Genomic DNA, 57,671 nt, shown 5'->3' with positions numbered 1-57,671 from the left:
GTCAATTACCCGGGTAGGAATATCCTGGGCTTCTAGGACTTGCTGCATTAATTCAGCTTCCCATCGCAGAGCCGTTGTATGAATGGTAATCCAAGACATGGTATTTCAATTGACAAGGGGAAAAAATAAGCCTAGATAGGTGGAGAGGATTTGATATCCCCAGAGGGCAGTAATAGCCGTACCCAGGGCTAGAAATGGGCCGAAGGGGATGGGTTGACGGCGACTGATTAAACCTAGTGCGATCGCTCCTCCTCCCACCACAGCCCCAAATAAGCACGCAATAAATCCGGCTACGAGTAAATATTTCCACCCCAGCCAAGCCCCCATCATCGCCGCTAGTTTACTATCTCCTGCCCCCATGGCCGTTTGTCCTATTACCAGGGTTGCCACAAAAGATATGATGTCAAATAACCATAATCCCAGAACTGCCCCAATTATCCCCGTGATTAACCCGTAACTGGGAGATGGGGACTGGCTGAGTTGAAACCCCAACCCCAAGACTAACCCCGACTGGGTGAGAACATTCGGCAGGGTATAGGTATCTAAATCAATTAGGGATAGGGCAATTAACCAACTGAATAATACCCAATACCCTAATATCTGGGGGAGGGTGGAAAAGCTTAAAAATATTACTAAGAATAAACATCCCGTAGTCGCTTCTACAATCGGATATCGGCTCGAAATTGGTGCATGGCAATGTTTACAACGTCCCTGTAACCACAGCCAACCGAAGACGGGAATATTTTCTGAGGGACTCAACCGGGTTAAACAGTGGGGACAGCGAGAGGGGGGATGCAGTATGGATAAACCCGCCGGAATTCGATAAATCACGACGTTGAGAAAACTGCCAATTGATGCTCCCAGGGCAAACACAATTAAATAGGCAGGTAAACTCAGTACAATATTCATGCTTAATCTCGATTTCTGACTTAGGCGGTTAAAACAAATCGGCTTCAATCTGTTCAAAGGGGATAAAATATTCCCCGGGGAGCAAAATCGGTTGACCCGATGAAAATAATAAACAACTGCGATAATTGCTAGGATTGATGGCAACTCCCAAGGGCCGCCGCATTCGTTGAGCGTGGACTTCTACATAGGCATGATAGATCTGTTTAGCCACCCTAATTAAGTCGGCATTAAGCTGATGGGAGAGGGTTTGAGGGTTAGCCAGAAATTCGGTTTGGAGTTGAAAGGCTTGTACCATAGTTGACCCTCAATTACAAATTTTAGAGGAAAAAAACGGTGTCAATTTAATATAAGTTGAGTTAATTCCGAAATTGTCAATTTCAAATTAAAGTTTCATGATAAACGATAAACCAACTTTACTGGCGCTGGATTTTGATGGGGTTCTTTGTGACGGACTGCTGGAATATTTTCAAACCGCCTGGCAAACCTATTGTCAACTTTGGTCAGTGCCGACCGGCGTTTCACCCGAAGCATTGGCTCCTTTATTCTATCGAACCCGCCCGGTGATTGAAATTGGTTGGGAAATGCCTGTTTTAATTCGGGCTTTAGTTTTGGGAATTTCTGAAACTGAAATTTTACAGAATTGGTCAGAAATTGCTCACAATATTATTACGGAAGAACAATTACAGGCGGAAATAATAGGCCCCCATTTAGATAGGGTTCGGGATGAATGGATTAATACGGATTTATCCGGTTGGTTAGGATTGCATCGGTTTTATCCGGGTGTGATTGAAAGGATTAAACCTCTGATTGAAGATAATTTTCCTGTTTATATTATTACCACGAAAGAGGAAAGATTTGTGCGATCGCTGCTCCAGGAACAAGGGGTTACTATTCCCGAAAATCAACTTTTTGGTAAAGGCTATAAACGCCCTAAGTATGCAATTTTACGCGAGTTATTTGCAAGTATTGAACCGACTCCGCATATTTGGTTTATTGAAGATCGCTTACAAACCTTATTATCGGTGCAACAACAACCCGATTTAAACGTAGAGACGCGACCAATATTAGAGGAAAGAGAGACGCGCCATGGCACGTCTCTACAATTGTTTTTGGCAGATTGGGGTTATAATCTTCAACCAGAAAGGGATTTAGCTGCGGAATCTTCAAGGATTAATTTATTATCTTTATCTCAATTTAGTCAAGACTTTTCCGGGTGGTTGACTGTTGAATAGCTTCATTTCTTGTTGCTAGGTTCTACCTAGTAATACTTACTTGCAGGCTCCGCCTGCTATGATCGGAGGCAGAGCCTCCTGTTAGCATTCCCCGGTAGAACCAGGTAACCAGAAATTGGGTTTTTGTTATAATTAAAGATTATTACGGAAACCGCTCCTACGGATTTATGTTAGATTTAACAAAATTATCTCAACAAATGCAAGGCATGAGCCAACATATTAACCGAGAAGCTGAAGCATCCCGCAAACGCATTGAAATCGCTTTAGGGTTAATCGAAAAAGCCAAGTTAAATGATGATCAATTAATGCGGAATTATGAAGAATTTAAACCGAGACTAATCTTTAAACCCGCAACTCCGTTAGAACCTTTAAGTTATTGTCCTGAGATTAATGCACCTCCTGCCGCCCATACGGTTTTTGCCACGGATGGTTCGCAAATTGCGCCGAGTGCTCATGAAATTGCCTATTGTTATTTAATTAATGTGGGGCGAGTCATTTTGCATTATGGTCAAAGTCGGCATCCAATTTTAGATAGTATTCCTGAAATTTATTATCGCCCGGAAGACTTATATTTATCCCGGCAATGGGGAATTAAAACCGAAGAATGGATGGGCTATCGTCGGGCGGTATCGGAAGCAATTATTTTAGCAGAATCAGGAAATCAATTATTAGAAATTGCACCAAATCAACAGTTAAAAGTTCCTACTTTAGCCTTAGTGGATGGTTCCCTAGTCTATTGGTTTTTAGAGCAATTACCTTCAGAAGCGAGAGATTTAATTTTATTACCGATTTTAGAATCCTGGGAACAGTTACGGTTAGCGGGTATTCCGTTAATTGGGTATGTAAGTGCTTCTCGGAGTAGTGAAAGTTTATCGTTTTTACGCTTAGAATCCTGTCCCTTTGATCAACCCAATTGTTTACAATATTGTCCGGGGATAGGGGGTATAATTTCCACGGGAGCCGAGAAAAAAGCCCCTTGTCAAGTTTTTGAACCGTTACGAGATACGGTATTATGGGAATCCCAATTAAAACCCGGTCAACGTAGTCCTTTCTGGCGTTCTAATTCATCAATTTTAGAGTTATATGAACATCATCAAATCTATTTTTGTTATGTGAATATGGGTAGTGAAATCGCCCGTTTGGAACTTCCGGCTTGGGTGGTGGAAAATTCTGACCAATTGGAGTTAGCATTGGGAATGGTGATAGCACAAGTTCAAAAGGGATATGGTTATCCGGTGGTGTTAGCAGAGGCCCATAATCAAGCGGTGGTAAAAGGAGGCGATCGCACTCGATTTTTTACGATGTTAGAACAAGAAATGATTAAAGCAGGATTAAAAAATGTGGGAATTTCCTATAAGGAAGCCAGAAAACGGGGCAGTATTGCCTAAATTTGCTTTTAAAACTTAATCATATAGCAACCCCATGGGAATAAAATGTTGTTTATTCTCGTTTTCGGATAGGGTTTAGATAAGAATATAAAACCCAACTGTTGAATATTCTAAATCAGCCCTACCCAAAAAAATTAATACTGGGTTCCAGTCTTGCGATAATGAACGGCTGTGACCCCATCTGGATTCAATACTTGACCCTGATGAACAGTGGCATAAATTACCCAATGATCACCACATTCCATCCGATTTTTTACCTCACAATCAAGATAGGCTAAGGCATCTTTTAAAATTAAACATCCATTTGATGCTTCTTCCGTTTCTATGCCCACAAAACGATTTTCTCCCGGTTCAAAACGCTTGAGAAAATGTTTCCGTAATTGTCTGCCTTCCTGCAAAATATTCAGCACAAAACGATCGCCAACATGAGTTAAGGGTTCCAAAGCCCGATCCTTAGCCACTGCCACGGTAAACCCCGGGGGGTTAAAGGTAGCCTGGGACACCCAGGAGGCTAACATGGCGCTGTACATCTCCCCCCGACGCCCGGACACGACACACAAGGAACCCACCACCCGCCCCAAGGCTTGGGCGGTGCGATCGGCCCCCGAGGACGTAGCAGTGGGACGAAACGCCCGGCGTTTTTGGGTGCGTTTGAGGGTTTGAGCAAAATCAACCGCCGCTTCATTACAGGTTTGGAGAGTAATATCCGTAGGGGCAAATTTTACTCGGATCGGTTCAAAACCAAATTTATAACCCGCATCTTTTAAGCGACTTTCTAATAAATCAATGGCTTCTCCACTCCATCCATAGGAACCAAAAACCCCCGCTAATTTATTGGTTGAAGCTGTATTTAAAATTACCCCTAAAGCGGTTTGAACTTGAGTAGGCGCGTGACCTCCGAGGGTGGGAGAACCAATAATAAATCCATCACATTTTTCTAGGGCTTCTTCAATTTCTGAGGATTTAGCATATTCACAATTAATTAATTCTACGGTAATATCTGATTTTGTTAATCCCTGGGCGATCGCTTGGGCAACTGTGGCGGTATTTCCATAGGCTGAGGCATATAATAAGGCAACCGTTAAGTCCTGAGATTTCTGTTTTTCACTCCAATCTCGATATAAATTGGTTAATTCTGTTTTACCATATTTAACTAACGGCCCATGACCAGTTCCATAGAGTTGAATTTCGGGTAATTCTTTAATTTTATCGAGGGTGGAAAGAACGTATTTAGCCTGGGCCGCATGAAGACAGTCATAATAAAACCTTCGATCATCGCTATACACTGACCAGCCTTCATCAAATACTTGATCCCCACAAACGTGCGCCCCAAATAGCTTATCGCAGAATAAAATTTCCGTGGCTGGATCATAGGTTAAAATCCCATCTGGCCAGCGAGGAGTGGGAGTTAAAACAAACTGCAATTGATGACCTTGACCTAAATCTAAGGTTTCTTCGCCTTTGATGGTTAAAATTTTTAAATTATCGTCTTCAAAATATTCTCGTAATGCTAAAGCAGCCGGATTTGAACAAACAAATGTGGCATTAGGTGATAGTTCTAATAAAGCCTTTAATGTCGCCCCTCGATTAGCATTAAAGTGACCCAAAATAATATAATTCAACTGTTCCAAATTCCCGCGAGTTTGTAACGCTTCAATATAATTCTGGGTAAAGGATTCTCCGGGGGGATCGATAATCACAGTTTGATCGGCTTCAATAATATAACTATTCGCCGTTGTTCCCCGTTGCAGAGAATATTCAACTTCAAATTTTAACCGATCCCAAGTGCGCGATCGCAATACTTTTGTATTATTTCCAATTAAAAAAACTTGAACATCCCGAGGTTTTTGATTATCCATAATCTTGTATTAAAAAAAGTTTTTTGATCTCTCCTAAGCATCGATCCGCCTGCCTCCCCTGCCTCCCCTGCTCCCCCCGCCTCCCCTGCGGCCACTGAGCCTGTCGAAGTGCCCCCTGCTCCCCCTGCTCCCTTGCCTCCCCTGCCCCCCCTGCTCTTATTAAGAGGGGGGATCTAATCAGGGTTAATAATGATTTCCGACTTTGCGATGGTGAACCGCCGGGAGCACATCTGGATCGCTGACTCGTCCATTATCAACGGTGGCGTAAACAATCCAATGATCACTTAATTCCATCCGACTCTGGACTTGACATTCTAAATAAGCCAAGGAATCTGTTAGAATCGGACTGCCATTATTAGCAGTTTGGGTATTAATTCCTTCAAACCGATCCGCCCCGGGAGTGAATCGTTTTAAGAAGTGTCGCATCAGTTTTTGATAATTACTTTCTGCCAAAACATTGAGCACAAATTGATCATCAACTTGCATTAAGGCTTCAATAGCCCGATCTTTGGCGACTGCAATAGTTAATCCTAGGGGTTGAAAACTGGCTTGAGTCACCCAGGAGGCTAACATCGCACTACTAACTTCGCCTTTTTGAGCCGTAATAATATACAATCCACCGCTTAAGCGTCCTAGGGCTTTATCTAAGTTGCTATCAATGGATTTCATCTGCTTAACGGTTTTATCTCGACTCAACCATTGTCCGATATCGGTTCCCGCTTCATCACAGGTTTGATAGGTGGTATCTTGGGGAGTTTCCGTAATCCGAATTGAAGGAAAGGCTTGTTTTAATCCGGCATCATTGAGTTTAACTTGCAAGGGATATAATGACAGATCATTGCCCCCGCCCGACTCATATAAACCGTAGGATTGTTTATTATGAGCCGATGCAATAATGGTGTTAATTGTTTCGCCTGCGAGTTCCGAACCCAAACCAGAAACTGGAGGCATTCCAATAATAAATCCCGCAGAACTCATGACTAATTCCCGCACTTCTGTCGCTTCAGCCGTGCGTAAATCCATCATTTCAACAGCGACACCGGTTTTGGTAATCCCGTGGGCAATGGCTTGGGAGAGGCGATCGCTATAACCATAATCGGAGAAATAAAACACCGCCACGGCTGTTTCCGATTTAGTTTGTTCGTGACTCCATTTCCAATACCGTCCTTTTAATTCTGCTAAATTATGCCTTAATAGGGGCCCGTGTCCGGTGGCAATGGTGGTAATTTCTCCTAAAGGTTCCATGCGTTTCATCGCATTAATGACCGAACGAGCATTAGGAGCCATTAAACACTCATAATAAAAGTGAAAATCCGGTTCCAGGGCGGTTAAGTTCTCGTCGTAGGTTTGATCGGAACAATAGTGCATTCCAAACGCATCGCAAGTAAATAACGTTTGACTTTTCCGATCAAAGGTAAAAATAGTATCCGGCCAGTGTAAATTCGGGGCGGAAACAAATTCTAAAACATGATCATTGCCTAAATCTAAGGTTTCGCCACTTTTAACTAATTGGCTTTGAAAAGGCGTATGAATTAAATTTTCTAAAAATTGAATGGCTACTTTCGACCCTACAACCGTCACGTTAGGGGCAATTGCCAGGACATCTTTAACTAACCCACTATGATCGGGTTCGGTATGACTAATAATTAAATAGTCAATATCCGCAGGATTAATTAATTCCTTGAGGGTATCTAAATACAGGGGACGGAATTTGGCATGGGAGGTATCAACCAGGGCGGTTTTTTCCCCGCGAATGATAAATGAATTATAGGTTGTACCATTTTGCAGGCCAAATTCTATATCAAATCTTTCCCGATCCCAATCCAGGGAACGAATCGCCGTGGTATCAACAGCAATCTCTTGAACTTCAATTGTTAAACGATTTTGTTTTACGCGATCAGTGAGGGCTACCATTCATGACCTCCCTAGATAATTGGTTAGGACTTTTTAAGCTGTTTTCTATTGTGGCATGGATTAATGGTAAAGATTTATTAAAAAACCTATCACCCAGTTAAGCTTTGCAAAAGTCAGGCTAATGACCGTTAACTGTCGATGGTGGGGAGACTTCCAGCCGACTATCCCCACGGCCCCCGGGGATATTTTTACAAAACCTTAGCAATTGCTAACAATTTTTTACACAATCTTTAAATAGGGGGCTTGACCCCCCACGCTAAAAAGGTTATATTGTGGTATGTAGATGCACCCTGATGGTAGGGAGAGTTGCCAAGGCGACTCTCTCTTTCTTTTTGTAGCCTGGTAAATAGGTAAGAAATATAGACTGTTGAGGGGATGCTGGGTATTAAGCAAGATGGTTTTAGTTAAAATTTTTCTCTGCAAAGCGGATAATTTGAGCAAACTGAAAATTTTCAGCTAAATCCCTGAGCGCGTGGGTTAAGATGGCATTATCATCAGGAATTTGTTCGAGTAATTTTAAAACCACATAATCGCTACATTCTGATGCTCCATAATGGAGTTTTTTGATCCAGTCTTTTGGCATTTTAGATAATAGATTGGATAAATCAACCTGACTAATTTGTTGAGAAACTATTTCTGAATTGTCCTCGGGTTGGTTGATAAATTTATATTCATATTCTAATCCCAGATATTCCCTAATTTTGTCTAATAAAGTATTAATTTGAAACGGTTTACGAACTAAATCATCACAACCCTCTGAAATCATCAGTTTCCGTTGCTCATCAAAACTACTGGCTGTTAGGGCAAAAATCACGGTTTTTGGTGGCAAATTTGACGAATCATGGGGTAGGGATGAACAGTGTTCCAAGACTCGTTTTTTTTCCTCGAGTCTAATCTGTCGAGTCGCTTCATGACCGTCCATAATCGGCATCTGCATATCCATTAAAATCAAATGGGGTTGCCATTCTTGCCAAAGTTTCACCGTATCCGCGCCATTATCCGTTTGCCGCACTAAAAAACCAATGGGTGTTAGAATTTTGTCTAATAACAGGCGACTTTCTGCTACATCATCGGTGATCAAAATTCGATATTCGGGTTGATTGGGAGCTAGACCCACAACTTGACAATTCAATTGAGGGGATGAAACCGATGTCTCCTCCGCCAAACCCACCGTAATATCAAAGCTAAAAATACTTCCTTGATTTAATATACTGGTCGCTGTAATTTTTCCTCCCATTAACTGTACATATTTTTGGCTAATTTTTAATCCTAAACCTGTTCCTTGCTGAGATTTTCGACCCGTTTCTGTTTGTCCAAAGGCTTGAAATAATAGGTGCATTTCTTCCGGGGAAATCCCTGAGCCAGTATCCTCAATTTCAAAATTAAGCATCAAGGTTTGGGTGTGGGGAGATTGAGGATTTTCAGGATAAATTACAGACACCCTCAGCATGACACACCCCGTTTGTGTAAACTTAATCGCATTTCCCAAAAGATTAAGTAAAACTTGTCGGAGTTTGCCTTCATCGGTGATCACATATTTGGGGAGATGAGTATCGAATTGGAATATTAATTTCAATCCTTTGGATAAGGCTTTTAATTGCAACATTTGTTCTAGGCTATTGAGCAGTTGCCGAATATTAAAGCTACTTTCGTTAAAATTGCTCCGACCCGCTTCAATTTTAGAGACTTCTAAAATATCATCAATGAGCGCGAGTAGATGTTCTCCGGCTTGATTGATAATATTCAGGTTTTTCTGATGGTCAATCGAGAGGGAATTTTCCCGACTCATAATTTGGCTAAAGCCTAAAATTGCATTCAAAGGAGTTCTTAATTCATGACTCATGGAGGCGAGAAATTCACTTTTAGAGCGGTTGGCTGCATCCGCGACTAATACGGCCTGTTGTAGGGCTTCTTCTGTTTGTTTAATGGGGGTGATATCCGTATGAGTTCCAATCATCCGAATAATTTTTCCCGTCTGATCTTTGAGATGAATCGCTCGGGAAAGAATATAAACTATAGAACCATTTTTATGATAAAATCGTTGGGTGGCTAAAAATTTAGGAATATGACCCGCATTGTAATCTTCTATCATCTTTAAAGCCTGGGTAAAATCCTCTGCAAAAATGACCTTTTTCCATGTAGATAAATGATTGGGTAATTCGTCGTTTTCATAACCTAGTATTTCTTTATAACGAGGGGAAAAATAGATTTCTCCTGTAACAAAATCCCAGTCCCAAAAGCCTTCTTGGCAGGTTTTTAGAACTAACTCTAGTCGTTCTCTGGAGGCTGAAATTTCCTTTTCAGCTTGCTTGCGTTCGCTAATATCACGGGCGACCCAGGCGACGGTATTGGCTGAAGTTGGGGCAATACTAGCGGAAAACCAAATGATTTGCTGGTCGATGTTTAAACTATATTCATAATTAACCACCTGTTGCAGGGTTAGTGCTTGTTGGATATGGCTACGAAAGATTTCACTCGGGTCTTCAAAAAGGAGTTGAATAGTTTGGCCGAGGATATTTGTTCCTGGGGGATAGAGTTTTTCGGGATTGGTGGGAACCACTTTAATCGTATTTCCTTCTATATCGACCATTAAAACCAGATCGGTCATGGCTTCAAAAAAACCATGTATTTCTTCTTGATCCGAATAGAGCTTTTTTTCCATTAACTGACGCTCTTGAATCTCTTTTTGTAGTCTTTTATTTTGATCTTTTAGCTCTTTTTGTAACCGAACAATTTGCAATTGATTTTCAATCCGGGCAATTATTTCTTGCGGGTGAAAGGGTTTTGTTATGTAGTCCACTCCCCCCAGAGAAAAGGCTTTGATTTTATGCTCTGCTTCGTTTGACGAACTTAAAAAGATCACCGGAATGTGGGAGGTAATTTCGTCCGCCTTAAGTTGGGTAAAAATTTCAAAGCCGTTGACAATGGGCATCATAATATTCAGTAAAATTAAGTCGGGTGCTTGAGTCCGGGCCAGGGATAAAACCCTCTGGCTATCTTGAATCGGTCGAACATTATACCCGATGGGGATCAAAATTTCCTGCAATAATCTCAAGGTATTGAGATCATCGTCAACCACTAAAATACTCGCTGGCAATAGCTGAGTTTTCAGTAAACTCATTGTTTTTCCTCAAATCAATTGATCATAAAGCTTACCAGCCACCGATTACTGATTTTCAGTCTTTAGGGGGATGGAAACAATTTAGAACTTGCCCTGTTTTTATATGGGGCATTTCTCTCACGCTCAAAATCTGGACTATTTTATATTTTTTCACAAATTCTACAATAATTCTTTATTTAATATCAGCATGGTCAGCAAATTAACGGGTATAATATTCCTTGAGTTCTTAGATATCTCAATGATCTTATATCTGTATTTGCAGAATTGGAGTATATAAGCCATGAATCACTCTTGTGGCAATTTTGAGAAACCCAATATTTTAGTGGTTGACGATGTGCCGGACAATCTCCGAGTTTTATCAAAAATGTTAACAGAAAAAGGTTATATTGTTCGTAAGGCATTAAATGGATCATTGGCGTTACTTTCCTGTGAAACGACTTTGCCCGATATTATTTTACTAGATATAAAAATGCCCGACATGAATGGCTATGAATTGTGTCAGCATCTGAAGGCAAATCAGAAAACCCGAGATATCCCGATTATTTTTATTAGTTGTCTAGGAGATGCCCTCGACAAAGTAAAATCTTTTGAAGTCGGCGGCATAGATTATATTACTAAACCGTTTCAAGTTGAAGAGGTTATTTCTCGGATTGATAATCAATTAAAATTGCGATCACTCCAAATCGATCTCCAAAAAAAAAGCCTTTCGCTACAACGGGAAATTGAACAAAGACAACGGATTCAAGAGGCTTTAGAAAGTAGTGAAGTCAAAAATCTTGCCCTCCTCAATGCCCTACCTGATGTCATCCTGCGGATCAGTAGGAATGGTATTGTGTTAGATTATCGCGCGGGTGTGACCTTACCGGATGCTACGGGGGAAACATGGCTCCAGTCTCCGACGCCTGCTATGGCTAATTTTCCCGATTTTAGCCCTAGTTTTATCGGTAAACCCATTTCTGAAATTCTATCAGAGGACTTAATGATTTGGATCAGTCATTATGCAGAACAAACCCTGTCTCAATCAAAAATCCAGATTGGGGAGTATGTACAGCAGGTTAATGGGACTTGGTATGCCTATGAAGCTCGATGTGTACCCAGTGGACGGGATGAGGTTTTAGTGATTGTTCGAGATATTTCTGATCGTAAACGTTTGGAGGCGGAACGTTTACAAGCTCAAGCGCTCTTAATCGCTCAAAAAAAACAGATTGAAAAGGCATTAAATAATCTCAAGCAAGCCCAAACTCAATTGGTACAAAATGAAAAAATGGTAAGTTTAGGGCAGTTGGTTGCCGGAATTGCCCATGAAATCAACAATCCGATTAATTTTATTTATGGTAATATTAGCCATGCTGCGGGTTATGTAACATCTTTAGCTAGTTTAATTGAAACTTATCGCCAAGAGTTTTTGCCTAATACTAAAATTAAAGACCTAGAGGAAGATATAGATTTAGATTTTGTGATGAAGGATTTACAACAATTATTCAGTTCTATGAAATCTGGATCGGAGCGAGTTCAGAAAATTGTTTTGTCTTTAAGAAATTTTGCGCGATTGGATGAAGCCTCAGCAAAATTAGTGGATATTCATGAAGGAATAGATAGCACATTACTGTTATTACAACATCGCCTGCGGGGAATTGAAACCTACCCTCCGATTGAGGTGATTAAAGAATATGGTGACTTCCCCAAAATCACTTGCTATGCTAGTCAACTCAACCAGGTTTTTTTACACATTTTAAATAATGCCATTGATGCTTTAGACTTCCTATCATTACCCATTTATATAGAGGATAAAAAATCAGAAAGAGACCCCACGGTGCATCCAGTTTCTCCTAAAATTTGGATTCGCACCCAGCTAACCGATGCTGGAACTGTTGTAATTCGGATTAAAGACAGTGGTGTGGGAGTTATGGAGTCTGTAAAACCCCATTTATTTGACCCATTTTTTACAACAAAGCCTGTGGGTTGTGGTACGGGGTTGGGATTATCCATTAGTTATCAAATCATTGTTCAACAGCATCAAGGTCGTATTACCTGTTGTTCTTCTCCTGGTGAGGGAGCCGAGTTTATTATTGAAATTCCATCAACTCAACCCCATGAAGATCAGGTAAAATCTTCATCTCGCTGCATAAACCCATCTTTTTCTCAGTGTAAACCCGCACCTACAGGACTAATTTAGACGATTAATAACGATTCAATATTTTGAGATAACCCACTCCTAGACTCTCTCTCTAGGGAAACTTAACTCCAAATTGGGGGTTGTTTTTTTTGGCAACTTAATAATACTAATAAACCTAATTTTAAGTAAAGTTACCAAATGTCACGCTAAATATAGCGTAAAATAAGATTTCTGTCAATCCCTGTCACTAAATATGGAATTAGAGTACAGTGGTAAGGCGTCAATTCATTATAGCATTGGGTAAAAATATTGACTATGCAATCAACATCACCATCCCTTACCATCACCCCTAATAAAAATATTAAAGTCATTAAACGAGATGGTAGTCTGGCCCCATTGGATGTCTCTAAAATTCGAGAAGTTGTTAACTGGGCTTGTGAGGGAATGGAGGCGAATCCGATTACCCTAGAAGCGGGACTAACCACCCGTCTGCGCCATGGTGTGACTACCCGAGAAATTCAGGATAATTTAATTAATTGCGCCTTAGAGTTATGTAGTCCCTCTGACCCAAACTGGCGTTATGTAGCCGGAAGACTGCATATTTGGAGCGTATGGAAAGATACCTTAGTCCGTCGGGGCTATGAGTACGGCGACTATTGCAGAACGGTTCATAATAAAGTTGAACAGGGACACTATGACGTTCGGATTCTGACTTACACCGCCGAAGAACTTCAAGAAGCCGGAAGTTGGATTAAGCCCGAATGGGACAAAGATTATGATTATGCTGGGGCTGTTTTGTTAAGTAAACGCTATTTATTAACGGATGAATTGCCCCAAGAAGCTCTATTAACCTGTGCGTTGCTATTAGCAATTGTAGAAAAATCTGAAAAGCGGTTATTTTGGGCGAGAAAGTTTTATCAAGCGATCGCTCAACGTAAAGTTTCCTTGGCTACGCCAATTTTAGCAAATTTAAGGATTCCTCACGGCTCCCTGAGTAGCTGTTTTATTACGGCAATGGATGATAATTTGGAAAGCATTTTTGATGCCATTAAAGATGCCGCTAGAATTTCAAAAAATGGCGGCGGTGTGGGCACAAATGTCAGCCGAGTGCGGTCAACGGGTAGTTGGGTGATGGGAAAACAAAACACCTCGGGGGGTGTGATTCCTTGGATTAAATTATTAAATGATACGGCGATCGCGGTGAATCAAGGCGGACGTCGGGCGGGGGCAATTACGGTGAGTTTAGATGTCTGGCATTTAGATGTTCCTGAATTCCTAGAAATGCAGACCGAAAATGGCGATCAACGTCGCAAAGCTTATGATATTTTTCCTCAATTAGTGATTCCTGATGAGTTCATGCGTCGGGTGATCAGTCGAGAAGATTGGACACTGGTTGATCCCTATGAAGTTAGGGAAAAACTGGGGATTGAATTAGCCACAACTTGGGGGGAATCCTTTGAAAGTGTTTATCAAAAAATAGAAGCAAACTTAGATACGGAAATCACCCTTTATAAGAAGGTTAATGCTCGGGATTTATTTAAGTTAATCATGCGTTCCCAAGTGGAAACGGGAATGCCGTATTTATGGTTTAAAGATACTTCAAATCGAGCGAATCCTAATCAACATGAAGGCTATATTCCGGGGGGGAATTTGTGCCAAGAAAGCTGGTCGAATGTTAAACCCGGAGAAGAAGCACACACTTGCAACTTGGATTCCTTGAATTTAGCTAATATTGAACAGGAAGAACTGCCAGAAGTCTGTGAAATTGCGGTGCGAATGTTAGATAATACGATTGAAATTACTAACACACCCTTTACAGCTAGTAAAACCCATAACCAAAAATATCGGACGATTGGGGTCGGGGCGATGGGGTTAGCCGATTGGTTAGCCAAAAATCGCTTAACCTATAACCATTTAAACGAAATTAGTCATCTGTTTGAGGATATCGGTTTCTATTGCACTCAAACCTCCATGGAACTGGCTAAGGAACGGGGGTATTATCCGGCATTTCAAGGCAGTGCTTGGAGTCAAGGAAAGTTAATTGGGGCGAAACCCGTAGAGTGGTTTTTGCAACACGCGGCGCAGAAAGAACGCTGGCAACAATTGAGTTTAGATATTCAAAAATATGGGATTCGTAATTCTCATATTACCGCGATCGCCCCGAATACATCTTCTTCCTTAGTTCAAGGATGTACCGCTAGTATTTTGCCCTGTTATAGTCGTTTTTTCTATGACAAATGGGCAAAAGGAACGGTTCCCATTGCTCCGCCTTTTCTTCAGGATCATTTTTGGTTTTACCCGGAAAATAAAAGCCTAAATCAACAAATTGTTGTTAAAGCCGTTGCCACTGTTCAAAAGTGGATTGATACCGGAATTTCCATGGAATTAATGTTTAATTTGAATGAGGGCGTTTATTTTCCTGATGAACCCGATCGCGCTATCAAAGCTAAGGATATTTTTGATACCTTAATCTTAGCTTGGCAAGAGGGCTGTAAGGCGGTTTATTATGTCAGAACGGTACAGCGTGATAGTTTCAAAGAAGCCGATGATGGTTGCGTTGCTTGCGCTAATTAAAGGCTAACAGGCTAACGTTATAGAACTATGTCATACTGGTGGAGGAAAGTTATCTTAAATTCCTTGACTTTACGAGTATGACTTTAGACTTTGCTTCATCCTCACCCCTGAACAAAAATGGGCGTAAAAAGCCCTTAACTATGCCCATAAATCCGATTTTCAATCCGAATGGAAATGATGATATTAATCATCGTTCTATTTGGTTTGGGGAAACCACAAATTTAATGCAATTAAATGATGTGCGTTATTCCTGGGCGGTGGGTTTGTATAAACAAATGCGCGAGAATTTCTGGGTTAATTAGGTAGCTCAGACTAAATCCCTTGAAAACGGTGAAACTCTGGATCTGTGAAAGAGAAATTTTTATTATCTATAAAAAAAATTTCTTTCGGTGACAGACAATACCGTGCCAAGCTGCTATTAAAAATAGTAGAAGGTGTAGAGACTAACCCTATAAGGGAGTAGGCTGTAAGCGATTGACAGTCGAAGCGGGGGACTCCTTTTTATATTAAAAGGATGATGAGATAGTCCGATCCATAAGGTGACTTATGGCAGCTTAAATCAAGCGGGTTAGACTTAGCGAATCTAACTGAACACCAATGACCTGAAAAGTTAGATATTACTCAGGATGTCGTGGATTATGTTAACTTAACTCCCGATGAACGTTGGGCGTTTGATGGAATTTTAAGTTATTTAACGTTCTTAGATTCTGTTCAAACCTGCAATATTCCTCACCTCAAAAGTTGTGTAACTGCCCCAGAAATTAGTCTTTGTATGGCGGAACAAACTTCTCAGGAGGCGATGCACAATCAGAGTTATCAATACATGATTGAAACGATTATTCCATCCGATCGGAGAACCTTTGTTTATGAGTTTTGGAAAACCGATAGTGTTTTGCGCGATCGCTGTGAATTCATTGCCGGGATTTATCAACAATATATGGATGTGCGATTCGTTTAACCTAAAATAAGTTGAAAAAGACTTATGGGACGGTTAACCCAGTTATTAAGACTGGTGATAACTGATTACATTTGTGGGTGAAATTCGGTGAATTAAGTCCCACCCCTCAAGTGCTGAGGTGAAAGCATAACCCCTAGTTTGATTGGGTAGCAACCAACAGATTAAAGCGGGGTTAAAAGGTAGAACTACTGGTAGCCAAAACTGGTAACTATCGAGCAAGAAGTCCATGCGTAGCGCAAGCAAAGATGTATCTGAATCATCGTTAATTGTAATGGTGTAATGGCTAAATCAAGGTTAAAAACTTGATAAACACCAAGCCAAAAGGCAAGGATAGGGCATAAGCGGTTTTCCTTCCGACTTATAAGCACCGCCCAATAAACCCGGTGGATAACATCACGCTAAAGACTTCAATAATGTGTAATCGGAACGAAGTAACCCCTATATATCTCTGGAGAGGTCGAAATCCAGTAAGTAGCTAACGAACGATATATAGGGAAGGGATGGTATCAAAAGCGAATGCTTTGCTGTAATGGCAAAAGATATGCAGACAGATACTCGGTAATTCCAAAGAAATAGAACAAGTAGCAATGAATATATCTAAAACGCAGAACAATCTGACGGTGGAGTGGAAAGACCTTAACTGGCGCAAACTGGAAAAGGTAACTTTTAAGTTGCAAAAGCGCATATTTCGAGCGAGTGAACGAGGCGATGTTAAAGCAGTTCGTAAACTTCAAAAGACCCTGATTAATTCCTGGAGTGCTAAATGTATCGCGGTTCGCAGGGTAACACAAGATAACCAAGGACGAAATACGGCAGGAGTGGACGGAATTAAATCCCTAACCCCGAAGCAACGTATGAACTTGGTAGGACGATTAAAGTTAACCAATAAAGTTAAACCAACTCGCAGAGTTGAAATACCTAAACCTGGTACAACCGAAACCCGTCCATTAGGAATACCCACAATCAACGACCGCGCATTGCAAGCGTTAGTAAAACTAGCGTTAGAACCAGAATGGGAGGCTAAATTTGAGCCAAACAGTTATGGTTTTAGACCAGGACGTTCATGCCACGATGCAAGAGAAGCAATATTTTTGAATATTAGATACAAGTCCAAATATGTACTTGATGCTGATATCTCCAAATGTTTCGACCGCATAAACCACAAAGCATTAATCTCCAAAATACACACATACCCTACATTAAGCCGTCAAATCAAGACATGGCTCAAGGCAGGGTACATGGACGGAAAAGAACTTTTTCCTACCAATGATGGTACACCACAAGGAGGGGTAATTTCACCCTTACTTGCGAATATTGCCCTACATGGTATGGAAGAAAGAGTTAAGCAATACGCCGAAACTCTAAAAGGGAAAAAAGCGAGAAATCGTCAGGCTCTTAGTCTAATCCGTTACGCTGATGATTTCGTAATAATCCATGAGGATTTAAACGTAGTCAAAAAGTGTCAAGAGATAATCGCTGACTGGTTAAGTGACATGGGATTGGAATTAAAACCAAGTAAAACAAAACTAACCCACACCCTCAATGAAATTGATGGGAATGTTGGATTTGAGTTCTTAGGATTCCATGTACAACAACACAAAGTAGGTAACTACCGATGTGCCAACAACCCGAATGGAATACCACTAGGTTTTAGTACATTAATCACACCCTCAAAAGCCAAAATAAAGACTCATCTTGTCAAGATAGCTGAAGTAATAGACTCCCATAAAACCGCACCTCAAGCTGCCTTAATTAGTAAGCTGAACCCTATTATTAGAGGTTGGTCAAACTATTATTCAACAACAGTTAGTAAAGAAACCTTCTCAAAGGTTGACCGCCTAACTTACGACAAGTTAAGAGCTTGGGCAAGAAGGAGGGGAAAAGGGAACATCAATAAAGACAAATACTGGAAAACAGTAGATGACAGAAATTGGTGTTTCAGTACAGAAGATGGATTAGAATTACTCACCCATAGCAGTACGCCAATCGTAAGGCATACAAAGATTAAAGGTGAAGCTAGTCCGTTTAATGGAGACTGGATTTACTGGAGTAAACGACGAGGCGAATATCCAGAAACTCCTAAAAGAGTGGCAACACTTATTAAGAAACAAAAAGGTATTTGTCCTCACTGTGGTCTGTATTTTACAAGTACAGATATTGTAGAAGTTGACCATATTATACCTAAATCGTTAGGTGGTAAAGATACCTACGATAACCTTCAACTTCTACACAAACATTGTCACGACACAAAGACGGCTAGTGATGGTTCTTTAACTAAAACAGTTGAGAATTATGACAATCAACCGTTTTGAATCGTACCTATAACAAAGGTGGAATTATCAAGGAGCCGTGTGAGGTGAAAGTCTCAAGCACGGTTCTGAAGGAGAGGTAGGAGTGGTAACGCTCCTATCGACTCTAACAATCCCACCCTGGAAAATTACTTTATTTCCCTATTAGCGGACTATATGTTAGAAGGGATTTACTTCTACAATGGGTTAAATTAGTGGCCCCCTAGCACCGCGAGATGTTAGTGACAACTCATCAAATTGCTGGAACTCCCTAAAGCCTTTATACCAAAGCGAAATTAGAAATGATAAGCGCGGCTGTGCGAGAGCAGAAAAAAGTTAAAGGATTGATTGGAAGCCGCAAGGGATCTAATCTTTACAATGGGTAATCAGCAGCCAAGCTCCGCATAAAAGGAGAAGGTTCAACGAACAGAGGGTGAGTATCTTTAACTCAATTGTTTTACCTATTTTGAATTGAGACAAAGATAATGGTATGTTCTAGCCCCTACTGAAAGGATGGGTAGTAGCGTTATCTACTTCTACAATTTAGCTTCACGGATGTTAATGCCGGGATCTGCTGATATTTTCAAAATGATTAACCGTTAAATTCATAGCGGCTTTTCACGGTAACGTGAATCGAAAACCCCTCTAATTCAGGGAAACTCTCAATTGAGACAATCCTGAGCCAAGTAGAAAAATTAACTTTCCCCTGTCATTATATATTTATAAAAACATGGATTGATGCTTGGGAAGTTATTGATTCTAAAGGTGCAACGACTAGCGGTAAAAGCGTAGTAGCAAGTGCTACGAAACGGGGGGCTTCCTATTAGGAAGATGATATAGTCTATTCTGAAAGGTGACTTTCAGCAGTTCTTCTCCAGAACGGGCAAGGACTAACGACCCTTGTTGAATATTAAGGATGAACTTTCTCATGTTCGGTTATTCCAGAAATTAATTCCTGAAGCCATGGAAGTGTTTACTCACTCCGTTGATCAGATTTATGAAATGTTCGTGCGATTCGTTTAACCCAAAGTAAGTCGAAAGGCTTACGGGAAGGTTAGCCTAGCTGCTAAGGCAGTTAGTGACAACTGATTACATTTATGGGTGAACAGCTGTGGCTGTAAGTCCCATCCCTCAAGTGCCCAGGTGAAAGCATAACCCCTAGTTTGTTTGGGTAGCAACCAACAGATTAAAGCGGGGTTAAAAGGTAGAACTACTAGAAGCCAAATCCAGTAACTACCGAGCAAGAAGTCCATGCGTAGCGTAAGCAAAGATGTGTCTGAACCATCGAAACGTAAGAATGGTGTAATGGCTAAATCAGGAATAAACCTGATAACACCAAGCCAAAAGGCAAGGATAGGGCATAAGCGGTTGAACATCCGACTTATAAGCACCGCCCAATAAACCCGGTGGATAGCATCACGCTAAAGACTTCAAACAAATGTGTAATCGGAACGAAGTAACCCCTAATCATCTCTGGTAAAAGGTCGATAACCAGTAAGTAGCTAACGAATGATAGTTAGGGAAGGGATGGTATCAAAAGCGAATGCCCTTGGTAATGCAAGGGATATGCTGACAGATACTCGGTAATTCCAAAGAAATAGAACAAGTAGCAATGAATATATCTAAAACGCTGAATAAAAAACAGACGGTGGAGTGGAAAGACCTTAACTGGCGCAAGCTAGAAAAGGTAACTTTTAAGTTGCAAAAGAGAATATTTCAAGCGAGTGGACGAGGCGATGTGAAAGCAGTTCGCAAACTTCAAAAGACCCTGATTAGGTCTTGGTCAGCAAAATGTATCGCTGTACGTCGGGTAACACAAGATAACCAAGGTAAAAATACGGCGGGAGTGGATGGAGTTAAATCTCTAACCCCAAAGCAACGTATAAACCTTGTAGGACGACTAAAGTTAACTAATAAAGCTAAACCAACTCGCAGAGTTGAAATACCTAAACCTGGTTCAACAGAAACCCGTCCATTAGGATTACCCACAATCAACGACCGTGCATTGCAAGCGTTAGTCAAACTAGCGTTAGAACCAGAATGGGAGGCTAAATTCGAGCCAAATAGTTATGGCTTCAGACCAGGACGTTCCTGTCATGATGCGATTGATGCAATATTTATCAGTATTAAACAAAAAGCCAAATATGTGCTAGATGCTGATATTGCCAAATGCTTTGACCGCATAAACCATAAATCACTAATTGACAAAATACACACATACCCTACTTTAAGCCGATTAGTAAAATCATGGCTAAAAGCAGGGTACATGGACGGAAAAGAACTTTTTCCTACCAATGATGGTACACCACAAGGAGGGATTATTTCACCCTTACTTGCGAATATTGCCCTACATGGTATGGAAGAAAGAGTTAAGCGATATGCAGAGACTCTAAAAGGAGGTAAACGAACCAATCGTAAATCCCTTAGTCTAATCCGTTACGCTGATGACTTTGTAATAATCCATGAGGATTTAAGTGTTGTCAAAAAATGTCAAGAAATAATTGATGATTGGTTAGGTGACATGGGACTGGAATTAAAACCCAGTAAAACAAGGCTAACCCACACTCTTAACGAAATTGAGGGAAGTGTTGGGTTTGAGTTCTTGGGGTTCCATATACAACAACATAAAGTAGGAAACTACCGAAGTGCAATCAGTAGCAATGGAATACCACTAGGTTTTACAACACTAATCACACCCTCAAAAGCCAAAATTAAGACTCATCTTGTCAAAATAGCTGAAGTAATAAAAACTCATAAGAACGCCCCACAAGCTGCTTTAATTAGTAAGCTGAATCCAATTATTAGAGGGTGGTCAAATTATTACTCAACGGTGGTCAGTAAAGAAACCTTTAATAAGGTGGATGCACTAACTTATGACAAGTTAAGAGCCTGGGCAAAAACAAGGGGAAAAGGGAACATCAATAAAGACAAATACTGGAGAACAGTAGGAAACAAAAATTGGTGTTTCAGTACAGAAGACGGATTAAAATTAACCACCCATAGCAGTACACCAATCGCCAGGCATACAAAGGTTAAGGGTAAAGCTAGTCCGTTTGATGGAAACTGGATTTATTGGAGTAAACGACGGGGCGAATATCCAGAAACCCCAAACAGGGTTTCAAAATTAATCAAGAAACAAAAGGGTATTTGTCTTAACTGTGATTTGTATTTTACAAGTACAGACAGTGTAGAAGTTGACCATATAAAACCCAAATCATTAGGTGGTAAAGACACCTATGATAACCTGCAACTTTTGCATAAACATTGTCACGACACAAAAACGGCTAATGATGGTTCTTTAATCAAGAATTACGACAATAAACCGTTTTAAATCGTATCCATAACAAGGATGGAATTATCAAGGAGCCGTGTGAGGTGAAAGTCTCATGCACGGTTCTGAAGGAGAGGTTAGGAGGGTAACTTCTTAATCGACTCTAACAATACCGCCGTTGAACATGAATGTAAATGGACGAATCATATTGTCGGAAATAATATCTTGGGAATCACGGAATATAGTACCGAACAATACACCAAATATCTAGCCAATATTCGGTTACGGTCTATCGGTTTAGAGCCTCTTTATACCGATAAAAAGTACAGTAAAAGTCCCTATACCCATTTAGAACGCTTCTCGGATACTAAAAAAGAAGCCCATACTAAAGCCAATTTCTTTGAAGCCAGCGTCACCAGTTATGTGATGTCTTCTGGTGTCAGTGGTTGGGACGAAATCTAACCGATTGTAGAGACGTGCCATGGCGCGTCTCTCTTGTGGCTCTCGGTGGCTCTGTTGCATTTCTCTACCCCAATCCTAAAATTTATGCCACTATAGAGAAAATAGCTTTCTAATGGTTTTTGCTCGAACTCCGTATGAATACTATCCGTCCTACAACTGCTGATCTAATTCCGATAGAAAGACTCAAACATTTAATTAATCAATCAATTACCACCCTAGAAACCCTACTTCAAGATCCAGCAGTTTCTTCGACTGAACGAGCGAATATTGCCTTAAAAATATTAGAACTGTCGGGATGTTCTTCCGTTAGTCCCCTGGAACTTCTACAATCTCCATCCCTACTCACTTCATCCACAAATTTTAACGCTTCTCCTATTTCCCAACCCGCTACAACCCCCGTTGAACTTCTCCCCCCTTCCGCTCCAATTCTAGCGGAGAACAATCTGGAAATTTTACCTGCTAATTATGTGCAGATTGAAAATTTTTTAAAACCTCAAGAACACAAAGAAGCCTTAAAAATTGCTTTCAAACAACCGGATAAATTTGTGGGGTCTAAAACAACTACTCAAGCCAGTAATTATCGAAAATCCTCTATTCTCTATGCGACTTTGTTTCCCGATTTCTATGAATTACTGCGTAAAAAACTCATTGCTACAATTCCTTCTGTGCTGACTCAGTTAAACCTTTCACCCTTTACCGTTTCTCAGGTGGAAATGCAATTAACCGCCCATAATGACGGGTGTTTTTATAAAATTCATAATGATTCAGGGAGTCCCGAAACTAATACTCGTATTATTACTTATGTCTATTATTTTTATAGAGAACCTAAAAACTTTTCCGGGGGAAATTTAAGATTGTATGCCACGGAATGGCAAAATGGTTATGCCTTAAATGAACGGGAATTTATGGATATTGAACCCCATAATAATAGTATTGTTTTTTTTGATAGTCGTTGCAAACATGAGGTGATGCCTGTCAGTTGTCCGTCCCAACGGTTTGAGGATGGACGCTTCACTCTCAATGGTTGGTTTCGGGCGGGATAACTCAATATTTGATCAAGGTTTAAAAAGCGATCGCCTAATTTAAAAACTGACCGCTTTTTAACCCTAGATTAAAAATTGGATTAATTAGGAAAACCACTACAGCGAACACCCTTCTGGAGTATAAAGGTTTAAATATTTTCCTGATATCCAACCATAGGCTTTTTTATCATCACCTAAAGGTTTTCCTAACCACCATAATTGCTGATTAAAGCAACATTCAATTAATTCTACATCGACATGATTAGGGATTTTATAAATTATATTATCAGAAACAACATTAGGAGATGAACGTACATTAAGATGGGTGTCCGTGGATAAGTTCACGGTGGCAAACTCTCGGTCAGAAGGTAGAATAAAAGCATGGGGTTTGTAGACATACCAAACCATACTTTTATCTTTGCCACTTCCTAAAGATGCAACTAATGTAAGTTTGTAATGATCGGGGTTATGATCCTCGTAGCTGCTTAGGATTAAGCGACTCCCGAGCGGAAAATTGATTTTTTGAGCCTCTGTTAAGGTTGAGGAATCAACAGGATGCAATTTTAACAGGGTTGTGTGAGTAATAATTAATCGCATTTTTATTCGGGGTGTAATTTGATTTTGACTTCACCGAGGGTTTCAAAAATTTGGGAGAATTCTGAGATCCAGATGCTCCATTAATTGGGTTTATGACTTTTAATTATTTTGCTATTCTAGCACGCAGGAAAAAGAATACTTAATCCTTGATATCAAGATACACAATTTTTTAATTTTGTCAATAAAAATTACAAATATTTACACTTCGTAACAATCAAAAATATTTCACGAGGGGGATCAAGCCCGGAATTTTTTTGCAGAAATGCTGCCTAAACTCAGCATAAAATTGCCTAAATCAACAATAAGTTGGGACTTGTAGCTACTATTTTATATTTTTTACACAAAAACACCACTATGGTATCTTGACAAAAATTTTACATCTTCGGGCTCAACCTGTCAACCCCCTGATTTATCGTCAGAAATATGAGAATTATTCTCAATAATTTGGCAGTTTACAGTTGTTTACAATTCTGAGTGTTTGAAATTTTAAAATCATCTGTACAGATTTATTATTTTTACTTATTTGTTTTGCCTTGGGGATGGGAGATAATAGAGTTAAAAATAATAGTAGATAATTGAATGTCCGTTTCAAGCTAAAGTAAGAGACGTTGCTCTAGCGGTCAGCATGATTGAAGTTGAAAAGTTGTGTAAAACCTACGGTTCTACTGTAGCGCTGCGGGATGTTTCCTTTGCGGTGGAACCTGGGGCAATCTTAGGATTTTTAGGGCCGAATGGGGCGGGAAAAACCACCACCCTGCGAATTTTATCGGCCTATCTTCCGGCAACCAGTGGAACTGCGAGAATTGCCGGGTTTGATGTGCATGAAAAATCCATGGATGTGCGACAACGGATTGGTTATTTGCCGGAAAATCCGCCGTTATATCCCGATATGACCGTGGAAAGTTATTTGTATTTTGTCGCCCAGATTAAACAAGTTTCGGCGGGCGATCGCAAAACCAATGTAGAAACGGCGATGAGAAAATGCGGATTATGGGAAAGGCGAAAATCCCTAATTAAAAAATTATCCAAAGGCTACCGTCAACGGGTCGGAATTGCCCAAGCTATTGTCCATGATCCGCCTGTAATTGTATTAGATGAACCCACGGTTGGGTTAGACCCGCGACAAATTATTGAAGTCCGAAATTTAATTAAGAGTTTAGCCGGGAATCATACGATTATTTTGTCAACTCATATTTTACCGGAAGTGAGTATGACCTGTAGCCAAGTGGCGATTATTAATCGAGGTGAAATTGTGGCAACGGGGACACCGGAAACCCTGATGGAACAGTTGACGGGAGGTTCGGGATATGAAGTAGAACTCGACGGAGAAATAGAGGCGGAAAAATTAGCCGAGTTGAAACAGATATCGGGGGTAAAAGTTATTGAAAAAGTGGGTAATTTAGGGGATTTAAACCGAGGGATATGGCGGTTGGGTTGTGAACTAGATCAAGAACCAGCACCGGAAATTTTAGCGATGTTATTGGCATCGGATTTGAAAGTCTATGAACTGCGGCGGACTCGTGCGAGTTTGGAAGATGTATTTTTAGAGTTAACTACCCAAACTCAGCCCGAAAAAATAGAGGTGGTCACAACAAAAGATTCCCAGACCCTAGAGGATATAGAAACGGAGGAAAATATTAGTTCGCAATTGGGGAATGAGGAATCTAAAAATATAGAAAATCCTGATTCTCAACCTCAAAATTCCACATTAGATCGGGAGGAAGAATAATTATGTTAATAATTTTGAACAATATTATGGCAATTTATCGCAAGGAATTACAGGGATATTTTGCCTCTCCCTTAGCCTATGCCATTGCTGGAGTTTTTTGGCTAATTACCGGATACTTTTTTATAGAAATTTTATTAGGGCCAGAGGGGTTAATTCAACAGGTTGCACAGCGAGATTACATGGGAATTACTGAGCCACCGATTGATTTACCCTATGAATTTTTACAAGTGTATTTGCGTTTGATTGGAACCTTATCGTTATTTGTGTTACCGATGTTGTCCATGGGTTTATATGCAGAAGAACGGAAACTGGGAACTTTGGAATTATTAGCCACTTCTCCGATCACAAATTGGGCGATCGCTACGGGAAAATTGTTAGGGGTGCTGACGTTTTATATAACGATGATTTTACCCTTAATGGGATTGCAAGCCTTAGCCTTCAACGCATCTCAACCACCGGTTTCTCCCGGGTTATTTTTATTGGCTCATTTGGGGTTAATTTTATTAGCGGCGGGAATTTTATCCCTGGGGATGTTTATTTCTTCCCTGACCGATAGTACAATTTTGGCGGCGGTATTTACCTTTGCGCTGGTTTTATTTCTCTGGGTAATTGACTTAATTGGTGGAAGTCTGGGGGGAGTATTAGGAGAGGGGTTAAAACAATTATCTCTAATTTCTAGTTACACTAACTTTATCCGAGGAATTGTGGATAGTAGTAGTATAGTCCTGTTAGCCAGTTATATTATTTTAGGAGTATTTCTAACAGCACAGTCCATTGATGCTTTACGTTTTCAACGTTCTTAATAATATGATCAAAACCCAATTTAAAATCAATCGTCAATTTATACAATTTCTATTCTGGCTTGGCCCTAGTTTGATCGTCATGGGATTATCTGCGGGGGTCGTGATTGGTAATTGGGAACCGATTCCTTTAATCTTAATCATTACCGGAGTTGTCATTTTAGGATTATGGTTTTTATTCCAAGCCTATTTTAAACCCCAGGATCAGTCTCAAACTCCTTATTGGAGTCGCCGATCTACCCAAGCTGGAACTAATGCTTTAGCTTCGACGGTTTCTGTATTCCTAATTTTAGGATTAATTAATTTTGTCGCCATTAGAAATAACTTCCGCCTTGATTTAACCGAAAATCAACAATTTACCCTGTCTCCCCAAACCCAAAATCTAGTTAAAACCGTTGAACAACCTGTAAAAGTTTGGGTTTTTGATCGAGGAAAAAATCCCCAAATTCAAGAACTATTAACCAACTATCAACGCCTGGGCGGTAAAAATTTTCAGTATGAATTTATCGACCCCCAAGCTCAACCCGGACTAGCGCAACAATTTGGGGTGAAAGAGTTTGGCGAAATCTATTTAGAGTCAGGAGAAAAACGACAACGGGTTAGAAAAGAAGCCTTAGAACCTTTAACTGAATTAAAACTGACCAATAATATTGAACAATTATTCAGTAACCGTACTTCCAAAGTTTACTTGATCCAAGGTCATGGAGAACGACCCTTAACCGAAGGACAGGGAGGATTATCCGAGGCTATAAAAAGTTTAACTGAAAAGAATTTTATCGCCGAACCGTTAAATTTAGCCGAACAAACGGCTGTTCCCTCGGATGCGGATGTGATTATTTTGGCGAGTCCTCAACGTAAATTATTTGAAGGAGAAGTTAAAGCCCTAGAAACCTATTTAGAGCAAGGAGGTAGTGTTTTATTATTATTAGACCCGCAAACGAATCATGGTTTAGATGGACTCCTAGAAAAATGGGGAGTTAAGGTTGATCCGCGCCTGGCTATTGATGGGTCGGGGGGTGGCCGTTTAGTGGGGTTGGGGCCGACAGTTCCAATTGTGCGAGAATATGGTAAACATCCGATTACTCAAGATTTTGGTAATGGAATTTCGATTTATCCCTACGCCAGTCCGGTGGAAACCCGCACTATTGATGGGATTACGGAGAGTCCCTTAATCTGGACAAATGATCAAACCTGGGCGGAAAGTGATCTCAAAAGTCCTGAACTCAAGCTCAACCCGGAAGTAGACCGACCTGGCCCCCTCTCCCTAGGTGTTGCCTTGAGTCGTCCCCAGAAACAGGCTGAAAAGTCGGAAACTCAACCATCCTCCCAGCCATCTCCAGAGAAACCCGAAAGCCGGTTAGTCGTGTTTGGAAATTCCCAATTTGCCACCAATGGATGGTTTGGTCAGCAACTGAATGCCGATGTGTTTCTTAATTCCGTGAGTTGGTTGAGTCAGTCCGACCAAGAAACTTTATCTATTCGTCCGAAATTAGCCACCAGTCGCCGAATTGCTATGACCCCAACTTTAGGACAAACTTTGAGTTGGTTGGCGTTATTGGTTTTACCCTTATTCGGGTTTGGAATGGCGGTGTTTGTGTGGTGGAAAAGACGTTAGCAGGGAATTGGGAATTACGAATTGGGAATTACGAATTACGAATTACGAATTACGAATTACGAATTACGAATTGGCAATAGTTATTAACCACCAAATCCTGATTAAATCTGTAGCAAATATTTAATGTTATCATGTTTTTACCTTCATGATTTTTGTTTCGGTACTTACCCATTACCCATTACCCATTACCCATTACCCATTACCCATTACCTATTTATTACCCCTTAATCCTTATGACATTCTCAACTATTCCTTTAATTGGGCTACGGGCTGATCATTTCCGCCATCCGTTGGATTTACAAGCCACGAATACCTTAAAACAATTTCCGGGTTTAGATTTGTTAGTGCGACAATTGTTAGGAGGTGTGGGAGAACAGTTTTTTTATTTAGAAAATATCGCCTCTAGTATTTTGGTGAGTGAAAAACAGTTACCTCATTTGCATCAATTATTATTAGACGCTTGCAAAATCTTAGATTTAGAGCCTCCGCAACTGTATATTCGCCAAAATCCTGTTCCCAATGCCTATACCTTTGCCATGCGGGGAAAACAGCCTTTTATTGTGATTCATACCTCCTTAATTGAATTATTAACTCCAGATGAAATTCAAGCGGTGATTGCCCATGAGTTGGGACATTTAAAGTGTGAACATGGGGTTTATTTAACTTTGGCGAATTTAGTGGTATTAGCGGCTAATCAATTATCCCCCTGGGGAACAATGTTGGCCCAGGGTTTACAAACTCAGTTAATGGAATGGGTACGCTGTGCCGAATTTACTTGCGATCGCGCGGCCTTACTCGCCACCCAAGATCCCAGAATAGTGATGTCGGTATTAATGAAATTGTCGGGAGGCTCTCCCAGTTTAGCCCCCCAACTCAACTTAGATGCCTTTGTCGCCCAAGCTAGAACCTATGATCAAATTAGTAGTACCGAACTCGGAGAACTGCTTAAACAAGCCCAAACAGCCCAATTAAGCCACCCTCTCCCGGTGCTACGGGCCAGAGAAATTGATCGTTGGTCGAGTAGTTCAAATTATCAGGACTTGCTAAAACGAAAGTTTATGGTGTATGATGGTGAAGCCAACCAAAAGGGCGGGTGGCGGAATTGGTAGACGCACCGCACTCAAAATGCGGCGGCTTCGGTCATAAGAGTTCAAGTCTCTTCCCGCCCACTTCAAAGCCTTAAAGAGCTTCACTCTCGTAGTAAGCCCTTTAGGGCTTTATCATTATTTAAAGGTTTTTGTACCCCGATCACCCCATATTAAAATCATTTAAACATGGATATCACCCTGAACCCCGGTGATTTAGCACCGGACTTTGTTCTACCTGATAGCGATGAAAACCCTATCCGTCTGAGTGATTTTCGCGGGAAAAGGGTAGTTTTATATTTTTACCCCCGGGATAATACCCCGGGATGTACAAAAGAAGCCTGTGGGTTTCGGGATAATTACGGAGAATACCAAGAAAAAAATACTATTGTCCTGGGAATTAGTACGGATAATTCGGCGGCCCATCGCAAATTTATTAATAAATATCAGTTACCCTTTCCCCTATTAGTTGATGAAGGGGGAAAAGTCGCAACCCAATATGGGAGTTACGGACTGAAAAAATTTATGGGGAAAGAATTTATCGGGGTGTTTCGCCATACTTTTGTGATTGATAGCGAGGGTCGGATAGAAACAATTTATCGTAAAGTTAAACCGGAAACCCATAGCCTAGAAATTCTACAAACCCTGGGGAAAACCTAGGATTTTCCTGATTCTTTACTGATCATCAAGATAGGCTAATGAGTAGAAATAACTCAAAACCTGTCTATTTTTTTAATTAGAGGAGAAAAAACACTTTGGTGGTATCCTTTGCCAAATATGTTTGGAAGTTTGGACAAACCGTATTAGGGATTATTTTTCGTCATCCTATCCCCGGAACCAGTATTATTCCGATTTTACCCGATGGCAAAATTGTGCTGGTGCGCCGTCGAGATAATGGTAAATGGGCTTTACCTGGGGGAATGGTAGACTGGGGTGAAGATATCCCCACCACAATTAAACGAGAACTAGCGGAGGAAACTGGGTTAGAATTGGTTAAAATTCGCCGTTTGGTGGGGGTCTATTCTGCCCCTGATCGAGATCCGCGAGTTCATTCTATTTGTGTGGTCGTCGAAGCAGATGTTCAAGGTAACTTTCAAGTGCAGGACATCCAGGAAATTACGGAGGTGAAAGCCTTTCGGGTTACATCCCTCCCCTCCGATTTTAGCCATGACTGTGAACGACATCTTCAGGACTATTTAGAGGGTTTAACGACCTTAGCTTAGGGTTTTGTCCACAATATTAAAAATTTAGGATGTATCAATTATTTCATCATTTTCGGATTCAAGTGTCCCAGGGGCAGATTTTCTGGCGGGAGGTCGGTGACGGCCCGGCAATTATTTTTCTGCATGGGTCTTGGACTGATAGCAGTCAGTGGGTTCCATTGATGCAGCATTTAAGTCTGGATCACCATTGTTTTGCACCGGATACCTTGGGATCTGGAGAGTCCCGATCATTTACAAAAATTCACCCTTCAATTAATTTAGAAGTTGAGTGTTTAGCCGAATATATTCAAACCCTCAAAATTAAAGAATTATGTTTAGTCGGTAATGGGTTGGGAGCTTGGATAGCAACCAGTTACGCCTTGAAATATCCCGAAGTGGTTAAAGGTTTAGTGGTAATTGCCCCCGAGGGAATAACTTTTCCCAATTATAAAAAGGAATGGGGATGGAAGCGGCAATTAGCCTCTAACTTTTCCCCCTTGGCGGGGTTTTTAAAACTGATTTATCCCTTAGCGTTTCTGTTCGGACAGGGAAAAAAAATTAGGGCTTGGTTTAGCGATCGCCAAATCCTATTAGAATGGCCCGTTGCCAGTCAACTATTATACCGTCGTCGCTGGGCAGAAATTCAAGAGGAAATATTGAATAAACCTCTGGAGTCGTTGAAATTACCCACGTTGGTTTTACAAGGAGATGAAGATACGGCCACTGCCTTAAAGCAGAGTCAAATATTTTCGGAGATCGCACCGATAGCTCAATATCATAAAATTGAGGGCGGAAAACCGAATTTACCTCTACAAATGCCAGAAGTTATCGCCCAATATATTCGGGAATTTATCACCCATCAGGTTCATTTTTCAGAGCCGCCATCCCCCGAAATATTAGATCACGATCGGCCACAGGATGGATACTCTTATCCGGAAACTGCTTGGTAAAGTAGGAAAGTAACAAATTGCGATCGCCTCCGGTAATCACCATCGCCCCCTGGGGATATTGTTTTTGCCAGGCTTCGATAAAATCCCGCATTCCCGCCACCAGGGTATAAATAATTCCACTCTGAATTGCCTCTGGGGTGTCGGTGGCCCAGCGTGGCGGTAGATGGGGAGGGAACTCAATCCTGGGCAATGCGGCGGTTTTCAGCGTCAGGGAAGACCGTTGTAGCCCTAAACCGGGCAGGATAGCACCTCCGACTAACTGTTGATGGGCATCGGCGGCGGTGAAGGTGAGGGCCGTTCCCGCATCAATCACTAAAATGGGCCATCCATAGTGGGTTCCCCCTCCTAAGACCCCTAGGGCCCGATCAATCCCCAGGGTGGAATAAATTCCTTTGAGGGGAATATCGGCTAAGGTCAAAACCTGTACCTGGGAGAATCCGGCCCCGTATTGCCTGGGTTCACCGACTACCGAAGCCACAATTAAGGGCAAATCCTGTTGGGGAGCCTGGGGCGGCTCGGCATTGTCCTCGTCCCAAGTCTCTAATAGGGTTTGACCTAATAACTTGGCCCAATGGCGTCGAGAATTTCCCAGCATCAACCCTAACCAGGGACGACTCGCGAATGAGTGAAATTCAGGGTATTTACACATCTATCTTTAGGAATACCTTCAATTCATGTAACAATATTGTAAAATATCTTTACAGAACGTTTAAGGGTTGACCGTGCATCTGCAAACTCCATTGTCACAAAGATCCTGATCTCACCCCCCTTAACCCCGGATTTTTTTCATCTCAAGCTAGGAAACATCTAATTTTTAAAGTGCCGCACTGACTAGAAAGTTATCGGATTTTATTCAATTATTATTGGGGACATTATGATGTCTATGCTTGATTTACATTCTCCATCCTGTTCATTGCCTGAAAATTCTATTTTTAGTCATTCTGAAAAATTATCATCAGTTCTCACATCTCCAGGAAATACAGAGGAACATCAGATGCAGTTTTATAATCTGGTTAACCAGATTAACAAAGAGATTATTAGTACCTTAGATTTAGATCAAGTTTTGGGTTCTGCTTGTCAACATTTAGGGCGAATTATTAACTGTAATCGAGTTAGTATTTTAGTTAAAGAATCCCATTCTGATAATGAATTTACGACTAAAAACGAATATAATCAAGGTGAATATTTAAGTCAATTGGGGATTAAGCTCAATGTCGATGACAACCCCCATTTACAAGCTTTATTGTCTCAATCTCAACCTTTAGCCATAACAAAATTTAAAGAAATTCCTGGTTTTGATGAGACGACTAAAGCCTTAATTGATCAATTAGAAATCCAATCCATGTTAGCGGTGGCGCTGCGCTATCAAGGGGAAGTCAAAGGGATTATTGGGCTGCATCAATGCAACCAGGAACGGGAATGGGAAGATTGGGAAATTCAACTTTTAGACGGTATTGCTTCCCCCTTAGCGGTCGCCATTCATCACGCCCAACTCTATCAAGAAACCCGTGCTAAAGGGGAACAAGAAGCATTATTAAGATTAGTGATTAACCAAATTAGAAGTAGTTTAGATCTGAATGCGATTTTAAATACCGCCGTCCAAGGAGTGCGGCAAGTTCTCAATACAGATCGAGTAGTCATTTATCAATTTATTAAGGGCTGGGAAGGAGAAATTAAAGTTGAGAATTATCGCGTCCCTTGGCCTTCAATTTTTGGGGATAAAATTACCGATAATTGCTTTCCTGAACAACATGGACAACTCTACAAAAATGGACGAGTCCGGGCCGTCAATGATATCCATAAATCCGATTTAGATCCCTGTCATCTGAATTTTTTAGATATGTTACAAGTCCGAGCTAATTTAGTTGTCCCAATTCTCATGGGTGCCGAATTAGAAGATCAACAACCGGAGATGGAGGGTCAACTTTGGGGATTACTCATTGCCCATGAATGTAGTAATCCTCGGACTTGGAAAAATTGGGAAATTGATGGCTTAAAACAACTGGCTGATCAATTGGCGATCGCCATCAAACAAGCCCAACTTTATACCCAAGTTCAAGAAACCGCTTGCCAATATCAACTCCAAACCCAACAGTTACAAACCACCTTAGAAGAATTAAAAACCACCCAAATTCAATTAATTCAAAGTGAAAAACTATCAAGTTTGGGTCAAATGGTGGCTGGAATTGCCCATGAAATTAATAACCCCAATAACTTTATCTATGCTAACATTTCCCACGCCAGAAACTACGTTCAAAACTTGCTCGAAATTGTGAATAAATGTCGAGAGTTTAGTCCAGAAGTCGGAGATTTTTTAAATCAAATCGGTGAGGAAATAGAACTCGATTTTATTCAAGAGGACTTTCCCCAGTTAATTGATTCCATGGAACAGGGAAGTGTGCGAATTCGTTCGATTGTGGACAGCTTAAAAGATTTCTCCCATTTAAACGAATCTGAGTGGAAATCCGTTGATTTAACCGAAGGTTTAGAAAGTAGTTTAAGATTATTAGACCATCGAATGGATCAAATTAAAATCAATAAAAATTATCAACAAATTCCTAAAGTTAATTGTTTTCCCAGCCAAATTAATCAAGTGTTTTTCCAAATTTTAAATAATGCGATTGATGCGGTTAAATATTCTGCCGAAGGTGGACAAGTGACCCTAACTACAGAAGATCACAGTCCAGATTGCATCCGAATTAAAATTCAGGACAATGGATTAGGAATTCCCGATGAAATTCAATCCCGAGTTTTCGATCCATTTTTTACGACAAAACCCGTCGGTCAAGGGACAGGCATGGGGCTGGCTATTTGTTATCAAGTCATTGTTAAAGCCCACGGTGGAAAACTAGAATTTACTAGCAAAAAAGACCAGGGGACAGAATTTATCATTGAAATTCCCTGTTAATTCCGTTTAAACACTAACACATCATCCTGTTCATAGGTTAATTTAAAGTTAGGTTTTGCTTTTAATTGAGTGGCATATTTTTCGCCTAAATCTTTGGTATCTGGCCAAGGATGGCGCAAATTTAAAATCACATAATCAAATTCTTTTAAATCAAAATCTGGTGACACTTGATTGAGCAATTTAATAGTTTGACGATGGGTTAAATGGGGGGCGAGTCGGTTATCAGTTAATACTCCTCCTGATGTTTCAACTTGGCTGACAGCATTTCCGACTGCTGGCCAATTACTAATCCGAGTAAAATAACCTAAAACCTGGGTATGATCTGCCCATAATAAAAACACTAAAGCTGACCAAAGAATAATCCATTTCGGTAGTTTTTGATGGGGAATTGTGAATAGATGAGAAGAAGCCCCCGGGTTAGGGGGGGTCTGAAATTGATTCCATAAACTCCATAACCCATTGGCGAGTCCTGGTTTTTCTTCCGCTAAAGTTTGAATCATGACTAATAATAAAAACGGTAAAGCGGGGAGAGAATATTGATAGATTAAACTCCGTTGCATGGGGTCAACGGATAAAATATTGAGTAATAAAGTTGGAGTAGCGGGAACTAATAAAATAAACTTTTTAGGATTTAACCACCAAATCACGGCTACACTAAATTCTAATAAATAAATAAAGGTATCCAGAGAAAATAATCTTCCTAAAATTAACTGCGGTTTAGTAAAAGTATTAAAAATTACCTCTAAAACCGAACTTCCTAAATAGGCATATCGAGACACCCCAGCGGCTTCTTGACCACTATAAAAAGGAATCATAATCTGAGTAACAATTAAAAACCAAGCGATGCCTAAAGCCATGGCAATCATCCCATAGAAACGCCGTTGTTCAAAAAAGATCAACCAAAATCCTATAGCAATTACCGTTAAGGCAAAAACAGCTTTACAGGCTAATATCCAAATCACAGCTAGAATAAACCAGATGATTTTTTTCTGTTTTGCAGCTAAAATTGCTCCAAAAATTGCGGGCACAGCTAAAACATCCGGGTGAAAATCAAATAAATTAATATTAAAAATTTCAGGATAGAGCAAATAGGCGATCGCAACTGCTAAACTTAATCGTTGATTTAATCCAGCTAATTGAGCTAATTTCCAGGTTAATCCTGTCCCAACTCCCAAACAAATGGCTTGAACTAAAAATAACCAATAAACACTGGGATAAATTTTGTATAATAACGCTAAAGGATAAATTGCGATCGCGCCATGATCGCCAAAAAAATGAAACCCTAAAAAAGAAGAAATAGGTTGACTTCCTATACTAATTAAGTATATTATTTGATCATAAATTCCTAGATCATAGGCAGTAGACTGAAATAAAAAGTGACGTAAACTGCTATATAAAAATAAAATAATTGTGCCAATTCCCATAACTTTCCAGATAGAAAGGGAAAATAGGCCGTTAGTCTCTATCGCCGTTGAAGGTTCAGGATGGTCTGGGTGGGTTTGCATTTTATTGATTAATCACAACGAAATTCAGTCTACCTGAGAGTGAATCTTCTGAACAATAGAATCTTTGATTACACCTCAATTTTTTAATCCTTAGATGATATCCCCAACTCGATTCCGGGTGGAATTGGGCAATGGGGAACAACCATCGTACTATGGTTATATCAAATACTTGTTAAGAAAAGATGAAAGCAATTACACTTCTGGGTTCCACAGGTTCCATCGGGACTCAAACCTTAGAGATTGTAGCCGAATATCCCGAACAGTTTCGGATTGTGGGACTTGCTGCCGGACGGAATATTACCCTATTAGCCCAACAAATTAGAGCCTTTCGCCCCAGTATCGTCGCCATTTCCAATCCTGACCAGTTACCCGAATTAAAAGCCCTGATTACTGATATTAACCCCCAACCCATTTTAGTGGCAGGGGATGAAGGAATAATTGAAGTTGCCCGTTATGGGGACTCGGAAGCCGTCGTGACGGGAATCGTCGGTTGTGCGGGTTTATTGCCCACCATTGCCGCGATTGAAGCCGGAAAAGATATCGCCCTGGCTAATAAAGAAACTTTAATTGCCGGGGGGCCAGTTGTCAATCCTTTAATCAAAAAACATGGGGTAAAATTATTACCTGCGGACTCGGAACATTCAGCCATTTTTCAATGTTTACAAGGAGTTCCCCAAGCGGGATTAAGACGAATTATATTAACAGCTTCTGGGGGTGCTTTTAGAGATTGGCCCGTCGAAAAATTAAAAGAAGTCACCGTCGCCGATGCGATTACCCATCCTAACTGGTCAATGGGCAAAAAAATTACCGTTGATTCAGCCACGATGATGAATAAAGGTTTAGAAGTAATTGAAGCGCATTTCTTGTTTGGATTAGATTATGATGATATAGAAATTGTGATTCATCCCCAGAGTATTATTCACTCCTTAATTGAGTTACAAGATACCTCGGTTTTAGCCCAATTGGGTTGGCCGGATATGCGTTTGCCGATTTTATATGCCATGTCTTGGCCGGAAAGAATTTATACGAATTGGGAACGTTTGGATCTGGTTAAAGCCGGGAATTTAACCTTTAAAGCACCGGATGATCAAAAATATCCTTGTATGTCTTTAGCCTATGCAGCAGGACGGGCTGGGGGTTCGATGCCTGCGGTTTTAAATGCGGCAAATGAACAGGCAGTTGCTTTATTTTTAGAAGAAAAAATTGAGTTTTTAGATATTCCTCGTGTGATTGAATTAACTTGCGATCGCCATCGCATTGATAATCGTCAAGATCCAACTTTAGAAGATATTATAGAAGCAGATCGTTGGTCAAGACAAGAAGTAATTGCAGCTTCTGAAAAACTTCATCAAAAAATAGCGGTTTAAGTTTTAATAAAAGGGCTAACCCGCTAAAATTTGAATCGCTTTTATCAATTTCCTGAGATCACAAAAACTGTAGGGTTGAGGCACGCCTTGCCCCTACAAATGATCTAGGTATTTTTTGGGATTCAACTCATTTTTATATTCTCAATATTATGAACAATAAACTCATTGATGCGCTCTTACAAATTATTGAAACATTAACTCCCGAAGAATATCTGATTTTAAAGAAAAAAATGCAAACATTAGATAAAAATAATATCAAAGAGATTCATGATCAAGGTTTGAAAAAAGCACAAAAGGGAGAGTATAAAGGAGCTATTGAAAATTTTAGTCTGGTTTTAATGATTAAACCAAATAGTTCGGCAACTTATATTAGTCGAGGAGTTTGTTATTTGAAGTTAGGGAATCTTGAAAAAGCAATTCAAGATTGTGATAAAGCCATTGAAATCGACCCTAAGAATTCTACAGCTTATTATAACCGAGGCAATATTTTAAGAAAATCAGGGAAGAATTTGTTAGCCTTATCTAGTTATAATCAAGCAATAAATTATGACGAAAACAATGCTGAAGCCTACTATAATCGAGTATTAACCCATCGAGATCTAGGAAATATCCAAGAAGCTATTGCTGATTTGCAGAAAGTAGCTAGTTTATTTAAAAAAACAGGAAATATTGCTTACTATTTAAAAGTTTTAGAAGCTGTTGAAAGTCTTGAAAATTTGAGTTAGAATCATACCTATAAAAAAATCTAGGTTCAGTTGATTGAGCGCAGTCTGAATCAGATCAACTGGATCACAACAAAAAATTCCTATTCAGATTCAGGATTTGTATAGGGATCAAGATTCGGATCTATTACAGGTTCAGGATGAAGATTAGTATAGGGTTCTAAATTAGGGTCTGCACTAACATCGGAATCAGATTCAGGAGTTGTATAGGGATCAAGATTCGGATCTATTACAGGTTCAGGATGGGGATTGGTATAAGGGTCAGTATTGAGATCTCCATTCGGTTGAGAATGAGTAGAAGTAGACATTAGCTTATAACCTCTTGATTTATTTGATTAAATTATATCACTATGGCTGAAGCCAAACAATCGCTCCACTGGGACTGAAATCTGAAATCCCTACCGACTTATCCCCAAGGGGTTTGCGTCTCGTTTTTTTGTCAAATCTGGAATGTAGAGTAAACTAGAGGGAATGGGTTGGAGAACTCGGACTTGGTTAAGCAGACAAAGCTATTCATGCAAAATTATCAACGGGTTAATGCGGGTGTGATCTCTAGTAAACACCTAAATTTGTGGGTGTGGATATCGCGTAGCAGCGCTATTCTAACGTTAGTCTTACTTTCAAGCGGAGTTAGCCTGGCTCAGTCTCCGTCGCCCAGGTCTCCCGAAACCAAACCCACCACTCCAACAGAAAAAGTCTCCCCTAAAGAGCGGCTGGAATTGGAACAACTGCGACAACAGCAGGTTTTACAGGAACAAGTCCAAGCCGAAGCTCAACGGACTTTTAAACAGACCATGACCCTGTTTAATCTCTTGTTAGGATTGTTAGGGATTTTATTAGCAGCAACCCTAATGGGATTATGGTTATTACGGCGTTCTGTTGTCCGAGAAGTAACCGTTATTGTTAAAAATCATCTGAATGAATTAGGGGATTTAGAAGGAAAAATTGCCGCCGCCAATCAACAAATGCAAGCGGTAATTCAAGAAACTGATCGAATTGCTCAAGACCTGAATGCAGAAGCTGATGATTTTGAGGATGAATTAGGAAGCCATCGTCAACAAATTGGGGAATGGTTAACGGAATTATCCCAAGTTCGTCAAGGAGCATTACAAAATTTTCAACAGGAAACTCAAGCGGTTGGACAAGAATTGCATCGCTTAGAAATTGAGTTTTCTCAACAACTAGCCGAGTTACAAAATCGAGCTAGTAATCAACAGGATTTAATCTTACAAAATTTAGATCAACTGGGAACAAATTACGCTAATCATGTTGCTGGGTTACGGGCGGATGTAGACGGTCAAAAAAATACGGTTTTAGAGAATTTCAAACAATCAGAAACCGCCTTAACCAATCAATTATCCGAGTTACAAGTTCAAGTTCAAAATCAACGCGATCGCCTATTCAAAACTCTTGAACAGGTAGGTACGGAATTTAAAACCACCCTATCCGGTTGGCAAACCGATGTCGAAGGTCAAAAGAATACCGTAGGTAAGAATTTACAACAAATTGAAACCGAATTAGCTCAGGAATTATCCCAACTGCAAAAACAGGCGGAAACCCAAAAAGATCGGGTCTTTGCCCGTTTAGAACGCTATGAAACGGATTTCGCCCCGCAACTCGAAGAAATTAGAGTTAAATCCGAACAAAAAGCCCAAGAACAAATTGATTTAGCCCTGAAAAATTTAGAGAAATTTGGCAATGATGCGGTGACTAAACTCTCCGAATCCCAAGGCAGAATTCAAGGGCAAATGGAGCAGAAACTCCAACGGATTCAACAGTTAGAACAGCAAGCAGAAACCCAACTAGCAACCTATCAACAACAAATCCAAGGTCAAGTGGATGAAAAGTTACAAAGATTACAACAGTTAGAAGCGGAATATGCCGCCATTATTGCCGATAGTCAAACCGGATGGAAAACTCAAAAAGAACGGATTGTTCAACGGTTAGAGAAGTTTGATCAAGATGTGACTGGAGTAATTGAACAGTTAAGAGGAGATTTACAAACCCGCAAGGAGTCTACTTTTAACAAGTTAGATAAATTTGATTTAATGTTAACCGAACAGATTGCGGAAGTTCAAGCCGATGCTAATACTCAAAAAGCCGGAATTTTCCAAGAATTAGTCGCAATGCAGTCGGAAGCCTTAACTAGAAAAGACGAAATTCTCCAACAATTATTAGCCGTATCTCCGACGGATTTAATGGATTCGGCGGTGTCAGAAATGATGCAGAAAATTGATACCATTACGGATCAATTGGATCGGTTAAAATCCAATAAACCGGAGTTATTTTTGAACGTTGATGATTATGTTCAACGGGGAAATTTATTATTTGCTGAAGGTCGTTATGAAGATGCTTTAGCAACTTTTCATCAAGTGGTAGAATTGCAGCCTAATGATTATCGATCCTGGCTGAATCGAGGCATGGCGTTAAGTCGTTTAAAACGTCAAAATGAGGCGATCGCATCCTATAAAAAAGCCCTAGAAATCAAACCAGACTATCACCAAGCCTGGGTCGATTTAGGCGTCGCCTATGGCAAATTACAAAAACATCAAGATGCCTTTGAAGCCTTTGATCAAGCGGTGAAAGCCAAACCAGAAGATGCTGTAGCTTGGTTAAATCGAGGCATGGCCTTACAAGCAATTGAAAGATATCAAGATGCGGCAACCTCCTTTGATAAGGCGATTGAATTTGATCCCGATAATTCTAAAGTCTGGAATTATCGAGGGTATGTTTTAATTAAGTTAAAACGGGGAAAAGAAGCCTTAGAAAGTTTGGATCGGACATTAACTTTAAAGCCCGATTATGCCGATGCTTATTATAACAAAGCCATTATTTATGCCCAACAACGTCAAACGGAATTGGCGGTGGAAAATTTAGAGCAAGCGATTGATCTGAGCCCCCGTTATCGAGAGGAAGCCAAAACCGACCCGGATTTATATGCCATTATTAAGTTTTTGCGTCCGAAAGCGAAACTCCAATCTTAATATCCCCGTTGTTGGCTCGTTGTTGGGCTTTAGCCCTTCCTAATTGTTAGGATAAACTCCCTAAGAAGAATGGGTTAAAGCCCAACAATAGTGCCTTTCTGGAAATTTTAATAGTTATGACCCTAGAAAATACGACTCCCAACCCCTGTCCAATTTCCTTGAATTTATCAGGAGGAATTGCCCTCGGAGCTTATATGGCGGGGGTATGTTTTGAATTAGTTAGACAAGCTAGAAAAGACAATTCTCCCCTGTTAATTGATTTGATTACCGGAGCATCGGCGGGCGCCATGACCGGAGCCATTACCGCTTATTATTTATTGAATCGAGAGATTACTGATACTGAGTATGAATCCCAAAATCTCTTACAAAGAGCTTGGGTAGAAAAAGCCGATATGAAAGATATTGATACGGTCTTCGCCATTGAAGATTACCGTCAAGTTTTAAAGAATTTATTTAACAGTCAAAATGAAAGTTTATTATCTCAAAAAGGGATTAAAAATATTGCTAATTTAATTACTGAAAATACCGATAAACTTAAAGTCCATCAACCCTTAGCCTTAGTAATGACGGTGACAAATTTACAAGGGCTGCTTGTCACCTATGAAAACAAATGTCGCAATTTTTCCGGTATTCCTGCGGTTAACCATGCAGAAACTCGGCGGTTTTTGTTTCATTCCGACTTAAATCGTCAAGGCGATCGCTTACAAAAAATTTGGGGGAAAGTCCTAGATACCAGCCTAATTTCCGGGGCTTTTCCTGTTGCTTTCCCTCCCATTCAAGATTCATCAAGTATTAAAAGTTATAACTTAAAAAATCTCAGTCCTGCTTATTTTAAAATTTGTGATGATTCCGGGAAACAGCAACTAGATCCAGATTTACCCATGCTTTGTACAGAGGAAAATGGAGAAAAACTCAAGTTTTGGTATAGTGACGGGGGAATTTTAGATAATTTACCGATTCTCAAAGCCATTGATTTAGAAGCCAGGATTTATTTAAGTTCTTTGCCGGATTCAGAGTATTTAATTCAAGAAGAAGGTGCAGATTTTATTAAATTTAGTCATGATTTTAACAGCAAAATTAAAGCGGAACGAGATCAGCGAATTTATGCTTATGTTGCTCCCTATTCTTTAGACAATTTAGAAAGTAAACCTAGTTTAAAAAAGAATAATTTTAATCTATTAGATTTGTTATTTGATGGGTTAAAAATTCCTTCTCTTCAACAGGATGCTATGCAGTTAAAACAGATTGTAGAAATCAATCAACAGGTGGATTATAAAGCCAATATATTATCCCTTTTAGAAACTTTATCCACAAACGAATCCGAAGAAACCACCTCTAAAATTAAAACTGACCTGGAAAAAGCAATTCCCTATCATCATATCCAACTATCACCGATTACACCGTTAATTCTGAATCAAATTCCAGGGATTGAAAATATAGAAACGCGAGAGCAATTAGAGAATCTCTATCAAAAATTCCGCTATTTATTTAAAACTCCTCTTGTCGAGAAACCCACCGATGTCGATCAACTCTTAGCCTCGGATTTTCTCAGTGCTTTTGGAGGATTTTTTGATCAAAAATATCGAGAACAGGATTTTATTTTAGGAAGACTTTGTGGGTTAACTTGGTTACACTTAAATTTTAATCAAATTGATACCCAAAATTCTATTTTAAGGTTAAATGAAATTTTTGATTCTGGTCAAGTTCAATTTGATAATCCCAAGATTAAAGACTTAAAAATTAGCTATAGAATTCGCTTAATCCGAATCTTAGTCCGGGGGGGAAGAATGATCACAGCCCAAGCCAAAATGAACCGCAGTAAAAAAGTTTTGCTACGGTTATTTCAAGTAATTTTATTGCCGTTATTTCTATTCATCGAACTTTTATTAACCGTAGGTTTAGGATTAACTCAAATTCTCGAAATTTTCTGGGAAAGAATTAATCACAAATAGGGTTTGCAGACCAAACCCCTTCTAACCATAATCAGCGACCTAACTTATTAGGAATACCTTCGCACCCTCCGGGAATCGTTTTTCGAGATTGAGAACCGCACCATGCACAACAATAATAACGATTTTCTTCTGATAAATTATCAACGCTCGTAAAGTCAGCATTCTCCACCACAGCCCCCGTATATTCTCCCGTATCAAAATTTGGAATTAATTTTCGACTGCGGGGAGAAGCTGTTTCTACAGGGCCATAAAAAAGTTTAACCGAACGTAAATTTGTATTCGATAAATCAGCTTCATACAGAATAGAACGGGCTAAATTAGCGCGGACTAAATTACATCCGGTTAAATTAGCTTTGACTAAATTAGTATCAGTTAAATCCGTGCGTCGTAGGTCGGTTTGAGATAAATCTGCCCCCGCTAACATTGCACCCAAATCAACCACCCGCACCCCATGGGCACGATCTTCAGCATAATTACCATTACCATCTAACATCGGACGTCCCAGATGGCGATCACGTTGTAACGGAGTAATTAATCGAGCTTGAGATAAAAACCTAAGAATTTTGGCTTTTCCTTCAGCATCTACACTTTTAATAATCGCTGAAGTTCGTCCTTCTGCAATCACTCTTTCCTGGGGCCAATCTTCTAATAATCCCTGTTCTCCTAGGGCTAAATCAGAAACCCCTTGAAAATAAGCATCAATGGTTTGTTGTTGGGTAATTCGGTTTTGTTGAATCGTTAAATCCCGAGAAATAATATACTGTCTCCAAGCCACATAAACGGCAATAACAGCAATTAAAATTTGACCTAATGCTCCTCCTAAATCCCCTAAAGCGCCAATGGCATCCCAATTAATTGTAATATTACTTACCTCATTGGGAGTATTCGCATTACTGAAAATAACTAACCCAATTAAGGAGCCTAAAATTCCAATACAAGCAATAATTAAATTGCGCCAAATCGGGGGAATTAATGTTTGCCAAGCTTTAGCCCAGTTTGACCAAACTAAGCGCAAAGACACGGCTAATGTGGTCAAAGCTCCGACATATCCTAATCCAATATTATCAATTCCCAACCCTAAAATCATCAATGCCATCGCCGATAGCACCACCACCGAACCCGATACTTGATTCGGCCGATTCTCCAAAGTCCGGTTTTCGGTTTCGATTTCCCAAGAGTCCGCCGGGGAAGCTGGGATCGCCTCCGCCTCCGTCAAGGTTTCCGCTTCTGAAGGCTCAACGGCGGGTTTAGGCGTCGCGCCATTGAGGGTTTCGGGAGTATCCTCAAGTCCTTGGGGATGGGATGGGGATGAATTTGGCTCTATGGTCATCAGTTAACCTCTGTTGTGTTCATGCTGAAAATTATTTTAATTAAAATTATCCCGATTTTACCTCAATCTAGCTTAACATTAGTTCAGGGTTCCCTGATGGGAGTTATTTAGATAAAATATTTTCTAAGAGTGCAGAAGTTCTACAATTATAAAGATACAGGTATTAATGATATAGAGATTTTAAATTGATTCTACAAGTGACCTGAAATTAGATTTTGCGTGGAGGAGACAGGACTGGAATTATTGTTAATTTAAAACAAGATATTTGTAGGAGTAAGCCATTGATGTCTGAACAAGTTAAATTATTTTTAAAACTTTTGAATGCCCGTCTTTCTCGAAAGATTGCCATTTGGGTATTTTTGAGCTTAGTCATAATCGAAATTGTGATTCTGATTCCTTCAGTCTATCGATATCAGCAGGAACTTTTAAGACAACTTCCTGCTATGTCTGCGAGTAAAATTGCCTGGATGGTTGAAACCTATCCTTATAGTTCTAATACTGAACTATTAAAACAGTTGAGCCATTTACACCATTTGAATCCTGATATTTTGGGAGGAGCGGTTTATCAGCCCACGGGGGAGTTAATGGGTCAATTTGGTGAGTCTCCTACTCTAACATTTTCCCAAGCTATAGAGGGGAAAAAATTATATTTACGTCAGCCGAAAGGCGATCGCTATGATGTAGCTGGTAATACGGTTTTGAGCAAACATAAATATATTGTGATTATTCGTCATGATGCTTCTGATATTCAGACCCAAGTTTATGCTTATATTTTAAGAATTGCGGGTTTAGTATTAATTATTTCGGTTTTTGTTACCTCAGCGACTTTATTTGTATTAGGGAAAAATGTGATTCTGCCAATTATCAAACTCCGTTTAGATTTGATTGAAGCCGGAAAAGCAATTGTTGATAACAAACCCGTCCCCAGATTTTATTCAAGTTTAACTGAAAGAAATGATGAACTAGGGGATGTTATTGTCACCTTTAAAACCATGTTTGAAAAAATTTACCAAGCTACCTTAGAAAGAAATCAAGCCGAAGCTGAACTACGATTAGAAAAAGACAAATCCGAGAAATTATTACTGAATATTTTACCCCTAGCGATCGCGGAAAAACTCAAAAAAAATCAGGGATGTATTGCCGATCGATTTGAAGAAACGACGATTTTATTTGCCGATTTAACAGATTTTACTGGCATATCTTCTCGCAGTTCTCCCACACAAATAGTAACCATTTTGAATGAAATTTTCTCGGAATTTGATCGCCTGGCAGATAAATATGAATTAGAAAAAATTAAAACTATTGGGGATGCTTATATGGTGGCTGGGGGTATCCCCATTCCTAAATCGAATCATGCCACAGCGATCGCAGAAATGGCCCTAGAAATGCAACAAATCATTCAAACATTTAGGTATAATGATAGTCAATTATTAAATCTTAGAATTGGGATTAATACAGGGCCAGTAGTTGCTGGAGTAATCGGATTAAAAAAATTCAGTTATGATTTATGGGGAGATGCGGTTAATATTGCCTCTCGGATGGAATCTCAAGGTTTACCCGGACAAATTCAGGTCAGTCACACCACCTATCAAAAAATTAAAGATAGTTACTTACTCGAAGAAAGAGGCATAATTACCATCAAAGGTAAAGGCGAAATGCGAACCTATTGGTTAATGGGGAAACAATAAATTCTCTCTCCTGATTAATCTATGACCCATTCCCGATATAATAACAAAAGCAACGATAGACAGATATTCTCATCCTCCGTTTGTGATGCCACCCCTTAAAATTTTATTCCCACAATAATTCATGACCTTTATTTCAATTACCTACGGACTATTTTTATTAATTTTATTAGGATTATATTGGATAATTCCTTGGAAATCCTGGCAACTTTTTATCCTATTAATCTCCAGTTTGGTTTTCTATTCTACCCTACAAATTCAATATATTCCCTTACTCTTACTTTGGACAGTATTTAACTTTGGTTTAGCATTAACCATTGTCGAACCTCAAGAATGGGAAATCCCTCATATTTCTTGGAATCGTCGTCGCTTCTTTTTACTGATCTTAGGAATTCTCACTAATATCTTAATTTTAGTTGGGTTTAAATATTTACCTTTTATTTTCAGTAACCTGGGAACAATCTGGAATATTCCTATTATTATTAATACCGGAAATTGGATTGATCAATATGTTATTGCCCCCTTGGGATTAAGTTTCTTCTGCTTTGAATTAATTGCTTATTTAGTCGATGTTTATCGAGGCGCACCCGCCGCCACTTCCCTCCTAGAATTTACCGCTTATAAACTATTTTTTGCCAAACTCATCTCCGGGCCAATCACTCGTTATCATCACCTAAATAATCAGTTTAAAACCCTGAAATTTCCCGTACCCGAACAAATAGCCGATGGATTATGGTTACTGGCTAGGGGGGCAATTAAAAAAGGGCTTTTAGCGGATAATATTGGCATTTTAGTTGATCTGAGTTTTAGTAATTTACAACGGGCTGGAAGTGGGGATTTATGGTTAGCAATTTTTGCCTATGGGTTGCAATTGTACCTAGATTTTAGTGGTTATGTAGACCTAGCCCGAGGAACTGCATTACTCTTAGGATTAAGTTTACCAATTAACTTTGATTCTCCCTATTTCAGCACCAGTATCGGAGATTTTTGGCGTCGTTGGCATATTACATTAGGGGATTGGTTACGCAATTATTTATACTTTCCCTTGGGCGGTTCTCGGGTGGGATTATTCCGCACTTGTTTGAATTTAATCCTGGTTATGTTAATCGCCGGAATTTGGCACGGTGCCGCCTGGGGATTCATTATTTGGGGAGGATTACATGGGTTAGCATTAATGGTTAATCGACTCACAGAAGCCCTATCTAATAAATTATCAATAAATTGGATTTGGAAAAGTTTACCCGGAATTTTAATCGCTTGGTTTATGACTCAATTAATGGTATTTACCACTTGGATTTTTTTCAGACTTCCCAATTTAACCGATTCTTGGTTAGTGATTAATCGTTTATGGGGTCATACCGCCGATGTCCAGTTTGCCCATAAAGTTTATGTGGAAGCGTTGGGTTTGGAAAGACAGCATCTGGTGATATTATTATCCTCTGTTTTTGGATTAATGGCGATGACCACGCTCCTCAACCGAGGGTTAAAATTAGAATTAAATTGGACAGTAAAATTAGCCTTAGTTCCCTTGAGTTTCTTTACCGTTTGGTTATTAGCACCCGAAGGCGGTTTACCCTATATTTACTTTGATTTTTAAGCTGTTTCTTATATCAGTCTTTAGACTGAAAACCAGAAATCCTCTGATCAGCACCGATTAACGCTCTCAATGGGTTCTATAATAGAATGAGCATCAAAGAGTTATCACGAGTATTTCCTGATCTTCTCATGGGATTGAAGATGATTATGATGCGAAAAACTCAAAGCGGACTGTTCAAATTTTAGATCGCCAAAACCATTCTGTCATGGCGAATCTTAACCGGGAGGATACAATGAATCCACAGAATGCTACACTTTTTCCGATTATGGAAGCGACTGCATCTGGAGATGACGCCATCGCCGCACTGTTCAAACGAATGGCGCGTTATCCTTTACTCAAACCTAATGAAGAAATAGAACTCGCCCGTCATATTCAAAGTTTAGTTAAAATTGAAGCCCTACAAACTCAACTTACCCTGGAATTAGGACGTTTACCCACTCCCGCCGAACTGGCAACTTTAGTGGGAGTCACCGAAATAGAACTCAAACATTGTTTACTGTCGGGAAATGCAGCCAAAAATCGCATGATTAGTTCTAATTTACGGTTAGTAGTTTCTATTGCTAAACGTTATATTAATCGAGGTGTTCCCTTATTAGATTTGATTCAGGAAGGAGCATTAGGACTCAACCGCGCCACAGAAAAATTTGATCCCGATAAAGGATATAAATTCTCCACCTATGCCTATTGGTGGATTCGTCAAGGCATTACCCGAACTATTGCCAATCAAGGGCGGACAATTCGCCTACCTGTTCATATTGTTGAACAGTTAAATAAAATGAAGTTAAGCTATCAAGAATTAAAGCGATCGCTGCATCGAAAACCCACTCAAACAGAACTGGCTACGGCGATGGGAATTAGCCCAGAACAAGTAGTATTACTCGAACAAGTTCACCGCAAATCCCTCTCTTTAAATCATCGGATTGGTTCGGAGGAAACCTCAGAATTAATGGATATTTTGGAGGATCAAGAAACCCAAACCCCTGAAGACCAAATGAATGAAGTCATGATGCGTCAGGATTTATTAGAGGTTTTAGCCACGGTTTTAACCGAACGGGAAAAAGACGTTTTAGCCCTGCGGTTTGGATTAGTGACGGGGGTTCCCTATACCTTAGAAGAAGTCAGTGCAGTTTATAATTTATCGCGGGAACGAGTCCGACAAATTCAAGCCCGAGCCATGCGAAAATTGCGCCGTCCTAATGTTGCAGAACGCCTCAAAGGGTGGATCAGATAATCAATTGATGAGGGATTAAAATTGGTGTATAATGATTAAGAATCAAACCCTTTCTTGTCATTATTTATATGTCTAAGCCCGCAATTGTACGACCCGCAACGATAGAAGATATTTCGGTTTTATTTGAGTTAATTCAAGCCTTAGCCGAATATGAAAAGTTATCCCATGAAGTTACAGGAAATTCCGAAACCTTAAAACAACATTTATTTGGATCTCCTAGTTATGCGGAAGCTATTTTAGCAGAAATTGAAGGAAAAGCCGTGGGTTTTGCTCTGTTTTTTAATAATTATTCTACGTTTTTAACCCAACCTGGAATGTATTTAGAAGATTTATTTGTCCTCCCTGAATATCGTCGTCAAGGGATGGGAAAAGCATTAATCACTTATCTAGCAGAATTAGCCGTATCCAGAGGATATGGACGGTTAGAATGGGCGGTTTTAGACTGGAATCAACCCGCTATTAATTTGTATCAAAAAATTGGAGCCAAAATTTTACCCGACTGGCGGATTTGTCGTTTAACGGGAGACTCCTTAACAAAATATGGAAAACATCAATAGGCAAATTATTCGCGATTTAATATAAAATGAAGGCAATTTACTAATATGAGATGAGGAGAAAACCTACAATGATTATTTGGGTAAATGAACAACTTGACCCAACTGGAATAGTCTACTCTTGTATTGCTTGTTCTGATGAAAAGCAAGCTCAAGACTGTCACGAATCCTTTCAAAAAGACCTCACGGAAACCCAAAAACAAGAGGGTTGGGTGGCGGTATTAAGAATCGTTGAATCCTGGGATGATGTTCCTGTCAGTGCTTTAAAATTAAACTAAGTTATCATCCATCAGACAAATCGCTGACTATCGGTGATTTAGATCACAAAATTATCTCCAAAGAATCACAATTCCTCCTGAAGTTTAATCACGCCCCTAAATCCCAAACTTTGAAATAATGAGAATAAAGTTCAACGCCACCCGCCTCCTAATTCAACAATTTTCCTGGGACTCACAGCTAAAATTGAACTGAATTTCTGCTGAAACTGTGGACTTTGAAAGATGTTCAATTCCCCGTCATCACATCAATTCCGCTACCCCAACCCACCAGATCATGGAAGCACCCATTTGCTTGATTGAGTCAGGACTCAGTGAATTATTCGCCAAAATTCACGAAACAGGTCAGGTTACCTTAGCTGACCGTTATGGACTATTAGCCGCAATTTTTGATGATAATTTAACAGAAGAAGAATTGCGATCGCTCTCTCGAATTTATCGGGCTATTACTCGGAAACAAATCGAAGTTGTAGACGAAATTTCCACTGTTGAATAGCCCATCTATCGCTTAAAATACCCAGGATAAGGTAACAAAAATTTTAGGATTAATAGCCTCCATTCCTCTAATTTTCAATTGGCGTGAACAATTAAAAGTTGACGCCCAATTGATTAACTATATTTTCAATAAATACAGCCGATGGAATTTGACTCACGGGTGCGGGTAGCATTTCACCTCGGAAATCTAATACAGACACGATTAATAAATAAGCTAACGCCAAAAGAATTGAAATCGCACCCGTAATATAAGCAATAATTTTTGAACGTTCCATAAATTGAGTTTTTCCTAGTTAAAACATAATTTCATCAGGACTTACGCACCCAACCAAAGCCCCCCCTTAGCAAGCAGAGCGGGGCGTGAGTTGGGGTTTATAAAGTTCGCATGGTGGGGAACATAATCACATCTCGAATACTCGCAGTATTAGTAAATAACATCACTAATCGATCAATTCCAATCCCCATTCCGCCACAATTTGGCATTCCTAAAGATAGCGCTTGAATAAAGTCTTCATCCATCGGATGAGCTTCTTCATCCCCAGCATTTTTCTGAGCTAATTGTTCTTCAAATCGTTGGCGTTGGTCTTTGGGATCATTCAATTCCGAAAACCCATTAGAGTATTCCGTCCCGTGAATAAATAACTCAAACCTTTCTACAAATCCCGGTTTAGAACGATGACGTTTGGCTAGGGGACTGACTTCCACCGGAAATTCAGTAATAAAAGTTGGCTGAAGTAATTCAGGTGAAACTAATTTATCGAACACCGCATAAAGCACATATCCTAAACTTTGGATTTCCAGTTTGGATAAATTTAACCCTAGAGTTTCCGCCGCTTTCAAGGCTTCATTTAGGTCTAAAGTATCAAAATCTAACCCAGTTTTTTCCCGTACCGCTTCTACCATGGTTTGAACTTTCCAATGGGTTCCCGTAAAGGTAGGATATTGTTCAGAATAATTATATTTCCGTTCTAAACTAATCCCATCTCCTTGATAGTTAAATTCCATATTATCCCCAAAAAGCTCCGCCGCCACCGCACAAATTAAATCCTCTATCAAAGTCATTAAATCAAAATAATCCGCGTAGGCTTGATATAATTCAATGGAGGTAAATTCCGGGTTATGGGTGCTATCAATCCCTTCATTCCTAAACACTCGCCCAATTTCAAAGACCCTTTCAAACCCGCCACAAATAGCCCGTTTTAAATGGAGTTCCGTGGCAATTCGCAAATATAAATTAATATCTAAAGCATTATGATGGGTAACAAAAGGACGGGCCGCCGCCCCGCCATAAATCGCTTGTAATACTGGGGTTTCCAATTCCTCAAAACTATTATCCCATAAATAAGTCCGAATTTTTTTAATTATTTGATTCCTAGCTTTAAAGGTTTCTAAGGATTTAGGGTTACTAACTAAATCAATTTCTCGATTTCGACGACACAGTTCAGGATCATTAATTCCATAATAGGAATCAGGAAAGGGCATCGTTGCTTTAGAAACAATAAAAATCCGTTCCACTTGTACGGATAATTCCCCTCGGTTGGTGCGACAACCAATACCATCGGCGGCAATAAAATCCCCTAAATCGAGATATTTTTTCACCTGATTAAAAGATAATCCCGTTTCACCCGTGACTATTTTTTTCTCTAGTTTGAGTTGAATAGTTCCCGCAATATCGGTTAACCCAATAAACCCAATACTGCCACTATCCCGTTTAAAAGTAATTCGTCCACAAACTTTTAAAGGAATAGCATCGGGGTCACTTTCTCCATCGTTTAAGGTTTTCCCAGGTTGTGCAAATAAATCTTTAATCTCTTGGGTCGTATGTGACCGTTCAACCGAGTGACTCGGATAGGGTTCTATTCCTAATTCTCTCAATTCATTGACTTTCTGAAAACGAACTTCTACTTCATTGCGGGTTTCATTGGTCGCCATGTTTATGATTTCCTATATCAATTTAAGCCTAACCTTTTATGATAACATCGATGGGTTATGGTTTCAAATCATGCCGTTTTCCTCGACTATTGGGTAAAGCCTATTTTTTAAATATTAGGACTGACACACATCACCGCCATAAAAAGTAGGGGTAATTCATGAATTACCCCCACATCTAGGGTGACATACCCCAAGGGGCGAAGTCCTGTAAATATTAGGAAAACAGGGAAACATCACACTTTATTGTTATTCCCCTGTTGGGATTTAAAAGTTATGATTTCCCATTACCATTGCCATTTCCCTTCACCGTTGCTAAAATCCGTTCCGTTAACTTTTCAGGAACTTCCTGTAAACGATCAAATTGCCAATTAAAATAACCCACTCCTAAAGTTAAAGAACGCAATTCTACAATTAAATCCTGCATTTCTGCTTGAGGAATATAAGCAGAAATCTTATCCCATCCCTTCCAGTCCGACATCGGTTCATAACCTAAAATTTGCCCCCGACGTCCGGTAATTAACTGAAACATTTGGGAAGTAAAATCACTGGGCGCGCAAATTTCAACCGATGTTATGGGTTCCAATAAAATTGGCTCGCATTTCTCCATTCCCGACTGCATCGCTAACCGAGCAGCTTGTTTAAAAGCCTGTTCCGAACTATCAACCGCATGATAGGAACCATTCGTTAATGTCACCGCGATATCTACTACGGGAAACCCTAACGGCCCTTGGTTTAAATAATCTCGAACTCCCGTTTCCACCCCCGGAATATATTGACGGGGAACCACACCCCCCACAATGCTTTCACCAAAATTAAATCCCTCGCCCCGGGTTTGAGGTTTAATATCTAAATACACATCTCCAAACTGTCCATGACCCCCACTTTGATGTTTATAGCGACCATGGGAATTAGTGGTTTTGCGAATAGTTTCTTTATAGGGAACACTGGGTACATGGGAAACCATAGGTAAATTATATTTACGCCGTAACCGATCTAAAGTTACTTGCAAATGAATTTGACCTTGACCCCATAAAATAATTTCGTGGGTATCACTATTTTGTTCCCAATTTAATGCCCGATCTTCATCTAACATTTTAGATAAAGCCGCACTAATTTTAACCTCATCCTTGCGATTTTCCGGGGTAATTGCCCATCCATAAACCGCAGGTAATAAACTTGCTTTGGGCAAGGGATTTTTTAACCCATTGGGTTCGGAAGTTAAGGTATCTCCGGTTTGAATTCCTTCCATCCGTCCCAAAGCCACAATTTCCCCAGTTTGTGCCGTTTGTACGTTTTGGGTTTGTTGTCCGGTCATCCGATACATTCCCCCGGGCCGTACCCCATTTAAGGTCATGCCTTCGGTGAGTTCCCCCTGCCAAACCCGCACCAGGGAAAGTTTACCGCCTTGGGGGGTATAATAGGTTTTCAAAACTTGGGCAATGGGCAAGCCTTCCGAGGATTTTAGCCCCCGACGTTCTGCGGTAATTGTTGGTTCTGGAGCTTCCCGAACTAACGCATCCAGCAGCGCCCGCACCCCCTGATCCTGTTCGGCCACCCCAATTAAGACCGGGACAATTAAATCCGCCCCCAATTCCATTTTTAAATCTTTAACAATTTCATCTTGAGGCGGTTCAATTTCTTCTAATAGTTCTTCTAATAAATGATCGTCAAAGTTCGCCAACTCCTCTAACATGGCTTGACGGGCAGCGTGTTCAGCCTCTTTTAAAGACTCGGGAAGGGGCACGGGATCGGAAGCAGCGCCGGAATGATAATGATAGGCTTGTTCCGTAATTAAATCAATAAAACCGACTAATTGTTCACTATGACCAATGGGATATTGTTGGGGAATAATGGGGCGAGTGGAAACGGATTTTAAAGCATTTAGGATTTCGGTAAAACTATTAACGCAGCGTTCCTCATTGGTACAAACCCGATCCATTTTATTAACAAAAACTAGATGGGGAATTTCCCAATCATCTAAGAATTTGAACAGGGGAGATAGGGTTAAAATCCGACCGGGATCAGCTTCACAAACCACAATAGCTAATCCCGTACCAATTAAAGCATTATAGGTTTCTTGGACAAATTCTACAGAACCCGGACAGTCTAAAAAGGTAAAGCGAATGCCGCCATATTCGGTACTAGCGGCATTCACTTCTACACTCATATTTCGTTCTTTCGCTTCTGGAGAACTATCCCCAACCCTATTCGTCTCCTTAGCTGTTCCTTTGCGAGAGATAGCTCCACTCACCGATAAAATACTCTCTAGGAGTGTGGTTTTACCACTTAAATAGGGGCCAACAATGGCAACATTACGGAAGTTTCTGACAGTTTCTGACATATCTTTTGCTCCACGAATATAAATTATGAATTGTAGTTTCTCAATTTGCTTACTCTATTAATTTATATTGTTTTTGCCACAATTTAACGTCTTGTTAATCAAAAAAAATATTTAGCCCTAAGTTGTTGGGCTTTAACCCTAATCAAGAGTTGGCTCAAGCCCAACAACGGCTCCACAACTTATAAAGCAGGTTCAGCTAATAGGGGGTCTAATTTTTTTTCTCCATCCAATTGATAAAGATCATTACAACCTCCAATATGATGATCGTTAATAAAGATTTGGGGAACTGTGCGCCCTCCCTTCGCCCGTTCAGCCATTTGATTTCGGGCGGCATCATCTCCATCTATTTTATATTCGGTGAAATTAACTCCTTTCCACCATAATAATAATTTAGCCCGAATACAATAGGGACAAGTTTGCCAGGTATAAATTTCAACAGTCGCTTGATTTCGTTCAGGATGGCGACCGAATAAAGCATTAAGAGCATCTAACATAAGTAAATTCCTGGGGATAAACAGACTTTAATTTTAACTTTAACCGATTTCTAATTTTATGGTGGCGATCGCCTAAACTTTAATTAAAAATTATAATTAAATCGTTTAAGCTGTGCTTTAATCTTATTAATTAACTTAAATTCTTTAAAAATTAATCCGTAATAATGTAAAGTAAATAAAATATTAATTACAAAAAATCCCAAGGTTAAAATAGACCTAAATACCGTGGAAAAATTGAATTCCGAAATCATCGTAAAAACCGAAAAAACAATCGAGCAAAGCCCAAAGCCCGCCGCAAAGGAACTAAGAATCAGTAAACGTACCTTAGCCATCATTGAGTTAAACTGGGGGATAAAAATTAAATGCAGGAGCCGATTCGGTTATTAAGTATAAGTACCGGATCAAACTGATTATCACTATACAACCAAATTTTCAAAGATGACTTAAGGAACCGGAGTTTTTTCCAAATAGCAGTATTCCCCACTACCCATTACCCATTACCCATTACCCATTACCCATTACCCATTACCCATTACCCTATTTCCAGACAAGGGCTTTCCATCAAACTTTGGGAGTCAATGGCGACTGTAACACTCCGTTACCCTTGACCCCTGACAAAAAGCCCAAACCCGATAAAACCAAGGAATTCACGCTTACATTTTCTTTAACTCCTCTTTCAGCTTTTCCAACTCATCATCCACAGGAACATTAGGGGTTGCCGCTGTTTCTCCCGGGGGTAGGGAGTGGGGAGCGGGGCCACCAGAAATCGCAGCTTTCAGGGCCATTAATTCATCATCCACATCGCTTCCGGCTTCCAAGGCGGCAAATTTGCTTTCAAAATCCGAACCCCCCAATTCTTTGGCCGCTTCGGAACGGGCTTCCAACTGCATCACCTTTTCTTCCATCCGTTCAAAGGCTGCGGTCGCTCCACTGGGATTAATACCCCCCAATAAACCCTGTAACTGCTCATTGGCCTTAGCTGCTTGCGCCCGGGCTTTGAGCATATTTTTCTTGGTTTTGGCTTCGGAAATTTTGCTCTCCAACTGAATTAAATTGCGCTTGAGGGCATCCACCTGACCCAATTGTTGATCCAGAGTCAATTTAATGGTATTAGCCGTTTCCGTGTAGCCTTTTTTGCGCTGTAAGGCTTCTCTAGCTAACCCTTCTTCCCCTTTTTGCAGGGCTAACTTGGCGCGAGACTCCCATTGATTTGCTTGGGACTGGGCTTGGTTATACTGTTGTTCACTGCGTTTTTGAGTGGCGATCGCTTGAGCAACGGCCTGACGCAACTGCACCAGATCTTCCTGCATATCAATGATCGCCTGTTCCAGAATCTTCTCTGGGTCTTCGGCTTTGTTAACCAGATCATTCAAATTGGCTCTGACAAGACGGCTAATGCGATCAAATAATCCCATGACGCTGTTCTTCCTTTGACGGTGTACGGTTTTTGATTACCTCTATTTACAGTTTAACGCGACTTCATCATCCTCGGAGAAGACAAGATTAGCCAACTAGGGGGATTTAATGTCCCAAAAGGGAATTCCAGAACAAATTTAGTCCGATGGAAACTGGTGAACTGTTAACTTTTCAAACAGGGTTGATATTTTATCGAATAAGTTGATTTATAATTGAAACATCGTGATTTTTAGGGGGAAAGCTGTCCCCGTTAATAGCGGGCAAAATCGACCCAAGCAGAATTTTTTAAAACAGGAGCAATCAGAGTCTTTTTCTAGTCTTGATCCCTGAAAATAGGTGAGGGGAGACGTTAAAAAACCCATCTGATTAACTTCCTAGTTATGACCGGATGGTAAACATACCCAAATCGGCATCTACTATGCCAATATAGGAGCGATAAAAATGCAAACTATTTGTGCCCTATCCCCTCAAGGAGTTCGTGTTATGAAACGTATTTTAGTCGTTGATGATTCGGCAACGATGCGAAAAATGGTCATCGTCTCCTTACGAGATTTAACTGATGTCAGTTTTAGTGAAGCTGAGAATGGTTTAGAAGCGATTGAAAAAATGGAAATTGCTCCCTTCGACTTAATGATTTTAGATCTGAATATGCCCGATATGCACGGTTTAGAAGTTCTAAGATTTGTTTTGGCACATCCGAGTTATCACGATACCCCGATTGTGATTCTCACCACAAAAGGTGATGAAAAAAGTCGAACTGAAGCGATCGCCGCCGGGGCAGCTTGCTATTTAACCAAACCCTTTCAACCTAAATTCCTTGCCAGTCATATTCAAGAACTACTCAATTCAGTGGTCAGTCATGAGTAATCAGTGATCGGTGTAAGCATCAATCACAGAATCAGTCAAAAATTAAATTTCAAATCTTACGCTAATCTTTGACCAAACTTACACTGATAACCCGTGGCTCTCATCCCGATTACCGATAACTTTTACACTGATAAATGATAACTAATCACCGATAAATGATAACTGATTATTGTGTCTAATTCAACTGAAAATAATTTTTTCGAGGACTTTTTAGAAGATTATTTTGCAGAATGTGAAGAACATTTAGCCGTCGTCAGACGAGAACTTCTAACCCTTGAATCCTGGATTGATCAATCTCATATTGAACGCTCTAGCCTCAATGAATTGTTCCGTTGTTTCCATTCCATTAAAGGGTTATCAGGAATGGTGGGAGTGGGTTTGGCGGAAGAATTAGCCCATGAAATGGAAAGCTATTTACGAGTATTACGCGATCAACAAATTGCCCTATCTGCTGAAGGATTTGATGCCTTAATTAAGGGAACCAAACTACTCGAACAAGTCATCAGTTGTCAACACTCCCAAACCCCGCCACCGGATATTACCGACAGCATTAACCAACTAAAGGCGGTAATTCCTAACGAACAGCAATCCCCCTCCGGCTTAGTCACTCCCCTAGAATTAAAACTTAAACCCCAAGAACAAAAAGAACTTGATCAAGCCCTAAGCAACGGGGAACACCTCTGGCACTTTGTTTTCACACCGACTAACGAACTTTCTGCCCAGGGCATTAGAGTCAATACCATTCGAGAACATTTACAAACCTTGGGTCAATTCATTTATGTCGCCCCCCGCATGAGTGAGGGCAACAAAATCCTATTTGATTTGATCTTAGCAACATCCTCCAGTGAAATTCCCCTTCAAGAAACCGAGCAACCCGGCCTAACTTGGCAACCCTACTTAACAACTCCACAACCCGCTCCCCCT

The 57,671-nt window shown here is 40.1% G+C and carries 45 protein-coding genes, 1 tRNA gene and 1 pseudogene (1 of these 47 only partly in view); 31 read left to right on the top strand and 16 right to left on the bottom strand.

The genetic code is table 11. The annotated features are described in order from the left end of the window. The 3 genes in view from PL9631_RS15205 to PL9631_RS15195 are tightly spaced (at most 28 nt apart) and all read right to left on the bottom strand, a layout consistent with a single transcriptional unit that may run on beyond the window. Nucleotides 1–99: the beginning of a hypothetical protein gene (locus PL9631_RS15205; RefSeq protein WP_083621584.1), read on the bottom strand. 123 nt of this gene lie to the left of the window's left edge; only the first 99 of its 222 coding nucleotides appear in the window; it begins with the start codon at nucleotides 97–99; its stop codon lies beyond the left edge, outside the window. A 6-nt stretch (nucleotides 100–105) separates the two neighbouring features. Then, nucleotides 106–909, bottom strand: coding sequence for a prepilin peptidase (locus PL9631_RS15200; protein WP_083621582.1), 804 nt, complete (start codon nucleotides 907–909; stop codon nucleotides 106–108). 28 nt (nucleotides 910–937) lie between these two features. Then, a complete protein-coding gene (locus PL9631_RS15195; protein WP_231516746.1) occupies nucleotides 938–1,204 on the bottom strand; it encodes a hypothetical protein in 267 nt (88 codons plus the stop codon). A gap of 97 nt (nucleotides 1,205–1,301) precedes the next feature. Here PL9631_RS15195 and PL9631_RS15190 point away from each other — a divergent pair, with 97 nt between their 5' ends. Next, entirely contained in the window at nucleotides 1,302–2,141 is an 840-nt protein-coding gene (locus tag PL9631_RS15190) for an HAD family hydrolase (protein ID WP_083621580.1), read from the top strand. A gap of 167 nt (nucleotides 2,142–2,308) precedes the next feature. Further along, the gene (locus PL9631_RS15185) at nucleotides 2,309–3,529 is read left to right on the top strand and encodes a DNA double-strand break repair nuclease NurA (protein WP_083621579.1); all 1,221 of its coding nucleotides are present in this window, start codon (nucleotides 2,309–2,311) and stop codon (nucleotides 3,527–3,529) included. A 134-nt stretch (nucleotides 3,530–3,663) separates the two neighbouring features. Here PL9631_RS15185 and PL9631_RS15180 read toward each other — a convergent pair whose 3' ends face one another. The 3 genes from PL9631_RS15180 to PL9631_RS15170 all read right to left on the bottom strand — a co-directional run bounded on the left by PL9631_RS15180 (nucleotide 3,664) and on the right by PL9631_RS15170 (nucleotide 10,423). Beyond that, nucleotides 3,664–5,388, bottom strand: a complete 1,725-nt coding sequence (locus PL9631_RS15180) for a diflavin flavoprotein (RefSeq protein WP_083621577.1) — start codon at nucleotides 5,386–5,388, stop codon at nucleotides 3,664–3,666. 183 nt (nucleotides 5,389–5,571) lie between these two features. Then, nucleotides 5,572–7,302 (bottom strand): diflavin flavoprotein, encoded by a 1,731-nt coding sequence (locus PL9631_RS15175; RefSeq protein ID WP_083621576.1) that lies wholly within the window; start codon nucleotides 7,300–7,302, stop codon nucleotides 5,572–5,574. A gap of 400 nt (nucleotides 7,303–7,702) precedes the next feature. Continuing rightward, a complete protein-coding gene (locus PL9631_RS15170; protein ID WP_083621574.1) occupies nucleotides 7,703–10,423 on the bottom strand; it encodes a response regulator in 2,721 nt (906 codons plus the stop codon). A gap of 280 nt (nucleotides 10,424–10,703) precedes the next feature. Here PL9631_RS15170 and PL9631_RS15165 point away from each other — a divergent pair, with 280 nt between their 5' ends. The 8 genes and pseudogenes from PL9631_RS15165 (at nucleotide 10,704) to PL9631_RS15130 (ending at nucleotide 23,135) form a co-directional block, all read left to right on the top strand. Then, nucleotides 10,704–12,599 (top strand): response regulator, encoded by a 1,896-nt coding sequence (locus PL9631_RS15165; RefSeq protein WP_083621572.1) that lies wholly within the window; start codon nucleotides 10,704–10,706, stop codon nucleotides 12,597–12,599. A gap of 255 nt (nucleotides 12,600–12,854) precedes the next feature. Beyond that, the gene (locus PL9631_RS15160; RefSeq protein WP_083621571.1) at nucleotides 12,855–15,113 is read left to right on the top strand and encodes a ribonucleoside-diphosphate reductase subunit alpha; all 2,259 of its coding nucleotides are present in this window, start codon (nucleotides 12,855–12,857) and stop codon (nucleotides 15,111–15,113) included. A gap of 77 nt (nucleotides 15,114–15,190) precedes the next feature. Continuing rightward, nucleotides 15,191–15,415, top strand: coding sequence for a ribonucleoside-diphosphate reductase (locus tag PL9631_RS15155; protein ID WP_231516745.1), 225 nt, complete (start codon nucleotides 15,191–15,193; stop codon nucleotides 15,413–15,415). Between the two features lie 311 nt (nucleotides 15,416–15,726). After that, a pseudogene (locus PL9631_RS15150) lies at nucleotides 15,727–16,071 on the top strand (ribonucleotide-diphosphate reductase subunit beta); the annotation flags it as partial. Nucleotides 16,072–16,658: 587 nt separating this feature from the next. After that, nucleotides 16,659–18,383: a group II intron reverse transcriptase/maturase gene (ltrA, locus tag PL9631_RS15145; protein ID WP_083616028.1), complete on the top strand. Its 1,725-nt coding sequence runs from the start codon at nucleotides 16,659–16,661 to the stop codon at nucleotides 18,381–18,383. A 1,588-nt stretch (nucleotides 18,384–19,971) separates the two neighbouring features. Next, nucleotides 19,972–21,690, top strand: coding sequence for a group II intron reverse transcriptase/maturase (ltrA, locus tag PL9631_RS15140; protein WP_083621568.1), 1,719 nt, complete (start codon nucleotides 19,972–19,974; stop codon nucleotides 21,688–21,690). 96 nt (nucleotides 21,691–21,786) lie between these two features. Further along, nucleotides 21,787–22,092 carry a ribonucleotide-diphosphate reductase subunit beta gene (locus tag PL9631_RS15135; protein ID WP_083621566.1) on the top strand — a complete coding sequence of 102 codons (306 nt, stop codon included), beginning with the start codon at nucleotides 21,787–21,789 and terminating at the stop codon, nucleotides 22,090–22,092. Nucleotides 22,093–22,226: 134 nt separating this feature from the next. Next, complete coding sequence (locus PL9631_RS15130; protein WP_083621565.1) at nucleotides 22,227–23,135, top strand: 2OG-Fe(II) oxygenase; 909 nt, start codon at nucleotides 22,227–22,229, stop codon at nucleotides 23,133–23,135. A gap of 96 nt (nucleotides 23,136–23,231) precedes the next feature. On the opposite strand, the gene PL9631_RS15125 is transcribed toward PL9631_RS15130, so the two are convergent. Next, nucleotides 23,232–23,711, bottom strand: coding sequence for an SH3 domain-containing protein (locus PL9631_RS15125; RefSeq protein ID WP_083621563.1), 480 nt, complete (start codon nucleotides 23,709–23,711; stop codon nucleotides 23,232–23,234). 625 nt (nucleotides 23,712–24,336) lie between these two features. Between PL9631_RS15125 and PL9631_RS15120 the strand changes: the two genes are divergently transcribed. From PL9631_RS15120 to PL9631_RS15085, 8 genes are all read left to right on the top strand, one after another. After that, on the top strand, nucleotides 24,337–25,440 hold the full coding sequence (locus PL9631_RS15120; RefSeq protein ID WP_083621562.1) for an ABC transporter ATP-binding protein: 1,104 nt from the start codon (nucleotides 24,337–24,339) through the stop codon (nucleotides 25,438–25,440). Between the two features lie 2 nt (nucleotides 25,441–25,442). Next, nucleotides 25,443–26,243: an ABC transporter permease gene (locus PL9631_RS15115; protein WP_083621560.1), complete on the top strand. Its 801-nt coding sequence runs from the start codon at nucleotides 25,443–25,445 to the stop codon at nucleotides 26,241–26,243. Between the two features lie 4 nt (nucleotides 26,244–26,247). Beyond that, nucleotides 26,248–27,855, top strand: a complete 1,608-nt coding sequence (locus PL9631_RS15110; RefSeq protein ID WP_083622111.1) for a GldG family protein — start codon at nucleotides 26,248–26,250, stop codon at nucleotides 27,853–27,855. Between the two features lie 233 nt (nucleotides 27,856–28,088). Beyond that, nucleotides 28,089–28,964: a M48 family metallopeptidase gene (locus PL9631_RS15105; protein ID WP_083621558.1), complete on the top strand. Its 876-nt coding sequence runs from the start codon at nucleotides 28,089–28,091 to the stop codon at nucleotides 28,962–28,964. Continuing rightward, nucleotides 28,943–29,024, top strand: a tRNA-Leu gene (locus PL9631_RS15100). Before PL9631_RS15105 ends, PL9631_RS15100 begins: the two co-directional genes overlap by 22 nt. 111 nt (nucleotides 29,025–29,135) lie before the next feature. Beyond that, nucleotides 29,136–29,600: a thioredoxin-dependent thiol peroxidase gene (bcp, locus tag PL9631_RS15095; RefSeq protein WP_083622109.1), complete on the top strand. Its 465-nt coding sequence runs from the start codon at nucleotides 29,136–29,138 to the stop codon at nucleotides 29,598–29,600. A 98-nt stretch (nucleotides 29,601–29,698) separates the two neighbouring features. After that, complete coding sequence (locus PL9631_RS15090) at nucleotides 29,699–30,163, top strand: NUDIX hydrolase (protein ID WP_197046399.1); 465 nt, start codon at nucleotides 29,699–29,701, stop codon at nucleotides 30,161–30,163. Between the two features lie 29 nt (nucleotides 30,164–30,192). Next, nucleotides 30,193–31,092: an alpha/beta fold hydrolase gene (locus PL9631_RS15085; RefSeq protein WP_083621555.1), complete on the top strand. Its 900-nt coding sequence runs from the start codon at nucleotides 30,193–30,195 to the stop codon at nucleotides 31,090–31,092. Here PL9631_RS15085 and PL9631_RS15080 read toward each other — a convergent pair. Further along, on the bottom strand, nucleotides 30,995–31,687 hold the full coding sequence (locus tag PL9631_RS15080; protein ID WP_231516743.1) for a pantothenate kinase: 693 nt from the start codon (nucleotides 31,685–31,687) through the stop codon (nucleotides 30,995–30,997). The genes PL9631_RS15085 and PL9631_RS15080 overlap by 98 nt on opposite strands. A gap of 279 nt (nucleotides 31,688–31,966) precedes the next feature. On the opposite strand from PL9631_RS15080, the gene PL9631_RS15075 reads away from it, so the two are divergent. Then, nucleotides 31,967–34,000, top strand: a complete 2,034-nt coding sequence (locus tag PL9631_RS15075) for a GAF domain-containing sensor histidine kinase (protein ID WP_231516742.1) — start codon at nucleotides 31,967–31,969, stop codon at nucleotides 33,998–34,000. Here PL9631_RS15075 and PL9631_RS15070 read toward each other — a convergent pair. Continuing rightward, entirely contained in the window at nucleotides 33,997–35,505 is a 1,509-nt protein-coding gene (locus PL9631_RS15070; RefSeq protein ID WP_083621550.1) for a DUF2079 domain-containing protein, read from the bottom strand. The two genes, PL9631_RS15075 and PL9631_RS15070, sit on opposite strands and share 4 nt — an antisense overlap. Before the next feature lie 182 nt (nucleotides 35,506–35,687). On the opposite strand from PL9631_RS15070, the gene PL9631_RS15065 reads away from it, so the two are divergent. Both PL9631_RS15065 and PL9631_RS15060 read left to right on the top strand, forming a co-directional pair. After that, nucleotides 35,688–36,872, top strand: coding sequence for a 1-deoxy-D-xylulose-5-phosphate reductoisomerase (locus PL9631_RS15065; protein ID WP_083621549.1), 1,185 nt, complete (start codon nucleotides 35,688–35,690; stop codon nucleotides 36,870–36,872). A gap of 149 nt (nucleotides 36,873–37,021) precedes the next feature. Next, nucleotides 37,022–37,597: a tetratricopeptide repeat protein gene (locus PL9631_RS15060; RefSeq protein WP_083621547.1), complete on the top strand. Its 576-nt coding sequence runs from the start codon at nucleotides 37,022–37,024 to the stop codon at nucleotides 37,595–37,597. 80 nt (nucleotides 37,598–37,677) lie between these two features. Here PL9631_RS15060 and PL9631_RS15055 read toward each other — a convergent pair whose 3' ends face one another. Continuing rightward, entirely contained in the window at nucleotides 37,678–37,902 is a 225-nt protein-coding gene (locus PL9631_RS15055) for a hypothetical protein (protein WP_083621546.1), read from the bottom strand. Nucleotides 37,903–38,085: 183 nt separating this feature from the next. Here PL9631_RS15055 and PL9631_RS15050 point away from each other — a divergent pair, with 183 nt between their 5' ends. Both PL9631_RS15050 and PL9631_RS15045 read left to right on the top strand, forming a co-directional pair. Next, the gene (locus PL9631_RS15050; protein ID WP_231516741.1) at nucleotides 38,086–40,578 is read left to right on the top strand and encodes a tetratricopeptide repeat protein; all 2,493 of its coding nucleotides are present in this window, start codon (nucleotides 38,086–38,088) and stop codon (nucleotides 40,576–40,578) included. A gap of 116 nt (nucleotides 40,579–40,694) precedes the next feature. Then, nucleotides 40,695–42,530: a patatin-like phospholipase family protein gene (locus PL9631_RS15045; protein WP_083621542.1), complete on the top strand. Its 1,836-nt coding sequence runs from the start codon at nucleotides 40,695–40,697 to the stop codon at nucleotides 42,528–42,530. Between the two features lie 31 nt (nucleotides 42,531–42,561). Here the strand turns inward: PL9631_RS15045 and PL9631_RS15040 are convergent, their stop codons facing one another. Beyond that, nucleotides 42,562–43,860 (bottom strand): pentapeptide repeat-containing protein, encoded by a 1,299-nt coding sequence (locus PL9631_RS15040; protein ID WP_083621541.1) that lies wholly within the window; start codon nucleotides 43,858–43,860, stop codon nucleotides 42,562–42,564. 284 nt (nucleotides 43,861–44,144) lie between these two features. Here PL9631_RS15040 and PL9631_RS27400 point away from each other — a divergent pair, with 284 nt between their 5' ends. The 6 genes from PL9631_RS27400 (at nucleotide 44,145) to PL9631_RS15010 (ending at nucleotide 49,698) form a co-directional block, all read left to right on the top strand. After that, nucleotides 44,145–45,548: an adenylate/guanylate cyclase domain-containing protein gene (locus PL9631_RS27400; protein ID WP_083621539.1), complete on the top strand. Its 1,404-nt coding sequence runs from the start codon at nucleotides 44,145–44,147 to the stop codon at nucleotides 45,546–45,548. Nucleotides 45,549–45,669: 121 nt separating this feature from the next. Continuing rightward, the gene (locus tag PL9631_RS15030) at nucleotides 45,670–47,142 is read left to right on the top strand and encodes an MBOAT family O-acyltransferase (RefSeq protein ID WP_083621538.1); all 1,473 of its coding nucleotides are present in this window, start codon (nucleotides 45,670–45,672) and stop codon (nucleotides 47,140–47,142) included. Between the two features lie 232 nt (nucleotides 47,143–47,374). Further along, nucleotides 47,375–48,373: a sigma-70 family RNA polymerase sigma factor gene (locus PL9631_RS15025; RefSeq protein ID WP_083621536.1), complete on the top strand. Its 999-nt coding sequence runs from the start codon at nucleotides 47,375–47,377 to the stop codon at nucleotides 48,371–48,373. A 68-nt stretch (nucleotides 48,374–48,441) separates the two neighbouring features. Next, nucleotides 48,442–48,930 (top strand): GNAT family N-acetyltransferase, encoded by a 489-nt coding sequence (locus tag PL9631_RS15020; RefSeq protein WP_083621535.1) that lies wholly within the window; start codon nucleotides 48,442–48,444, stop codon nucleotides 48,928–48,930. Nucleotides 48,931–48,998: 68 nt separating this feature from the next. After that, a complete protein-coding gene (locus tag PL9631_RS15015; RefSeq protein ID WP_083621533.1) occupies nucleotides 48,999–49,205 on the top strand; it encodes a glycogen debranching protein in 207 nt (68 codons plus the stop codon). 274 nt (nucleotides 49,206–49,479) lie between these two features. Continuing rightward, entirely contained in the window at nucleotides 49,480–49,698 is a 219-nt protein-coding gene (locus PL9631_RS15010) for a hypothetical protein (protein WP_083621531.1), read from the top strand. 91 nt (nucleotides 49,699–49,789) lie between these two features. On the opposite strand, the gene PL9631_RS15005 is transcribed toward PL9631_RS15010, so the two are convergent. The 5 genes from PL9631_RS15005 to PL9631_RS14985 form a co-directional block, all read right to left on the bottom strand. Further along, complete coding sequence (locus PL9631_RS15005) at nucleotides 49,790–49,972, bottom strand: hypothetical protein (protein WP_083621529.1); 183 nt, start codon at nucleotides 49,970–49,972, stop codon at nucleotides 49,790–49,792. Between the two features lie 97 nt (nucleotides 49,973–50,069). Further along, nucleotides 50,070–51,629, bottom strand: coding sequence for a lysine--tRNA ligase (lysS, locus tag PL9631_RS15000; RefSeq protein ID WP_083621528.1), 1,560 nt, complete (start codon nucleotides 51,627–51,629; stop codon nucleotides 50,070–50,072). Between the two features lie 271 nt (nucleotides 51,630–51,900). Beyond that, nucleotides 51,901–53,970, bottom strand: coding sequence for an elongation factor G (locus tag PL9631_RS14995; RefSeq protein WP_083621526.1), 2,070 nt, complete (start codon nucleotides 53,968–53,970; stop codon nucleotides 51,901–51,903). Between the two features lie 179 nt (nucleotides 53,971–54,149). Beyond that, a complete protein-coding gene (gene grxC, locus PL9631_RS14990; protein ID WP_083621525.1) occupies nucleotides 54,150–54,464 on the bottom strand; it encodes a glutaredoxin 3 in 315 nt (104 codons plus the stop codon). A gap of 653 nt (nucleotides 54,465–55,117) precedes the next feature. Beyond that, nucleotides 55,118–55,879 (bottom strand): PspA/IM30 family protein, encoded by a 762-nt coding sequence (locus PL9631_RS14985; protein ID WP_083621522.1) that lies wholly within the window; start codon nucleotides 55,877–55,879, stop codon nucleotides 55,118–55,120. A 442-nt stretch (nucleotides 55,880–56,321) separates the two neighbouring features. Between PL9631_RS14985 and PL9631_RS14980 the strand changes: the two genes are divergently transcribed. Further along, nucleotides 56,322–56,747 (top strand): response regulator, encoded by a 426-nt coding sequence (locus PL9631_RS14980; RefSeq protein ID WP_231516740.1) that lies wholly within the window; start codon nucleotides 56,322–56,324, stop codon nucleotides 56,745–56,747. A 171-nt stretch (nucleotides 56,748–56,918) separates the two neighbouring features. Next, nucleotides 56,919–57,671 (top strand): Hpt domain-containing protein (locus tag PL9631_RS14975; protein WP_197046381.1); only part of this gene is annotated, 753 nt, incomplete at its 3' end.

Source organism: Planktothrix paucivesiculata PCC 9631 (genome assembly GCF_900009265.2).
Classification (GTDB): domain Bacteria; phylum Cyanobacteriota; class Cyanobacteriia; order Cyanobacteriales; family Microcoleaceae; genus Planktothrix; species Planktothrix paucivesiculata.
The sequence above is the reverse complement of the archived record's forward strand: the minus strand, read 5'-3'. Positions and strand labels throughout refer to the sequence as shown.

Bases quoted from the DNA above. Each gene is read 5' to 3' on its own strand.
- PL9631_RS15130 (WP_083621565.1), top strand. From the start codon at position 22,227: ATGAATACTATCCGTCCTACAACTGCTGATCTAATTCCGATAGAAAGA.
- grxC (WP_083621525.1), bottom strand. From the start codon at position 54,464: ATGTTAGATGCTCTTAATGCTTTATTCGGTCGCCATCCTGAACGAAAT.
- PL9631_RS15185 (WP_083621579.1), top strand. From the start codon at position 2,309: ATGTTAGATTTAACAAAATTATCTCAACAAATGCAAGGCATGAGCCAA.
- PL9631_RS15170 (WP_083621574.1), bottom strand. From the start codon at position 10,423: ATGAGTTTACTGAAAACTCAGCTATTGCCAGCGAGTATTTTAGTGGTT.
- PL9631_RS15070 (WP_083621550.1), bottom strand. From the start codon at position 35,505: ATGCAAACCCACCCAGACCATCCTGAACCTTCAACGGCGATAGAGACT.
- PL9631_RS27400 (WP_083621539.1), top strand. From the start codon at position 44,145: ATGTCTGAACAAGTTAAATTATTTTTAAAACTTTTGAATGCCCGTCTT.
- PL9631_RS14985 (WP_083621522.1), bottom strand. From the start codon at position 55,879: ATGGGATTATTTGATCGCATTAGCCGTCTTGTCAGAGCCAATTTGAAT.
- PL9631_RS15040 (WP_083621541.1), bottom strand. From the start codon at position 43,860: ATGACCATAGAGCCAAATTCATCCCCATCCCATCCCCAAGGACTTGAG.
- PL9631_RS15160 (WP_083621571.1), top strand. From the start codon at position 12,855: ATGCAATCAACATCACCATCCCTTACCATCACCCCTAATAAAAATATT.
- PL9631_RS15080 (WP_231516743.1), bottom strand. From the start codon at position 31,687: ATGCTGGGAAATTCTCGACGCCATTGGGCCAAGTTATTAGGTCAAACC.
- PL9631_RS15045 (WP_083621542.1), top strand. From the start codon at position 40,695: ATGACCCTAGAAAATACGACTCCCAACCCCTGTCCAATTTCCTTGAAT.
- PL9631_RS15175 (WP_083621576.1), bottom strand. From the start codon at position 7,302: ATGGTAGCCCTCACTGATCGCGTAAAACAAAATCGTTTAACAATTGAA.
- PL9631_RS15195 (WP_231516746.1), bottom strand. From the start codon at position 1,204: ATGGTACAAGCCTTTCAACTCCAAACCGAATTTCTGGCTAACCCTCAA.
- PL9631_RS15020 (WP_083621535.1), top strand. From the start codon at position 48,442: ATGTCTAAGCCCGCAATTGTACGACCCGCAACGATAGAAGATATTTCG.
- PL9631_RS15165 (WP_083621572.1), top strand. From the start codon at position 10,704: ATGAATCACTCTTGTGGCAATTTTGAGAAACCCAATATTTTAGTGGTT.
- ltrA (WP_083621568.1), top strand. From the start codon at position 19,972: ATGAATATATCTAAAACGCTGAATAAAAAACAGACGGTGGAGTGGAAA.
- PL9631_RS14995 (WP_083621526.1), bottom strand. From the start codon at position 53,970: ATGTCAGAAACTGTCAGAAACTTCCGTAATGTTGCCATTGTTGGCCCC.
- lysS (WP_083621528.1), bottom strand. From the start codon at position 51,629: ATGGCGACCAATGAAACCCGCAATGAAGTAGAAGTTCGTTTTCAGAAA.
- PL9631_RS15030 (WP_083621538.1), top strand. From the start codon at position 45,670: ATGACCTTTATTTCAATTACCTACGGACTATTTTTATTAATTTTATTA.
- PL9631_RS15005 (WP_083621529.1), bottom strand. From the start codon at position 49,972: ATGGAACGTTCAAAAATTATTGCTTATATTACGGGTGCGATTTCAATT.
- ltrA (WP_083616028.1), top strand. From the start codon at position 16,659: ATGAATATATCTAAAACGCAGAACAATCTGACGGTGGAGTGGAAAGAC.
- PL9631_RS15015 (WP_083621533.1), top strand. From the start codon at position 48,999: ATGATTATTTGGGTAAATGAACAACTTGACCCAACTGGAATAGTCTAC.
- PL9631_RS15190 (WP_083621580.1), top strand. From the start codon at position 1,302: ATGATAAACGATAAACCAACTTTACTGGCGCTGGATTTTGATGGGGTT.
- PL9631_RS14980 (WP_231516740.1), top strand. From the start codon at position 56,322: ATGCAAACTATTTGTGCCCTATCCCCTCAAGGAGTTCGTGTTATGAAA.
- PL9631_RS15065 (WP_083621549.1), top strand. From the start codon at position 35,688: ATGAAAGCAATTACACTTCTGGGTTCCACAGGTTCCATCGGGACTCAA.
- PL9631_RS15025 (WP_083621536.1), top strand. From the start codon at position 47,375: ATGAATCCACAGAATGCTACACTTTTTCCGATTATGGAAGCGACTGCA.
- PL9631_RS15180 (WP_083621577.1), bottom strand. From the start codon at position 5,388: ATGGATAATCAAAAACCTCGGGATGTTCAAGTTTTTTTAATTGGAAAT.
- PL9631_RS15085 (WP_083621555.1), top strand. From the start codon at position 30,193: ATGTATCAATTATTTCATCATTTTCGGATTCAAGTGTCCCAGGGGCAG.
- PL9631_RS15110 (WP_083622111.1), top strand. From the start codon at position 26,248: ATGATCAAAACCCAATTTAAAATCAATCGTCAATTTATACAATTTCTA.
- PL9631_RS15010 (WP_083621531.1), top strand. From the start codon at position 49,480: ATGGAAGCACCCATTTGCTTGATTGAGTCAGGACTCAGTGAATTATTC.
- PL9631_RS15125 (WP_083621563.1), bottom strand. From the start codon at position 23,711: ATGCGATTAATTATTACTCACACAACCCTGTTAAAATTGCATCCTGTT.
- PL9631_RS15075 (WP_231516742.1), top strand. From the start codon at position 31,967: ATGATGTCTATGCTTGATTTACATTCTCCATCCTGTTCATTGCCTGAA.
- PL9631_RS15055 (WP_083621546.1), bottom strand. From the start codon at position 37,902: ATGTCTACTTCTACTCATTCTCAACCGAATGGAGATCTCAATACTGAC.
- PL9631_RS15105 (WP_083621558.1), top strand. From the start codon at position 28,089: ATGACATTCTCAACTATTCCTTTAATTGGGCTACGGGCTGATCATTTC.
- PL9631_RS15155 (WP_231516745.1), top strand. From the start codon at position 15,191: ATGACTTTAGACTTTGCTTCATCCTCACCCCTGAACAAAAATGGGCGT.
- PL9631_RS15200 (WP_083621582.1), bottom strand. From the start codon at position 909: ATGAATATTGTACTGAGTTTACCTGCCTATTTAATTGTGTTTGCCCTG.
- PL9631_RS15120 (WP_083621562.1), top strand. From the start codon at position 24,337: ATGATTGAAGTTGAAAAGTTGTGTAAAACCTACGGTTCTACTGTAGCG.
- PL9631_RS15060 (WP_083621547.1), top strand. From the start codon at position 37,022: ATGAACAATAAACTCATTGATGCGCTCTTACAAATTATTGAAACATTA.
- PL9631_RS15115 (WP_083621560.1), top strand. From the start codon at position 25,443: ATGTTAATAATTTTGAACAATATTATGGCAATTTATCGCAAGGAATTA.